General features: G+C 41.0%; 56 protein-coding genes, 3 tRNA genes, 1 other RNA gene, 1 pseudogene and 1 riboswitch (1 of these 62 running past the window's edge). Of the genes and pseudogenes, 28 read left to right on the forward strand and 33 right to left on the reverse strand.

Features of this window, described 5'->3' with window-relative positions:
* The first annotated feature begins 214 nt into the window (after positions 1 to 214).
* Together M5U24_RS11325 and M5U24_RS11330 are read left to right on the forward strand one after the other, a co-directional pair.
* Positions 215 to 415, forward strand: a complete 201-nt coding sequence (locus tag M5U24_RS11325) for a hypothetical protein (RefSeq protein WP_099323659.1) — start codon at positions 215 to 217, stop codon at positions 413 to 415.
* Positions 416 to 451: 36 nt separating this feature from the next.
* Positions 452 to 919 carry an MOSC domain-containing protein gene (locus M5U24_RS11330; protein WP_099323658.1) on the forward strand — a complete coding sequence of 156 codons (468 nt, stop codon included), beginning with the start codon at positions 452 to 454 and terminating at the stop codon, positions 917 to 919.
* A 178-nt stretch (positions 920 to 1097) separates the two neighbouring features.
* Here M5U24_RS11330 and M5U24_RS11335 read toward each other — a convergent pair whose 3' ends face one another.
* From M5U24_RS11335 to M5U24_RS11360, 6 genes are all read right to left on the reverse strand, one after another.
* Complete coding sequence (locus M5U24_RS11335; RefSeq protein ID WP_099323657.1) at positions 1098 to 2633, reverse strand: cobyric acid synthase; 1536 nt, start codon at positions 2631 to 2633, stop codon at positions 1098 to 1100.
* 563 nt (positions 2634 to 3196) lie between these two features.
* Complete coding sequence (cobD, locus tag M5U24_RS11340; protein WP_099323656.1) at positions 3197 to 4291, reverse strand: threonine-phosphate decarboxylase CobD; 1095 nt, start codon at positions 4289 to 4291, stop codon at positions 3197 to 3199.
* A gap of 250 nt (positions 4292 to 4541) precedes the next feature.
* A complete protein-coding gene (locus M5U24_RS11345) occupies positions 4542 to 5417 on the reverse strand; it encodes an ATP-binding cassette domain-containing protein (protein WP_099323655.1) in 876 nt (291 codons plus the stop codon).
* The gene (gene cbiQ / locus M5U24_RS11350) at positions 5411 to 6199 is read right to left on the reverse strand and encodes a cobalt ECF transporter T component CbiQ (protein WP_099323654.1); all 789 of its coding nucleotides are present in this window, start codon (positions 6197 to 6199) and stop codon (positions 5411 to 5413) included. Before cbiQ ends, M5U24_RS11345 begins: the two co-directional genes overlap by 7 nt.
* 88 nt (positions 6200 to 6287) lie before the next feature.
* Positions 6288 to 6650 carry a hypothetical protein gene (locus M5U24_RS11355; protein WP_099323653.1) on the reverse strand — a complete coding sequence of 121 codons (363 nt, stop codon included), beginning with the start codon at positions 6648 to 6650 and terminating at the stop codon, positions 6288 to 6290.
* Positions 6634 to 7404, reverse strand: a complete 771-nt coding sequence (locus M5U24_RS11360) for an energy-coupling factor ABC transporter permease (RefSeq protein WP_157775621.1) — start codon at positions 7402 to 7404, stop codon at positions 6634 to 6636. The genes M5U24_RS11355 and M5U24_RS11360 overlap by 17 nt, the downstream gene beginning before the upstream one ends.
* A gap of 141 nt (positions 7405 to 7545) precedes the next feature.
* Positions 7546 to 7763, reverse strand: a riboswitch (cobalamin riboswitch).
* A 634-nt stretch (positions 7764 to 8397) separates the two neighbouring features.
* Here M5U24_RS11360 and M5U24_RS11365 point away from each other — a divergent pair.
* The 3 genes from M5U24_RS11365 to M5U24_RS11375 all read left to right on the forward strand — a co-directional run bounded on the left by M5U24_RS11365 (position 8398) and on the right by M5U24_RS11375 (position 10009).
* Complete coding sequence (locus M5U24_RS11365) at positions 8398 to 8598, forward strand: hypothetical protein (RefSeq protein WP_099323651.1); 201 nt, start codon at positions 8398 to 8400, stop codon at positions 8596 to 8598.
* Between the two features lie 285 nt (positions 8599 to 8883).
* The gene (locus M5U24_RS11370; RefSeq protein ID WP_157775618.1) at positions 8884 to 9330 is read left to right on the forward strand and encodes a hypothetical protein; all 447 of its coding nucleotides are present in this window, start codon (positions 8884 to 8886) and stop codon (positions 9328 to 9330) included.
* Positions 9331 to 9334: 4 nt separating this feature from the next.
* Complete coding sequence (locus tag M5U24_RS11375; protein WP_099323649.1) at positions 9335 to 10009, forward strand: polyphosphate polymerase domain-containing protein; 675 nt, start codon at positions 9335 to 9337, stop codon at positions 10007 to 10009.
* A 141-nt stretch (positions 10010 to 10150) separates the two neighbouring features.
* Here the strand turns inward: M5U24_RS11375 and M5U24_RS11380 are convergent, their stop codons facing one another.
* On the reverse strand, positions 10151 to 10900 hold the full coding sequence (locus M5U24_RS11380) for a hypothetical protein (protein WP_099323648.1): 750 nt from the start codon (positions 10898 to 10900) through the stop codon (positions 10151 to 10153).
* 364 nt (positions 10901 to 11264) lie between these two features.
* A complete protein-coding gene (locus M5U24_RS11385) occupies positions 11265 to 11618 on the reverse strand; it encodes a hypothetical protein (RefSeq protein ID WP_164994894.1) in 354 nt (117 codons plus the stop codon).
* Between the two features lie 414 nt (positions 11619 to 12032).
* Here M5U24_RS11385 and M5U24_RS11390 point away from each other — a divergent pair.
* The 11 genes from M5U24_RS11390 to M5U24_RS11440 all read left to right on the forward strand — a co-directional run bounded on the left by M5U24_RS11390 (position 12033) and on the right by M5U24_RS11440 (position 20417).
* A tRNA-Arg gene (locus M5U24_RS11390) sits at positions 12033 to 12106 on the forward strand.
* Positions 12107 to 12411: 305 nt separating this feature from the next.
* Entirely contained in the window at positions 12412 to 12909 is a 498-nt protein-coding gene (tadA, locus tag M5U24_RS11395; RefSeq protein ID WP_230405770.1) for a tRNA adenosine(34) deaminase TadA, read from the forward strand.
* Positions 12910 to 13299: 390 nt separating this feature from the next.
* Positions 13300 to 13389: transfer RNA gene (locus M5U24_RS11400), tRNA-Ser, on the forward strand.
* A 102-nt stretch (positions 13390 to 13491) separates the two neighbouring features.
* Positions 13492 to 13584, forward strand: a tRNA-Ser gene (locus M5U24_RS11405).
* A gap of 15 nt (positions 13585 to 13599) precedes the next feature.
* Positions 13600 to 13865, forward strand: an RNA gene (gene ffs / locus M5U24_RS11410) — signal recognition particle sRNA large type.
* 309 nt (positions 13866 to 14174) lie between these two features.
* The gene (gene dnaX, locus M5U24_RS11415; RefSeq protein WP_099323644.1) at positions 14175 to 15848 is read left to right on the forward strand and encodes a DNA polymerase III subunit gamma/tau; all 1674 of its coding nucleotides are present in this window, start codon (positions 14175 to 14177) and stop codon (positions 15846 to 15848) included.
* 10 nt (positions 15849 to 15858) lie between these two features.
* A complete protein-coding gene (locus M5U24_RS11420; protein ID WP_099323643.1) occupies positions 15859 to 16206 on the forward strand; it encodes a YbaB/EbfC family nucleoid-associated protein in 348 nt (115 codons plus the stop codon).
* A gap of 31 nt (positions 16207 to 16237) precedes the next feature.
* Entirely contained in the window at positions 16238 to 16843 is a 606-nt protein-coding gene (gene recR / locus M5U24_RS11425) for a recombination mediator RecR (RefSeq protein ID WP_099326932.1), read from the forward strand.
* A gap of 70 nt (positions 16844 to 16913) precedes the next feature.
* On the forward strand, positions 16914 to 18371 hold the full coding sequence (gene rpoN, locus M5U24_RS11430; RefSeq protein ID WP_099323642.1) for an RNA polymerase factor sigma-54: 1458 nt from the start codon (positions 16914 to 16916) through the stop codon (positions 18369 to 18371).
* A 216-nt stretch (positions 18372 to 18587) separates the two neighbouring features.
* Positions 18588 to 18782 (forward strand): hypothetical protein, encoded by a 195-nt coding sequence (locus tag M5U24_RS11435; protein ID WP_157775615.1) that lies wholly within the window; start codon positions 18588 to 18590, stop codon positions 18780 to 18782.
* Positions 18783 to 18833: 51 nt separating this feature from the next.
* Positions 18834 to 20417 carry a D-aminoacylase gene (locus M5U24_RS11440; protein ID WP_099323641.1) on the forward strand — a complete coding sequence of 528 codons (1584 nt, stop codon included), beginning with the start codon at positions 18834 to 18836 and terminating at the stop codon, positions 20415 to 20417.
* Positions 20418 to 20426: 9 nt separating this feature from the next.
* On the opposite strand, the gene M5U24_RS11445 is transcribed toward M5U24_RS11440, so the two are convergent.
* Both M5U24_RS11445 and M5U24_RS11450 read right to left on the reverse strand, forming a co-directional pair.
* The gene (locus M5U24_RS11445) at positions 20427 to 22583 is read right to left on the reverse strand and encodes a Tex family protein (protein WP_099323640.1); all 2157 of its coding nucleotides are present in this window, start codon (positions 22581 to 22583) and stop codon (positions 20427 to 20429) included.
* A 1079-nt stretch (positions 22584 to 23662) separates the two neighbouring features.
* Complete coding sequence (locus M5U24_RS11450) at positions 23663 to 24505, reverse strand: ISL3 family transposase (RefSeq protein ID WP_099323639.1); 843 nt, start codon at positions 24503 to 24505, stop codon at positions 23663 to 23665.
* A gap of 635 nt (positions 24506 to 25140) precedes the next feature.
* On the opposite strand from M5U24_RS11450, the gene M5U24_RS11455 reads away from it, so the two are divergent.
* The gene (locus tag M5U24_RS11455) at positions 25141 to 25581 is read left to right on the forward strand and encodes a hypothetical protein (RefSeq protein ID WP_230405771.1); all 441 of its coding nucleotides are present in this window, start codon (positions 25141 to 25143) and stop codon (positions 25579 to 25581) included.
* A gap of 298 nt (positions 25582 to 25879) precedes the next feature.
* Here M5U24_RS11455 and lysS read toward each other — a convergent pair whose 3' ends face one another.
* The 12 genes from lysS to M5U24_RS11515 form a co-directional block, all read right to left on the reverse strand.
* On the reverse strand, positions 25880 to 27313 hold the full coding sequence (lysS, locus tag M5U24_RS11460) for a lysine--tRNA ligase (protein ID WP_099323635.1): 1434 nt from the start codon (positions 27311 to 27313) through the stop codon (positions 25880 to 25882).
* A 103-nt stretch (positions 27314 to 27416) separates the two neighbouring features.
* On the reverse strand, positions 27417 to 28103 hold the full coding sequence (locus M5U24_RS11465; RefSeq protein WP_157775610.1) for a family 16 glycoside hydrolase: 687 nt from the start codon (positions 28101 to 28103) through the stop codon (positions 27417 to 27419).
* Positions 28104 to 28302: 199 nt separating this feature from the next.
* Positions 28303 to 28977 carry a hemerythrin domain-containing protein gene (locus M5U24_RS11470; protein WP_099323633.1) on the reverse strand — a complete coding sequence of 225 codons (675 nt, stop codon included), beginning with the start codon at positions 28975 to 28977 and terminating at the stop codon, positions 28303 to 28305.
* 51 nt (positions 28978 to 29028) lie between these two features.
* A complete protein-coding gene (ispD, locus tag M5U24_RS11475) occupies positions 29029 to 29709 on the reverse strand; it encodes a 2-C-methyl-D-erythritol 4-phosphate cytidylyltransferase (RefSeq protein WP_099323632.1) in 681 nt (226 codons plus the stop codon).
* A gap of 1 nt (position 29710) precedes the next feature.
* Entirely contained in the window at positions 29711 to 30091 is a 381-nt protein-coding gene (locus M5U24_RS11480) for an HIT domain-containing protein (RefSeq protein ID WP_320414771.1), read from the reverse strand.
* On the reverse strand, positions 30045 to 30200 hold the full coding sequence (locus tag M5U24_RS11485) for a hypothetical protein (protein ID WP_298202483.1): 156 nt from the start codon (positions 30198 to 30200) through the stop codon (positions 30045 to 30047). The genes M5U24_RS11480 and M5U24_RS11485 overlap by 47 nt, the downstream gene beginning before the upstream one ends.
* Positions 30201 to 30581: 381 nt before the next feature.
* Positions 30582 to 30800 (reverse strand): zinc ribbon domain-containing protein, encoded by a 219-nt coding sequence (locus tag M5U24_RS11490; protein WP_099323630.1) that lies wholly within the window; start codon positions 30798 to 30800, stop codon positions 30582 to 30584.
* A gap of 16 nt (positions 30801 to 30816) precedes the next feature.
* Positions 30817 to 31563: a LysM peptidoglycan-binding domain-containing protein gene (locus M5U24_RS11495; protein WP_099323629.1), complete on the reverse strand. Its 747-nt coding sequence runs from the start codon at positions 31561 to 31563 to the stop codon at positions 30817 to 30819.
* Positions 31564 to 31652: 89 nt separating this feature from the next.
* Entirely contained in the window at positions 31653 to 32471 is an 819-nt protein-coding gene (lptB, locus tag M5U24_RS11500) for an LPS export ABC transporter ATP-binding protein (protein WP_099323628.1), read from the reverse strand.
* A 2-nt stretch (positions 32472 to 32473) separates the two neighbouring features.
* Positions 32474 to 33979: a S26 family signal peptidase gene (locus tag M5U24_RS11505; protein WP_157775608.1), complete on the reverse strand. Its 1506-nt coding sequence runs from the start codon at positions 33977 to 33979 to the stop codon at positions 32474 to 32476.
* Positions 33980 to 33992: 13 nt separating this feature from the next.
* Positions 33993 to 35795 carry a translation elongation factor 4 gene (lepA, locus tag M5U24_RS11510; RefSeq protein WP_099323626.1) on the reverse strand — a complete coding sequence of 601 codons (1803 nt, stop codon included), beginning with the start codon at positions 35793 to 35795 and terminating at the stop codon, positions 33993 to 33995.
* The gene (locus M5U24_RS11515) at positions 35762 to 36721 is read right to left on the reverse strand and encodes an ROK family protein (protein ID WP_157775605.1); all 960 of its coding nucleotides are present in this window, start codon (positions 36719 to 36721) and stop codon (positions 35762 to 35764) included. The genes lepA and M5U24_RS11515 overlap by 34 nt, the downstream gene beginning before the upstream one ends.
* A gap of 508 nt (positions 36722 to 37229) precedes the next feature.
* Between M5U24_RS11515 and M5U24_RS11520 the strand changes: the two genes are divergently transcribed.
* From M5U24_RS11520 to M5U24_RS11530, 3 genes are read left to right on the forward strand one after another with little or no spacing between them, the layout of a single operon-like run.
* Positions 37230 to 37616, forward strand: coding sequence for an EamA family transporter (locus tag M5U24_RS11520; RefSeq protein WP_298202490.1), 387 nt, complete (start codon positions 37230 to 37232; stop codon positions 37614 to 37616).
* A gap of 52 nt (positions 37617 to 37668) precedes the next feature.
* Positions 37669 to 38355 (forward strand): HAD-IB family hydrolase, encoded by a 687-nt coding sequence (locus tag M5U24_RS11525; protein WP_099323622.1) that lies wholly within the window; start codon positions 37669 to 37671, stop codon positions 38353 to 38355.
* Positions 38356 to 38366: 11 nt separating this feature from the next.
* Complete coding sequence (locus tag M5U24_RS11530) at positions 38367 to 38870, forward strand: nitroreductase family protein (RefSeq protein WP_099323621.1); 504 nt, start codon at positions 38367 to 38369, stop codon at positions 38868 to 38870.
* Between the two features lie 325 nt (positions 38871 to 39195).
* On the opposite strand, the gene M5U24_RS11535 is transcribed toward M5U24_RS11530, so the two are convergent.
* The 4 genes and pseudogenes from M5U24_RS11535 to M5U24_RS11550 form a co-directional block, all read right to left on the reverse strand.
* Positions 39196 to 39378, reverse strand: coding sequence for a hypothetical protein (locus tag M5U24_RS11535; RefSeq protein WP_157775599.1), 183 nt, complete (start codon positions 39376 to 39378; stop codon positions 39196 to 39198).
* Between the two features lie 409 nt (positions 39379 to 39787).
* Positions 39788 to 39904: pseudogene (locus M5U24_RS11540) on the reverse strand (hypothetical protein); the annotation flags it as partial.
* The gene (locus tag M5U24_RS11545) at positions 39889 to 40017 is read right to left on the reverse strand and encodes a hypothetical protein (RefSeq protein ID WP_261341075.1); all 129 of its coding nucleotides are present in this window, start codon (positions 40015 to 40017) and stop codon (positions 39889 to 39891) included. The pseudogene M5U24_RS11540 and the gene M5U24_RS11545, both read right to left, overlap by 16 nt.
* A gap of 86 nt (positions 40018 to 40103) precedes the next feature.
* Positions 40104 to 40436, reverse strand: a complete 333-nt coding sequence (locus M5U24_RS11550; protein ID WP_164994902.1) for a hypothetical protein — start codon at positions 40434 to 40436, stop codon at positions 40104 to 40106.
* Positions 40437 to 41254: 818 nt separating this feature from the next.
* Here M5U24_RS11550 and M5U24_RS11555 point away from each other — a divergent pair.
* The 3 genes from M5U24_RS11555 to M5U24_RS11565 are packed head-to-tail and all read left to right on the forward strand — an operon-like array spanning position 41255 to position 44323.
* Complete coding sequence (locus tag M5U24_RS11555) at positions 41255 to 41854, forward strand: RimK/LysX family protein (RefSeq protein WP_157775596.1); 600 nt, start codon at positions 41255 to 41257, stop codon at positions 41852 to 41854.
* Positions 41847 to 43373, forward strand: a complete 1527-nt coding sequence (locus tag M5U24_RS11560) for a UUP1 family membrane protein (RefSeq protein ID WP_164994903.1) — start codon at positions 41847 to 41849, stop codon at positions 43371 to 43373. The genes M5U24_RS11555 and M5U24_RS11560 overlap by 8 nt, the downstream gene beginning before the upstream one ends.
* Positions 43373 to 44323, forward strand: coding sequence for an alpha-L-glutamate ligase-like protein (locus M5U24_RS11565; RefSeq protein WP_295101820.1), 951 nt, complete (start codon positions 43373 to 43375; stop codon positions 44321 to 44323). Before M5U24_RS11560 ends, M5U24_RS11565 begins: the two co-directional genes overlap by 1 nt.
* Positions 44324 to 44534: 211 nt before the next feature.
* Here the strand turns inward: M5U24_RS11565 and mqnC are convergent, their stop codons facing one another.
* Positions 44535 to 45617 carry a cyclic dehypoxanthinyl futalosine synthase gene (gene mqnC / locus M5U24_RS11570; protein ID WP_295101822.1) on the reverse strand — a complete coding sequence of 361 codons (1083 nt, stop codon included), beginning with the start codon at positions 45615 to 45617 and terminating at the stop codon, positions 44535 to 44537.
* On the reverse strand, positions 45607 to 46461 hold the full coding sequence (locus M5U24_RS11575) for a menaquinone biosynthesis protein (protein ID WP_164994904.1): 855 nt from the start codon (positions 46459 to 46461) through the stop codon (positions 45607 to 45609). Before M5U24_RS11575 ends, mqnC begins: the two co-directional genes overlap by 11 nt.
* A 207-nt stretch (positions 46462 to 46668) precedes the next feature.
* Here M5U24_RS11575 and M5U24_RS11580 point away from each other — a divergent pair, with 207 nt between their 5' ends.
* Positions 46669 to 47418 (forward strand): FmdE family protein, encoded by a 750-nt coding sequence (locus M5U24_RS11580; protein ID WP_099323612.1) that lies wholly within the window; start codon positions 46669 to 46671, stop codon positions 47416 to 47418.
* Positions 47418 to 48578, forward strand: a complete 1161-nt coding sequence (locus M5U24_RS11585) for an amidohydrolase family protein (protein WP_099323611.1) — start codon at positions 47418 to 47420, stop codon at positions 48576 to 48578. Before M5U24_RS11580 ends, M5U24_RS11585 begins: the two co-directional genes overlap by 1 nt.
* Positions 48579 to 48635: 57 nt before the next feature.
* On the opposite strand, the gene M5U24_RS11590 is transcribed toward M5U24_RS11585, so the two are convergent.
* From M5U24_RS11590 to M5U24_RS11600, 3 genes are all read right to left on the reverse strand, one after another.
* Positions 48636 to 49565, reverse strand: a complete 930-nt coding sequence (locus M5U24_RS11590) for a hypothetical protein (protein WP_099323610.1) — start codon at positions 49563 to 49565, stop codon at positions 48636 to 48638.
* Between the two features lie 193 nt (positions 49566 to 49758).
* Positions 49759 to 49956 (reverse strand): hypothetical protein, encoded by a 198-nt coding sequence (locus tag M5U24_RS11595; protein WP_099323609.1) that lies wholly within the window; start codon positions 49954 to 49956, stop codon positions 49759 to 49761.
* Between the two features lie 1147 nt (positions 49957 to 51103).
* The gene (locus tag M5U24_RS11600) at positions 51104 to 51565 is read right to left on the reverse strand and encodes a PTS sugar transporter subunit IIA (protein WP_164994905.1); all 462 of its coding nucleotides are present in this window, start codon (positions 51563 to 51565) and stop codon (positions 51104 to 51106) included.
* Positions 51566 to 52026: 461 nt separating this feature from the next.
* On the opposite strand from M5U24_RS11600, the gene M5U24_RS11605 reads away from it, so the two are divergent.
* The 3 genes from M5U24_RS11605 (at position 52027) to M5U24_RS11615 (ending at position 54427) form a co-directional block, all read left to right on the forward strand.
* Positions 52027 to 52290, forward strand: coding sequence for a carboxypeptidase-like regulatory domain-containing protein (locus M5U24_RS11605; RefSeq protein ID WP_298202496.1), 264 nt, complete (start codon positions 52027 to 52029; stop codon positions 52288 to 52290).
* A gap of 11 nt (positions 52291 to 52301) precedes the next feature.
* Entirely contained in the window at positions 52302 to 52763 is a 462-nt protein-coding gene (locus M5U24_RS11610) for a hypothetical protein (protein ID WP_298202498.1), read from the forward strand.
* A gap of 428 nt (positions 52764 to 53191) precedes the next feature.
* Positions 53192 to 54427 carry an NAD(P)/FAD-dependent oxidoreductase gene (locus tag M5U24_RS11615; protein ID WP_298202500.1) on the forward strand — a complete coding sequence of 412 codons (1236 nt, stop codon included), beginning with the start codon at positions 53192 to 53194 and terminating at the stop codon, positions 54425 to 54427.
* Positions 54428 to 54932: 505 nt separating this feature from the next.
* Here the strand turns inward: M5U24_RS11615 and M5U24_RS11620 are convergent.
* Both M5U24_RS11620 and M5U24_RS11625 read right to left on the reverse strand, forming a co-directional pair.
* Complete coding sequence (locus M5U24_RS11620; protein ID WP_197705298.1) at positions 54933 to 55925, reverse strand: hypothetical protein; 993 nt, start codon at positions 55923 to 55925, stop codon at positions 54933 to 54935.
* 18 nt (positions 55926 to 55943) lie between these two features.
* Positions 55944 to 57671 carry the 3' portion of a DEAD/DEAH box helicase gene (locus M5U24_RS11625; protein ID WP_295101490.1) on the reverse strand. It continues 933 nt past the right edge of the window, so only the last 1728 of its 2661 coding nucleotides appear in the window; its start codon lies beyond the right edge, outside the window; the stop codon is at positions 55944 to 55946.

Below are 57671 nucleotides of genomic sequence, written 5' to 3' on the forward strand. Positions count from 1 at the left end.
GGCACAAACTTCTCTACGAGGATTAGGCTCGCAGAGGTGGTATTTTCAACCACTCAGGTATTCCATACTTCAAGGCACACATTATACTCAAGGGATTCACAAAGTGTGATTTCAAAAATGCTATAACTATTTGTGTCAACAAAAGTTAAATCTAGTTTTAGAAATCCCTATTTGTGAACTCATAAAGTATAGTATAACCCTTGAGTATTATGTTATGAGTTATCAAACGCGTTTTCTTAAAAACGAGTTTGAGGAACGAATGCCGATGTTAATCACCACCATTTCTCATTTAAGCGAATACCCATTAATAATGAAAGATAAAGCTGCAATCGAAAAGAGGGCAGAGGGGCGCGAGTGCAAGCAAGTCTCACATCCATTAAATCCGCACTTTAGTGCGGTGATATTCGTAAGATAGTCTGAAAGAATAAACAACGTATTGTAGAAAAATGTCATGGGAAAACTACTTGGTATTGCTTTAAAAAAGGCTTCACGCGAGCCAATGATTATCGTTAACGAGGCGCATGTTACTATTAACGATGGTATTGAAAACGATTATAAAGGAAGTATTAAAAAAAGACAAATCACGGTATTGACACATGAAGCATGGGACGAAGCATGTGCCGACATAAAGAAGATATTGCCCTGGACAAACAGAAGGGCGAATTTGTTTATAGAAGGGGTGTCTCTTGTTGATACGAAAGATACTTTCCTGCGCGTAGGAGATGTTGTTTTGAAAATAAATGGAAAGACAACGCCGTGCTGGCGCATGGATGAGATTGCGCATGGGTTAATGGGTTCTCTGGAATCGTTTTGGCGTTGTGGGGTAAAATGCAGTGTGATAAAAGGGGGAAAAATTTCCATTGGCGACGATGTAACGATCTGCCAAACAGCAGAAATCACAGGAATTGCAGAAGAATAGCAGGTCGAAACATTTGCCGTAATTGTCAGAATATTCTTACTAAGGTACTCACTCATTGCGGGTTCAGGAACCAAAAAGAGTTTAACCACAAAGGGTACGAAGAATACAGAACACAAAGGACACAAAGAAGATGATAAAAAGGAGCGGGGAGGGTATCTTTGGTTGCGACTTTACTGTGCTATGGAATCTGCAATATATCATATAACATATTCATATTTATATTTTCCCTGACCGCCTCTGCCAATGCATTGTAATTGTCGTCTTTTGTCTTTTGGGTCTTTATGGAAGAGGTTTTTGTGGCATGAACGCCTTTTTTTTGTTTCAGATAAAATAAGAGTCCCGAACGAAACCCGTCGTTATCGAAAATCCCGTGTATGTATGTTCCCATAATATTTCCATCGTGGGATATGCACCCATCCGGGATATCAACCTGTTTGCCCGCCCGTTCAATAATCCTTGCAAATGGCGTACAGGTGTTCGCGTCTTCAAATCGTGTTCTTCCCATATGAATTTCATACCCCTGAATGTCCTCCTGCATGCCGGCGAATGGTTTATACGCCCCAACCTTTGCTCTTACCTGAAACGTTTGTTTTGATGTTTCAAAAGTAGTAATGCTGTTAACTAAACACAAACCTTGCGCACCGTCCGCTTGCGATTCAACATGATAGGGATCATTAATCTGTTTCCCCATCATTTGATAGCCGCCACAGATACCAACAATCATTGTTCCGCTATTTGAAAGGGTTATGATTTTGTTGAAAATACCTCTTTCCTTCAAAAAATGCAAATCGCCTATGGTATTTTTCGTGCCGGGGATAATGAGCATATCCGGCTTGCCAATCTCATCCGCATTATCCACAAGCCTCATGTTTACATCGTCTTCCTGCGCCAGTGCGTTAAAATCTGTGAAATTCGATATGCGGGGCAGTTTAATCGCTACAATATCCAAACATCTCTTTTCTGCCCCATTGTTATTGTTCTTATAGCTTTCGAGTGAAACGGAATCTTCATCGTCAATGTTAAGATTATGGAGATATGGCACTACGCCGATGACGGGCCGTTTGATGCGTCCCTCAAGCATTTCCAGACCCGGTTTCAATATATTTTTATCCCCCCGGAATTTATTAAAGACAATGCCTTTCACCCTTTCTCTTTCATCTGTATTCAGCAGTTCCATTGTTCCCACTATCCAGGCAAATGCCCCTCCTCTGTCTATATCCGTAACGAGCAATACCGGGGCAGAGGCCATTTTCGCCATTCCCATGTTAACAATATCGCCGTCTTTCAGGTTTATTTCCGCCGGGCTTCCCGCCCCTTCTATAACGATAATATCAAATTGCCGTTGTAAGGCAGTGTAGGCATCCTGTATGACCGAAACCAACTCTCCCTTTTTTTGATAATATTCTTTTGCCGTCATATTCCCAACGGGTTTTCCCATAACAATAACCTGGGAACCACAATCTCCCGTAGGTTTTAAAAGAATAGGATTCATTTCAACCACAGGCTCTGTTTTTGCCGCCTCTGCCTGCGCTACCTGTGCACGCCCCATTTCTTTACCCTCTTTTGTCACAAAAGAATTCAGCGCCATGTTTTGCGCCTTAAAGGGGGCCACGCTAAAACCATCCTGTTTTAATATCCGGCACAAGGCACATACAAGAATACTTTTTCCTACGTGAGAACCGGTGCCCTGTATCATTATTGATTTGTTTTTCATAAATAATCACGTCCCTAAACTGGCATAGCTAGAACCAAACAAATACGAAAACAATCCTCAATCCTTAATCTGCAATTTATCGATTGCCAAACTGCATAAAAGGCCAATAAATATTTTGCCAAAAAGCACGCACTGACAAATGAAAGTGTGTAAAGAAATCACTGTTAAGGGAACTACTGCGGGTTCAGGCTTGTAACCCAATGTCATTAAGTTAAGCAAACGGCCAGAAAAGTCTCCCTTAATAAAGGGGGAAAAAGGGGGGTTGTTTTTAATAAAATAATTCTTAACACCTTAGTTATTTGAAAAATCCAAGGGGATATAAAAAATAATGTAGCCCCTTTGGGGGCGGTCTGTTTGTAGCGCAATAAAATTCAACAGGTAAATAGCTCCGTAGGAGCGGCCTGTATATGATTGACAGGAAGACAGGCCGCTCCTGATTATAGAGACAGGTTTCAAACCTGTCTCTACGATCTGTTATGGTATCCTATCTACTACAAACAGGTTGCTCCTGCGGAGCTTATCGGTAATACGTTTTTTTTAAAACCAAAGTGTTACAATAATTCTTAACTTAATGACATTGGGTTGCAAACCCGACTGGATAGGACTTTTTTAAATACATTGATTAACTTTGTATTTTCTTCCCTAGTCCTAACCGCTATACGAAAATACTCATCATTGAGTCCGGCAAAGTTGGAACAATCACGAATAGCGATGCCCTGCTCCAGCATCCATTTACTCAGAAAAACAGAATTTATCCCTTCTGCGTTGATTTTAACAAATACAAAATTCGCCGCAGGTTTATAAGGAATCAATCCTCGAATATTTGACAACTCTTCGTATAAAAACACCCGTTCGTTTCTTATGAATTCTTTACTTGCGGCAATAAACGCATCGTCTTCCATTGAAACCATTGCGGCATATTGGGCAAAGGTATTGACCGTCCATGGTTCCTTATATTCCAGGAGCTTTTCCGCTACGTTTGCGTGGGCGACGAGATATCCTATTCTCAAACCAGGAAATCCGTAAAATTTTGTAAGAGACCGTACTACAATGAGGTTTTCAAGTGTACCTGCTTCATTTATCACCGTGTATCTCTCCGGCTCATCCACAAAATCCATGAATGCCTCATCTACTACAAACATTACATTTGAATGTTGTTGTATCATTGCCAATAGCGTACGCTTCTCAATTAATAATCCGGTGGGATTATTCGGATTACAGAGGAAAAGCATGCCCGCCTTTTCATCCTGGAAATAATTTTTATTGTAGTGGAAAGAAAAATCGTCTTCGTCATTGAGGGCATACGGGACTACTTCCGTGCCGCTGCATTTTAAAGCCTCTGGAAATTCACTGAAAGACGGTTGCAGGATAATTCCTTTTACAGGTTTTAAAGCGCGGGGCGCCAGATAAAATAATTCCGTAGAGCCATTTCCTACAACAATCTCGTTGGCGGAATGCGCTATTTTCCGCGCTATATATTTTTTCAGACTGTAGCAATCAATATCGGGATAATGCAATATATCGTCGAAATTTTCGAAAACTGTTTTGTGCACGCCTTCCGGATATCCGAGTGGATTAATGTTCGCGCTGAAATCAAGAACAGCGTTTTTGGTATGTACATTTGTATGCTCTCTATATCCGCCATGACCCTTAAACATATTACACTCCGGATTCTATGCCTGAAACTCTGCTTTTAAAAAATACGAAATTCGAAGTACGAAATACGAAACAAATCCGAATAACAAGACATAAAATTCAAAACACACAACAAATATGAAGCACGAAATGCGAGAGACGAAAGAGGCATTTGTTTAGAATTTCGAATCATTTTGTCATTAGAATTTGTTTCGTATTTCACCATATCTGCGGATAAAAAGTATTTTCACCTGAAAATGTCTGCCATTTAAACTACTCTTCTGAAATATTCAATGCGGCTGATTTTGCCGTATGACTCCCATTTAGTTTTTGTACCAAAAATTTTCTTGCCTCACCAATGGTAAGGGGTAAATTTGCCATTGAAATGTAATCTTTATCCCTTAACAGCCTCATAAGTTGCGCTATTTGAGGCAATTCGAGATACATCTTCTCCAATTTCTCTGTTTTCGAGAAAACGTTTTCCGGCGTGCCTTCACACACAATATTTCCCTCATACATAACGGCCATCCTGCTCATGTAAACAGGCACAACATCTACCACATTTGTTGCCATAATAATGGTAATCCCACATTCATGGTTAAGTCTCTGAAGCAGCCTCATAAGTTGTGTTACTCCGGCTGGGTCTAAACCGCTCGTGGGTTCGTCTAGTAAAAGAATTTCCGGCCTCATTGCGAGCACCCCGGCAATGCAAATCCTTTTTTTCTGTCCATAGCTTAAATACCCAACAAACTTATCTGCACAGTGTCGCATATTCACTAACATCAATGCCTCTTCCACCCTCCGCTCAATTTCTTCTTTTGAAAGCCCTAAATTCATAGGCCCGAATGCCACGTCTTCCCGTACTGTTTGAGCAAACAACTGATCATTCGGATCCTGAAACACAATACCTACGCGTTGAACTATCTCACGGGAAGGATACTTCCGTAACGGTCTTCCGTCTAAAAGAACCTCCCCCTCTTGTATTTTCAATAAACCGTTGAAATGTTTTAATAAGGTGGTTTTCCCAGACCCGTTTGGCCCAAGAATTGCCCAAAATGCACCTTTTTCAATATCCAAACATACCCCGCCAAGGGCAAGTGTCCCGTCCGAATATTTATACCGGATATTTTTAGCCTGAAGTATTACCATATCCGTATATTCCCCGCATAGAGAAGAAAGGGGAGAAAGAGGGTCATCCCTGAGAAATAAATATATTCATTTTTACCCAAGGGCTTTAAATGGCAGGTTAATATACATCCTCCCTTATAGCCCCGTGCATACATCGCCTCAGAAGTGCGCTCCGCCCTTTCAACGGCACGGATAATAAGCATTCCACCCAAAATCCCGAGGGATTTTATTGCTTTTAACCATGAGGCATGCCCTAAACGCGCCTTTTGCGCAAACCAGATTGCAGACACTTCATCCAATAATTGGAAAATGTACCGATACATAAAAGACATAAGTTCCAGAACGGTATCCGGCATACGAAACCATTTAAGTCCTGCATTTAGCCGACTCATTGTTGTAGTGAAGGCAAATAAAATCACCAGAGAAATCCCCCCGAGTATTTTGCCTCCAGTTTGCAGTCCGCCAAGAAGACCTTCTTTCTTTAAGGACATGATATATCCCCCAATGGAAAAAGAAACCCATTCCTCTTGTCCTTCATGCAATCCCTTGACCACTAGCATCATAACCGCAAATAATAATGGCAATACCATCTTTTTTATTATTGCCAGAGGAGAAATTTTCAGTGTAAGCAGAAAAACGAACGATATGAAAAGAAAAGAGAGAGACACAAAAACATTTTTTGCCCATATATTTATTGCCAGCATTGATAAGATGTAGATCAACTTGACCCTTACATCGATCCTCGTCAACCAGTTATCTCTCCGGGCATACCTGTCTGTAAATGTGAGATGAAAAAATCCCATAATGAGACGCCTTCTCTAAAAAACTTTCTCTGCTCTGTGGTTAAAATCCTTTTTGCCGGTCTGAGGCATTACCTCTTAAGATACTACATTATTTCTCATAAAATATCTTTCTGGCGTTAAACCCTATAACAAAGCCTCCTATTACACCGGCAAGTGTGAATACAAACAGGAGCAAATCCCCCTGATCAGTATTAATGTAAGGATCACGGGGTGGACGTCCATACTGGCTGGCATATTTTCCTACTATGCTCACATCAATTCCGGTCCACGCACCTTCACCTTCAACTGAATGGATTGTTCCTGTTATTTCAGTGGCTTTTGCCTGATTTTCATGTTCGGTTACACGAATCATCTCAAAATTATCTGCATGCGCCGCAGATAAAAATGAAACCATACCGGCCAAATAAAGTAAAAAAACGATATACACGGTAAATTTAAACAGGTTTTGCATTTTTCTTTATCATCCCAAGTTGAACCAAAATATCCGGCCTTCTTTTTTCTATAAAAACCAGAATAAATCCAACAACCACGCCTTCCACAATACATAAGACCCCCTGTGAGGTCATCATAAAGACGCCAAATATTTCTGCAGTCGCCCTGAAGAAAGACCCACCATTATTTATTACGAGCAATCCCAGTTCAATAGAGGTACCCAAATAAGTAAATAAATCAGAAATTACACCTGCAAAGAAGCCGCACCAAAATAATGGCATGCCGCAGCGCCGGGTTATTTTGAACGCAAAAAATCCGGAGAAAGAGCCTAAAATACCCATGGAAAATATATTCCCGCCCAGCGTTGTTAACCCGCCATGCGCCAAAAACAAGGCTTGAATAAGCAAGGCAATGCCCGCTATCAGTACACTGACAAAAGGTCCCAGCAAAATAGCACTCATGCCTGTGCCGCATGGATGGGAAGTTGCCATTCCGTTTAATGCTACGACGGGAACGGGGAAGCACGAAAAAACGAATACTGCCGCTCCCAGCATGCCAACTAACGGCAGGTAACTATGCATCTCTCTTTTCTTCCGTTTCACCTGGTAAATCCCAATACCTAAAAAAGGAATCGAGACGGCAAACAATGTTACTGCCCATTCTGTGGGCAGAATTCCTTCTGTAATGTGCATTGCATATGCAGCCTTATCGGAAACAAGGAACACGAGCAAAAAAACCGTTATATTTAACAGAAACATTTTTGTACTTTTCAAAACTTTCTCCCGTAAAACAAAAAAACCCATACCTTCAATGTTGAAGATATGGGTTTTCTATTTTATCGAAAAAATAGGCTTGCCGCCTATTCTCATGAAAATAATTACACTCAAAAACTTCACCTTCTTTACCATCGAAGATTTCGTGAAGCAATTACAGGCAGGTCTTCTGGCTCCCGGATCGTTCTACTGGTCACTCCTTCCCGGAAAGCCGTTTAAGCGACTTTTCCAGTGGCGTTGTGACGTTCGTCCCCGGTTACAGCGGCGGGTCCGCTCCTCGCCGCAAATTCTGTTTTGCGGCATGGATTCCCTTTTTATTTCTGCAATAATGAGAAATCACCTGTAATCGAACATAGTAATAATAAATAAAAGAGCGGTCTGATGCACGAAAGACTTTCGGGATTCTACTTTGAGCAAGTCAAATTTGTCAAATGGAAAATAAAACGCTTCACTGTAAACCATGCATTTTATCAATTGCAGCGTTAATGGTAACCATGCAAAACCCTTATATTTGCTCATATATTCTATTGATATGCATACGGTAACGGGTGCATTCCTGATTTTTTGTAACTTCCGCTATGTTTTAATGAAACGTTGCAGTAGTGTTAACCCTGACAGGGTTTGAAACCCTGTCAGGGTTGTTTCGTCCTGACCCCATCATTAACGGTTACAAAAAAACGGGAATGCTCCCTACGGTAACTGTATATATTTCAAAAAACCAAATGGATAAACTATTTTCCGCAAATAATGAGAACCATTAAAAATGTTAGATATTTCAAAATTACAACTAAATTCAGGCAATACCACGCCAACATCAGTCATTTATGCCGTACTCCTTTAGTTTGTGCTTTCAACCTTAATTGCAATTACCTATGAGAAGACCTTTCGGGGGCTTTCCTACTCAAGAAATTTTGTTCAGGTGCTCATACTCAGTTCCGTAGTGGCGGCAACTGTTATGCAGGCGATAGGGGACAGCCTTGCAAGGGGCCCGGTATGCTTGGCGCATTGGCAATTGTTCGGTTCAGAACCAATTTCAGAGACCCAAGAGATATTATCTTCATGTTTGCAAGCCTCGCGGCAGGTATTTCTGTAGGAGTCAAAGGGTATACTATTGCGACAGGCGGCGTTATTGGTTTTTTGTGTTATTGCAGTTATCCTGTATTTTTCCCCATTCGGACAAACCAGTTATTTTGACGGCATGTTGTGGTTTAATCTTTAAAATCTTCCCTCTTCAAAAAATATGCTTGAAAAGGTTCTTCATGACTATTGTAAAATCTTTGCGCTCATTACACTCCGTGATATGGTGCAGGGCAATCGCCTTGATTACGCCTATCATATAAAACTGAAAAGGGGGAAAAGGAAATACAAGGCATAGACTATTTTGTAATATGAGTTTACAAGGTAAGGGCAAGATAATTTCTCCGCTCTGCAGCCTTCAAATACAGACGACTTTAAGGGGTGTATTATGATGGTTTACGTGTGTGTGAAAATCGGTGTTCAATTTCTTTTGGGGTAGGCATAAACCTCCCCTTCATTCATTCCAACCGCATGGATGTCAATCGCAGAAAACTTCAATTTTTATCTGCAAAGGGCGAGCACGAAGAACTAAAAAGGTCTTTGGGAGAAAATGTGCGATTACTTTCCGGGGAAATGAACAACATATTTCGGCAGTATGATGTGCTTATGGAAGAAAAAACAACGGGCGGCACGGAATCAGCACTAAAAAAATATATGGAAACAGAAGGCATCGATCCGCTAATGCTGCTCGATATGCAGGAAAGCATTGTTAAAACGGACATCCTCATTAAGCAATGGCAATATGAAATTTACACAAAGTACCTTGAATACCTGGATATCTCAGGGCAATTAACCAGACTCCCTATTCGAAATTATCTTTCCCCGGACTTAGGGCAAATAGAGTTCTAAATATATGATTGAAGAGACAGCGCTGACCATCCGGAGGCGATACGAGTTGGAATTTGTCATTCCAAAAGAAATGATAGAACCCATTTCGCGTTTTGCTTCTATTTATTGTTCTCCCGACAAATATTCTTCAAATGCTGATAATGGTTTTTATTGCATAAACAATCTGCATTTTGATACTCCAGATTATTTATTTCTTATGCAAAGGCTGGACAAATGTAACAGAAGACTTCATCTGAGGATTCGTTCGTACCCCAATTCCAAAAAGTATCGCTGTTTTCTTGAAGTGAAAGAGAAGACCGGGGATATTGTCAACAAATACAGGGCGCCTCTTTATGATGAAAACTGGCGCAGGATGTTTGAAGACCTGGATTATTCATCGTGTGAAGAAAAAGACTTTGACCCGAATTCGTCCAAAACGCATTTCCTGAAGACGGCATATTTCTATAATGCAACGCCTAAAATGTTGTCTCAATATTGGAGGAAGGCATATGTATCCAATGTGAATGAATATGCGAGGGTAACGTTCGACACCGACCTGAGATATCAGCCGGCAGGGGGATATTGTATTATTCAGGATGAGAATAAAGTGGTTTCGCTGGATGACGAAACGCTTTTTGCCCAGAATGCAACGTCATACTGGAACTCAAGTGCTACACCATGCAGGTACCCTTATGGATGATCGATCTTATCCGGCATTTCAATCTCCAGCGGCAGGGTTTTTCAAAATATGTTGAAGGCATCATAAATGTCCTGCAACTTTACAAATATGATTCCGGGGTGAGACAGGCATCATCTGTATTGTTTTAACACAGAATTAAAGTTATGATTTACGGCCAAGGCGCCATTGCTCCAATTCCTTTTTTAATGGCAGCCAATATTCCCGATCTTTTTTCCTTTCGGCACTTTCTTCTTGTATGAGGAGAGATTCAATTTCTTCCACGTTTTGGTTTAATACTGCTTTAAGCAGTGACCGGGTAGGTATAAGATTTTTACATAATGCAGCATTTTTCCTTGCTATTTCCATGAGTAAAACAGGAGTCCTGCATTCCATGAGCCAGAAAATAATCTTTTCTTTCCCGGCTTTTCTATAACCCTGCGTGACGTCGGTTTCAATGAGACGGCGAATCATGGGCCAGTCCTTTTCGCGCTGCGTCTTTTTAGCCTGAATTAAATCCGGTAGTGAAAGAATACCCATCTCACCAATCTCCGGCAACTTCACAATGGACCTTCTCTCCCATAATTGCTCAAAATCGGAACAGCCTCGCATTTTAGCCATCATATCAATGCGCAAGCCTTCTACCCCTTCTGCATTGCAACGGAAATGGCATGCATGACCTCGTCTGAGTACTTGTTTGCCCAGTGGCGGTACAAATATGGTTTCAGCTTTCAAACATTTCAGTGCCTTTTTTATAGCTGAAATGTTCTTTGTATCAATCCCGATAGAAAAATCTATATCACGACTGAACTCAGATCCGCCGTATAAAATGCACGCCTGGCCTCCCATAAGCAGGTATCGAACGCTGCAATTCTGGAAAGTCAAAAGGGCTTTGTGAATCGGGTTCTGGATCAAAACTCCCTCCAAGTTCTAAATATATCGGCCAAAGTTTAGAGCTTTCAATGTATCTCTGTTCAGGTGTTAATTTCGCCCAATCTTCTTGTTCCTCATTAAAAAATAGCTTTAAATTTATTTGCATGGGTAATTTTCTCTATTCTGACCTACCACATAAACTAAACGGTTACAAAATTTTGCAATTGCGTGGGTTGTGCTGATAAAGCCAGCAACTATCGCTGAAAACTGTATAAGTGGGTCGGCTTGATAAGCCTTTATCCGAAGCGCTAGGTAGATGTTTTCGTTGTGGACAAATCCCTTTAGTTTTAGAATATTATCATTGTTCTGCCTGATTTTCGAAGTTTATAACACAATGGGAGAGATATTAAAATATCTTTGCGACTGCAACTGCAATGCTCGTGCAGCCTGCGACGATAGCGAATATTTTCATTAGAAGATCGGAGTGTGAGGCTTTTATGCGCCATTCCAAAGTAGTCATTTCTGTGTGCATTTCTTTGCGAAACTCATCGAATTGTTTATTAACGCCGTCGAATCTTTTATTAATCTCGTCGAATTGCCTGTTTGTGTCTTCGTGCATTCTGCTGATAAAGTCTTTTAAACTCTGCTGTCCGTCAACGTGGGATTCCTCTATTATGTCCGTAAGCACCTCGGCTTGTTCGTGCGGGAATCCGACCGCTTCTAACTTTCTGATATTACTGAGTTCTTTGGTTATTGGCATTTTAGTCTCCTGTTTAGAATCCTATCATTGTTCTGCCTGATTTTCAACGTTTATTGCTGCCTGCAAAACCTCCTTTTTGAATTTACGATTCTAGATTTTAGATTTAAAAAATCGTACTTCTAAAAATGTAGGATTATAAAATCTTTTCTAATTCTACAGTATCTCTACTATTGCTTTTCCAACGGTAAATAGCTCCCTTTTGACTTTCAAGCTTGTTGAAATGCTTCTTGACTAAAACGAACGTTTCTTATAAAATTTCCAAACCATACGTTATTTACTAAATACGACAAACTTGACAAAACATTCGAATATAAAACTTACAGCCATTTGGCTCAAAACACTCACGATTTTGATGTAAATGCTGTAAATATCGCAAACGATATTGTTGCAGTTTTTTTAAGCCTTTAAGATTTTGCGCCCATAGCTCAATTGGATAGAGTCACGGACTACGAATCCGGAGGTTGGAGGTTCAAGTCCTCCTGGGCGCGTTTTTACTTAACGAGCGATAGTCTTTTCTATACCCGTTTGTGTTTTGCCCCATAAAATGCATACCAAATAAGCTGAGGTGTTTTATCATAGATGAACGGCATCGGAATTGATTCATAAATTAAAGAGCGCGGATATATATTATTTTCTTAACAATACCAAGATTGAGATTTTATACCTATCTCACAACGCAGCATAGCCGCAACCAAAAAGATTTTAATTACGAAACACACAGAGAACACGACGGACATTGTAAGGGCATGTTGTAACGTGCCTCCTCCTACAAAAGCGTTTTTACAAGGATAATATGATAGTATTAAATAAGGCAATGGGTATGGAAAGCGCAAGCAGTAATCATGAGTATTTTATGCGGCAAGCGATTAAAGAAGCGGAAAAGGCTGCGGATATTAATGAAGTTCCGGTAGGCGCCGTAATTGTATATGATAACCGGATTATTGCCCGTGCGCATAACCAAAGGGAAATGCTTAAAGACCCGACAGCCCATGCGGAAATGATAGCGATAACCCAAGGGGCGGAGTATTTGCAAAATTGGCGACTAACCGGGTCTACTATCTATGTAACTCTGGAACCCTGCGTAATGTGTGCCGGTGCCTTGGTGCAGTCAAGGATTGATAAGCTTGTGTATGGGGCTGTTGATAAAAAAGCGGGCGCTTGCGTGTCTGTCATGAATCTTGTCCAAAATACTAAGTTGAATCACCGTTTGGAAGTAATACCCGATATCCTTGCTGATGAATGCAGGGATATATTAAAGAGATTTTTTTTAGAGAATTGCCGCATTAAGTAAATGTTTAGTACCTTAGCAATAATTTCTTTGCACACTTCCATTCGTCAGTGCGTGCTTTTTGGCAAAATATTTAATGGTGAAATCCGGTAACTGTAAAATCCGAAATCCGAAACAAATTCTAATGACAAAATGATTTGAAATTCTAAACAAAAGCCTTTTTTGTCTCTCGTATTTCGCGCTTCACATTGTTGTATGTTTTGAATTTGTTTTGAATTTTATGCTTTGTTATTCGGATTTGTTTCGTACTTCGAATTTCGTATTTATTTATTTCTTTCTTGCTTGGTTCTGGATATACCAGTTTAGGAATTTCAATATTTCTGCAGAGGCGCATGCAATGCGTTTCTACATTTGATTTTTTCAATAGTTACAGTTTTTTTATAGTGAAAAGCCGGAGAGGTGCCGGAGCGGTTGAACGGGACGGTCTCGAAAACCGTTTTCCGCGATTGCGGAACGTGGGTTCGAATCCCACCCTCTCCGCCATCAAAAACGGAAAATGTGGTAACGTTTTATTGCAAGTAGTGATGAAGGGTGACTGAAATAATCGTTTATTTTTTAAATGAATAGCACTGGAAGATTAAAGATGGAGAGGTGTCAGAGTGGCCGAATGAGCGCGCTTGGAAAGCGCGTATACCGCTTAAAACGGTATCGCGGGTTCGACTCCCGCCCTCTCCGCCATCATTGAAAAATTGGCCGTGCTAGATGGGGAGCTAGCGGTACCCTGTAACCTGCAACCCGCTATAGCAGGATTGATCGCTTTTCTGAGGGCTCACGACTGTTATCTTTGTCAATGTAAGTGGTGATGAAGGTTGGATCTCATGCAATGGGAGACGATGCGAATCTGGTCAGATGCGGAAGCAAGCAGCCATAAACACTTGTCCTCATGTGCCGTGAGTTAGTCTGGCCTGAGCTAACTGCATTGGTAAACTAACAGAAGGGGGCACGAAAAAAGTGCACGGCCGTTTATAAAACCTTTTATGTGGTGGTTTTTATCGATAGATTCTGATAATATAAAAGCATAAATTGCTTACACCAATTTTGAAGTAGAAGTAACGGTTGTAACTTCTCAATTGGTAGTTGATAGTTGTAGAATTATTCTGGTAAAAAATTTAAAGATTTCCCTGTTTTTAAATTTTTTACTACCAATTGTGGCTATCAACTATCACTACCCACTACCAACGTATGGCTTCATTTCCGCAACTTATTGAGAAGTTACTTAAGTGTGTTAAAAAACTCTATGGTTGAAAAGGAATGTAGGTGATTTTTAAATGTCTTATGTAGTATTAGCCCGTAGATACCGACCTCAAACCTTTAGCGACATAGTAGGGCAAGCGCCTATAGTAAAAACCCTTGGAAATGCAATACGTACAGACAGGGTAGCCCATGCTTATCTGTTTGCTGGTCCGAGGGGCGTAGGCAAGACCTCCACGGCGCGTATACTGTCAAAGGCGTTAAATTGTGTTAATGGTCCTACTGACACCCCCTGCAACGTATGCGATATCTGCCAGAGCATTTCCGAAGGAAGCGACATAGACGTTCTGGAAATTGATGGCGCCTCAAACCGTGGAATTGATGAGATAAGAAATATACGCCAAAATGTAGGATTTGCCCCATCGAGAGCGCGGTATAGAATTTATATTATTGATGAAGTACACATGCTTACCCGTGAAGCATTTAATGCCCTTCTTAAAACCCTCGAAGAACCACCAGCTCATGTTAAGTTTATATTTGCGACAACTGCGGCAAACCGTCTTCCTGAAACAGTTCAATCACGGTGCCAACGGTTTGACTTTAAGAATATTTCCGTTAATGATATTGAAAAACACCTTTTGGAAATATGCAAAACGGAAGGGAAACAAATAGAGTCTGCTGCACTCCATACGATTGCAAAATATGCAAAGGGAGGATTAAGGGATTCACAATCTGTGCTTGATCAACTCTTTTCTTTCTGCGATGACAACGTAACTTCGGCGGATGTAAATTATGTGCTGGGGTATATTGATGATGATAAGATTTATAGTATGTTTGAGTGTTTTGTGAACAAAGATACTTCAGGTGCGCTGAGAATTGTGGATGATATTCTGAATGAGGGAAAGACTCCGGCGGAGTTTATTGATCAGTTGCTTCTGCGGTTAAGAGATCTTTTGGTGTTTTCGTCCTGCGGCCAGGAAGCAGTATGGGCGGAGTATGACGAGTCTTTTATTCAGCGCTTTGAAAAATCATTTTCCGGCGATACACTGATGTATATGATTCAAATGCTTTCCGTGATGAGGATACGTTCAACGGATTCTTTGCTGCAGCGGATTTCTGCGGAAATGGCCATTATAAAACTGTGCCGGATGGAATCTATCGACGCATTGTCTGGTCTTATTGAACGCATAACGACATTAGAGGAAAAACTGGAGCAAGTTGACAATATCCCTGGCAAGAGAGGTAGTGCTATTCTCCTTCCCGCAGAATCGTTTGCCCGGCAGACAGTGTCGGAAAAATCAATAGAAGAAGGCGACGTGATACCTCCTGCAAAAGAAGAAAAAATAACTCCAGGTATCGCAATGGAAAAAAACGAGGTATGGGGGGATATCCTTAAAAGCATTCAGAAAAAGAAAAAATCTACCTGGGCGTTTTTCAAGGAAGGCCGGCTGGTAAGCAGCGATGCTGGAGTATTGGTAGTTGCATTTCCCAGAAAATTTCTTTTTCAGAAAGAAAGGTTGGAGCAACCGGAAGAAAAAAAACTTATCGAAAATTGTGCGAAAGAAGTGGTGCCGGGGTTTATGGAACTGAAGCTTGTACTATCTGAAAAAGAAGAGCCGGAAGAGAACAGACAGAGCCAAAGTTTGGACAATGGTGGTGCACAGCAAATAAACGATACGGTGTTTTCAGAACCGGCAGTAAAAAAAACGTTAGAATTATTTGACGGTCGTGTTATTAAAGTTAACCGATAGGGGGGGTGACATGAAGGGTTTTGGCAATATGACAGAAATGATGAAACAGATGCAGAAGCAGGCGCAAAAAATGCAAAAGCAGATGGAGGATGCACAGAGGGATTTGAAAGAACGTGTAATAGAGGCTACCTCCGGCGGCGGTATGATTACGGTACACATGAATGGGAAGCAGGAAATCCTTTCTATAAAAATTGACCCGGAAGTGGTAGACCCGGAAGATGTTCAGATGCTGGAAGATCTTATCCTTTCCGCCGTTTCCCAGGCGTTGAAAAAATCTCAGGAATTATATCAATCCGAGATGGGAAAATTTACCGGTGGGCTAAATATTCCAGGCATGCAAGGAATGTTTGGAGGATGATTCGTTCATTGATCTTAAAGAGGTATGTACTTTGAATACTTATCCGCAAACAGTGAATAACCTTATTAGTGAGTTTGGGAAAATGCCAGGGATTGGGCAGAAGACCGCAGAACGGTTAGCCTGTTATGTTTTAAAACAGCCGGTTGACGATGCTATGAAGCTGGCGTATGCTATTCGCGATGTAAAGAAATATATGAAAATCTGTACTGTTTGCTTTAACGTCTCAGAAAATAGCCCATGCCATATTTGTAGTAATTTACGCAGGGATAGTTCAATTATTTGCGTTGTTGAACAGTTCGCAGATTTACTAACCATTGAAAAAACTGGCAAATATAATGGTCATTATCATATACTCCAGGGACATATTTCCCCCCTTGAGGGTATTGACCCCGACTTACTCACTATTGGCAGACTTTTGCAAAGAGTAAAAGACGGCAGCGTTAAAGAGGTGATACTTGCCACTAATTTGAATATGGAAGGGGATATAACCGCCGTATATATACATAAACAATTACAATCATTTGGCGTTAAAGTGACGAGGATTGCCCGCGGGTTGCCGACGGGCAGTTATCTTGAATATGCAAATACCGCTATTGTAGCCGATGCGGTCAGTGATAGGAATGAGATGAGGAACTAATTTAACGTATGTTTTTTACTGAAACACAACACCAGTTATTTATAGTTAATTTTTGGGAAGGTGATTTTTAATGAAAATGCAGTCTTCTTTATTGCCGCAACTCCAGCAAAAGATGAAGTTGTCTCCCCAGATAATTCAGTCTATAGAAATACTCCAGCTTCCGTTATTGGCCCTGGCAGAGCGCATACAGCAAGAGCTGCTGGATAACCCGGTTCTTGAGGAGGTGGTTGAACAACCTAAAGAAGATAGCCCTGTCTCAGAAGACAGCTCAATTGCCGGAGAAAATGCTGCTCAAACCGAATGGGATGACGCCAAAAAGGCAGAGGTTGACCGGCATAATGAGATGGCGGAAGATTGGAATGAATATTATTCGAAGACGACAATCCGGAAGAGTGCCCTTTCTGATGAACGCGATCAGAAACAAGAGGCATTGGAAAATACTGCCACCAAACCAATGTCGCTTCATGATTACCTGCTGGGGCAGTTATCGCTTATGGAAGTTCCTGAACATCTTTATGAAGCATGTGAGAACATTATTTATTCTGTTGATACCTCCGGGTATTTATCAGGTTCGTTAGAAGAAATAGTTTCATCTTTTGAAAAACCTGTTTCTTTGGCGGATGCTGAAAAGGCGTTAGAAATTGTACAGACATTGGAACCGCCTGGTATCGGTGCGAGAAATTTACAGGAATGTTTACTGTTACAGTTAGACAATCGTGACCCGAATTACCACATAACAAAGGATCTTCTGCAAAATTATTTATTAGAAATCGAATCAAGAAAATATCCTGCCATAGCAAAGAAAACAGGATATAGCCTTGAAACTATAAAAAAACAGGTAGAATTTATTCGTACACTAAACCCAAAACCCGGTTCCGTATTTAACGATGAAACAATTCCGTATGTGGTCCCTGAAGTGAAGGTAGAACAAATTGACGGGGAATATGAGGTGTTTTTGATTGATAATGCTAATATACCACATTTGCATATTAGCTCCTTTTATAGAAAATCCTTGAGTGAAAGCAATATTGATAGTTCAACGCGCCAGTATATACAGAAGAAGATTGAATCTGCTAAATGGCTGGTTGATGCCATAGAGCAACGGAGGAGTACATTATATAAAGTAGCATGCAAAATTGTAAGCATGCAAAAGGGCTTTTTAGATGAAGGAGTTCACCGCCTGCGAACATTGAAGATGCAGGACGTTGCCGATATTGTTGGCGTCCATGTTTCAACGGTGAGCCGTGCAATTGCCCATAAATATATCCAAACCCCGCAGGGCGTTTTTGAAATGAAATTTTTCTTCACAGGAGGTTTTCAGAATGCCGACGGTAATATGGAATCATGGGAATCTATCCGGCAGAAACTTATTGAAATTATTGCAAAAGAAGATAAATCAAACCCATTGAGCGATGAAGAGGTTGCAGATAAATTAGGCGCCTCAGGGGTAGACATAGCCAGGAGAACGGTCACCAAATACCGCCGTATTCTGAAAATACCCTCGTCAAGACAGCGAAAAGCATATTAGGCTGGATTGAAAGTATAAAACGTTTGGTTCAGGTTACAAACCTGAACCCGCGCCGGGTAGGCACTGCCTACAGGAAAATGTAACTTCTCGATAAGTTGAGGTTCTTATAATAATTTCTACAATCCACTGTCTGCAATTTGCCGACTGTAGATTGCCGATTTTCTTTGCCGGATGAAACATTTATAAAAAGAACACTTATTTTTTGGACATTTAACCATGAAACGAAATTCTTTTAAAGAACACTTCTTTCTGCCAGTCTTTTTAATAGCAGCTCTTCCTTATTTTACCGGTTGCTCATCCACACACTGCAAAAGGCACATCGACACCATCAAGACAGACCTCGATTCACTCCACAAAGATGTAGATACAGTACTGGGGCTGGATAAACCATCCTCATTAGTGGAAGAATAAAATCCCTTTCCCCTTGTTTACAGAATAGAACGAAAAGAGATAACACGAAAAATGGATCTTGATTTGATAATAGAAAAAGGTTTATTGATAGACGGTACCGGAATGCCTGGTAAAAAAATGGACGTTGGTATAAAGGGAAATAAGATTGAAGTAATAGATGATCATATTTCCTGTAATACCTGCACACGAATTGATGCAGAGGGGATGATCGTTGCTCCGGGATTCATTGACATTCACTCTCATAGCGATTTTCTGTGGCTTGCGTGCCGGGAAAGTGAAAGCAAAATACTGGACGGCGTCACTACGGAGGTTTGTGGCAATTGTGGGTTGTCTGCTTTTCCGTTGCGGGGAAAATTATTGGAACGGCGCAGGCAAGGATTGTCAAAATACGGCATCGTTCCCTCATGGCGTTCTGCCCAAGGGTTTTTTGATGTTGCGGAAGGGATAAATAGTTCCGTCAACAGGGCTTTTCTTGTGGGCCATGGGAATATCAGAGCGTGTGCTTTAGGATATGATGGCAGGGCTGCCACTAAGGATGAATTATCGGTAATGTGCAAGTACCTGGAAGAAGCTATGAAAGCCGGCGCTTTTGGCATGTCCAGCGGCCTGGTCTATCCGCCGGGCTGTTATGCGGAATTTGATGAACTGGTAACAATGTGCAATAGAGTGAAAGAATATGGCGGACTCTATGCCACCCATATACGAAATGAAGGCGATGACCTGGAAAATGCCATTGCTGAAGCGATAAAGGTGGCGGAAGAGACCGGCGTTAATGTGCAGATATCGCATATTAAGACAATGGGACAGGAAAATTGGCACAAATTGGAGAAGGTAAAGGCATTGATAGCGTATGCAATAAACGAAGGGGTGAATGTTACCTGTGATCGCTATCCCTATACAGCAGCAGCGACGGACCTCGATGTCATTTTGCCTGCCTGGGTATACGATGGAGGCACAGAAGATCAAATACAAAGATTAAGAGACCGTGCGGTAAGAAAGCGCATTGCTGGAGAGATGTCAAAAACTGATGAGTCTCCATTTTGGTCAGATATAGTGATTTCATCTGTTTCTACTCAGAAAAACAGGTGGATGGTGGGGAAATCTATTGCAGAAATTGCTGCGATACAGAAGAAGCCTCCGCTGGAGGAGGTGTTAGATCTTCTGATAGAAGAGGATACCAGGGTGGATATTTTTTTGTTTAATATGTCTGAAAAAAATCTGGAAAGCATATTGAGTTGGGATTTTGTATGCGTGGGTTCCGATAGTTCCACCCGCTCCGGCGAGGGTGTACTTGCTGATGGCAACCCTCATCCGCGAAGTTATGGGACGTTTTCCAGGGTATTGGGGACATTTTACAGAGAAAAAAAGCTTTTTTCGATAGAAGAGGCGATCTGGAAAATGACGGGTATCCCGGCTCAAAAGGTGGGATTAGACCGGCGGGGTTTCATAAAAGAAGGATATTTTGCCGACATAACAATCTTTAATCCGGAAACAATTACTGACAAGAGTACCTTTGCAAACCCTCATCAATATTCGGTTGGAGTTGAATATGTAATTGTAAATGGAAACGTTACCGTGCAGAAGGGTAAACACTCCGGCATTAAAAACGGTAAAATTTTGCGGAAAACATCGTGACAATCCCCATTATTTTCTTTCTTTCCCGAACGGGTCACTCTTCATTGAAAGCGAGATCCGCTTTCTTCCAATATCCACCTCGATTACTGTCACCATTACTTTTTGATGAACGCTGACAACGTCTGCAGGGTTTTTAACATATTTATCCGCCATATTGCTGATGTGCACCAGCCCGTCCTGATGAACCCCTATATCTACAAATGCCCCAAAATTGGTAATATTTGTGACAATCCCCGGTAATGTCATCCCTGTTTCCAGATCTTCTACTGCATTAATGTCATCCTGAAAAGAAAAAGCCTCGAACTTTTCCCTTGGGTCACGTCCTGGTTTATCCAACTCACTGAGAATATCATTGAGCGTTGGCAGACCTGTTTCTTCAGTCACGTATTTCTTCAGGTCGATTTTGTTGCGAAGCGCAGGGTTTTTCATGAGATCTTCTACGCCGCAATTCAAATTTTCCGCCATTTTTTCAACAATATAATAACTTTCCGGATGCACTGCGCTGGCGTCCAGAAGATTTTCGCCGTTCCTTATCCTCAGGAACCCTGCCGCCTGTTCAAACGCCTTATCACCTAGCCTCGGCACTTCAACCAGTTCCCTCCTGCTACGGAAGGGTCCATGTTCGTTTCTGTATTCAACAATCTTTTTTGCCAGTTGCTGTCCGAGTCCGGAAACATATGAAAGCAATTCACTGCTTGCCGTATTCAGTTCCACACCCACAGAATTCACGCAGCTCATCACTACATCATCGAGTGACTGCCGGAGAGCCGTTTGGTCAACATCGTGCTGATACTGTCCCACACCAATGGATTTGGGCTCTATTTTTACCAATTCTGACAAGGGGTCAGACAGCCTTCTGCCAATGGATACCGCACCGCGAACGGTTATATCATAATCAGGGAATTCCTCCCTGGCAATATCGCTGGCAGAATATATGGACGCCCCGCTTTCATTTACCATCACGGTAATAATACCGCCGGGCAAATCTATGCCTTTTACAAAACGTTCCGTTTCTCTACCCGCCGTGCCGTTTCCTATCGCGATTGCTTCAATCGCAAATTTTTTGCAAAGGTTTTGCAGCGCTGAAGCCGATTCAGCAATCTTCTTTTGCGGCTCATGCGGAAAGATTGTTTCATTATGGAGCAGCTTGCCCTGTCTATCCAGACATACCACCTTGCATCCGGTGCGGAAACCGGGGTCTATGGCGAGGATGTTTTTCTGTCCCAGCGGGGATGCCAGTAATAATTGTCTGAGATTTTTTGCAAACACCTGTATCGCCTCTTCATCTGCTTCCTTCTTGGCGTTCAGCCGTATCTCGGTTTCCATGCTGAGGCTCAGCAACCTTTTGTACGCATCCGTTAGGGCTAGTTCTACCTGTGCCGATATCTCGTTTTTCGAAACAAGGTATTTGCGTTTTAAAAGATCGATTGCCATCTCTTGCGGGGGCGCTATGCTCAGCAAGAGAAACTGCTCTTTTTCTCCCCTGCGCATGGCAAGCATCCTGTGTGAAGGAACGGAAGCGACAGGTTCCTTCCACTCAAAATAATCCTTATATTTTTGCGCATCCTCTTCTTTTCCTTTTATCACTTCTGAGGTAAGAATACCTTCCTTAAGGAACAGTTCCCTCATTGCCTTTCGGGTATCCGCATCCTCATTGACCCATTCGGCAATGATGTCTCTGGCTCCCTGCAATGCTTCTTCTTCTGTCGTTACCCCCTTCTCCGCATCAATATAACTGGCAGCTTCGGCACGCACATCAAACTCTTTCTGTTCAAAAATCAGTTTCGCGAATGGTTCCAGCCCTTTTTCCCTTGCGGCAGTTGCTCTCGTTTTCCTCTTTGGCTTGTAAGGCAGATAAATATCCTCAAGCGCCGTTAGGGTTTCTGCTTCTTTCACCGCCTTTTCTAATTCAGGTGTGCGTTTTTCCTGCTTTGTCAATGAATTTAAAATAGTTTCTCTTCGTTTATCCAGTTCACGCAATTGGGTTATCCTGTCTCTTATTGCCAATATCGCCACCTCATCCAGGCTACCGGTCATTTCTTTCCGGTACCTCGCAATAAAAGGCACCGTATTCCCCTCATCCAAAAGGGCTATTACTGCGCTTACCTGCTTTGCAGAAAGAGAAAGTTCCTGCGCCGTTTTGTTTGTGTTTGTATCCAAATCCATTGTTTCTTCCTTTTTGCTTTATGGAATAGTTAAGTGGTCAAATAGTCGAATAGTCAAATGGTGAAGTGGTTAAGTGGTTGAAACGATTTAACGAATCATCCCCCTTGCCAGGTTTAGGGGTGTTTTACACACTCCCGGCTGGTTCGGGCTTGTAACCCAATGTCATTAAGTTAAGCAACCTGCCTGAAGAGCCTAAAAAACAATGTAGCCCCTTTAGGGGCGGTCTGTTTGTAGCGCAATAAAATTCAACAGGTAAATAGCTCCGTCAGGAGCGGCCTGTATATGATTGACAGGAAGACAGGCCGCTCCTGACGGAGCTAATATCTGTTATGGTATCCTATCTACTACAAACAGGTTGCTCCTACGGAGCTTATCGGTAATACGTTTTTTTTAAACCAAAGTGTTACAATAATTCTTAACTTAATGACATTGGTTTGTAACCTGAACCCATAAGTTTATGCGGATAATGGGGCCATGTACTGCGGTAAAATTCTAATGCCCAAACCACAAAATCCCTGTTTTGAATCTGGAATTTATTTGTCAGTTGTTCTGCCAATAGAAGACAGATCTTGAAAGTATAAAACGTTTGGTTCATGTTGCAAACCAATATAATTAAGTTAAGGATATTTGATTAAAAACAACCCCCTTTATCCCCCTTTTTTAAGGGGGACTTTTCTGGCAGGTTGCTTAACTTAATGACATTGGGTTGCAAACCTTAACCCGCAAATAGTAATAGCTCCGCCTGTTTGAAATATACGCAGAAAATGACCTGCCAAAATTGTTTACCCACTTACATAACATCAGTTGGTATGGTATAAATATATTTCCCGAGGTGGCGGGAGTTTCCTCCTGTCTCCTTTGATACGATTACTGCCATGCGGAAATTCCTGTATGAAAAAATAAATGCCGTTGGATTTTCGTCTTTTAAAACTCCGCCTGATTTAAAGCAATGCGACTAACATCGTCGCACTACAAAAAATATATGATGCGAAGCTCTCTAAATTTAAATTTTTTAATGAATGATTATACTGGGTCTTCTCCCTATCGAGTGGGTAAAAATGAGCCATTTTTGTATTGAATTAGATATCAGGGAGCATGCAGGTCAAGATTTTGAGCAGGAGATATTCTTCATCTCGTAGGCTATAAGCCCGACGTTGAATTACCCTGATTTTGTTATTCAGACCTTCGACAAATCCGAGCGAAACCTTATTCTCTGGTTTGCAGAAGGCGGCAATGCCATCCCAGTGGCGTTCGACCAGTTCTGCAAACTTCTCATATGGTTTAAGCCGTTGCCACTTTATCGAGGTCTTCCAGTTATCAAAAAACTTTCTGGCCCAGGCCTCTGACGTATAGCTCCATAACTGCCCGAATGTCTCTTTGATGATATAGGCAGTGTTCAGCCGCCTGTTGGCAGTCAGAAGTATCTTTAATGCTTTTCTCCCGTCAGTCGTGAGATTCTCACGATGGGAGAGCCGCGTGTATTTCTGGCCTTTAATAAACTTACGGTCTTTGCCAGTCAGTCTGGCATATTCGCTCTTTCTCACTTTGTCTAATTCCTCGTGCAGATGCTTCATGACATGAGACTTATCGTAGAGTGTGGCAGCTTGCGGTGCATGATGGCGGATGGAGTTTTCAAAAGCCTTCCACATGTCCATAACTGCAAGCCGTATTTCCCTGATTTTTTGAAGCCCCAGTTCTTCACAGAATAGATTCATGCTATCTTCTGAACGGTCTTTGCCGCCAAACCAAATCACCCGCTTCCTCTCAAGGTCGCTTACTATGATACGGTAACGGTGACCTTTACGAATAGAAATTTCATCAATACCGATTACCTTTGGACCAGGATTGTTCAGGGTGCATTCCCGATTTTTTGTAAATATTCGCACATGCCTGTTGGTTGACAGGTATTGTATCGCAAACATCTTGTTTGATTAACCCTGACAGGGTTTGGAACCCTGTCAGGGTTGTTTCTGTCATTTTCAAGCGGTAAAAGGGGAGCATTCCCGATTTTTTGTAAAAATGCCATTAGCGGGGAGAGGGAAAGGAATAGTAACACAAGTTTCCTGTTTGAGGGTAAAATGCCACAAGCAGGATGCTTGTGTTACAATGTACAATTAGTTAACCAAAAATCGGGAATGCGCCTGTTGTTCAAACTATGTCCCCGCTGGCGGGGGTGCAGGGGGTGGACTGGATTTCTCCATCGATTCAACTACCCCTTTATTATTAAAACAAATTTGACCCTCTTTCCACGCTCCGCAGACTGGTCAAATGGACAATTTTATCCTGTTTCGTGACATGCATTCCCGCAGAACGTAGGAATGAGAAGAAAAATTTATGGCTATTCATGTTATAAACCGCCCAGATTTCCTCCGCAGACAATTCCACCCCCTTAATCCCCCGCCAGCGGGGGACAGGCTTTCCACATCCCTTGCAGCGTTGTTTTGCCCCAATCACACAAACGGTTACAAAAATCGGAAATGCTCCTGGTAAAAGACAGGTTTGAAACCTGTCTCTACGTTACTGTTAACCCCTACTGATTGTTTTTTTGCAAAAAATCGTGAATGCACCCACCTGGATTCCCGGCACGGCGGAGTTTCTCCCGCATGTACTGCTTTTCGAGTTCCTTGACAGTTTTCCAGTCCAGGTGCAATTCTGCGGCAGCGTATTTAATCGCCTGGGTACTGCATCTCTTGCCGACATAGAAGGCAAAGCGCTTGGTGTAGAAAGGATTATCCGCAAGGAACTTCAGCTTCTCTTGCTTCGCCTTGTTGCAGCAAATACAGAAAACCCGACGAATCTCAAGTTCAAGGTATACACGCCTGTTGCCGCTGGAAAGATCACGCACTCGCCTATTCTTGCGGTCATAGATGGTTCGGTATACTTTACCGCAGTTACCGCAGACGGTTTTTTTCCCTGTCGGGTAAGCTTTATTACCATGGCATTGGAGTCGCCAAAAACGCCTGATACCTTGTGTTGTGGTTTAAAACTACAAAACTGATATGCATCATAAAGTGATCGTTTTTTTCTCATGCGATTTTATATCACATTTTTAGACGCTAAAACAAGCTGAAAACTCCCTCTAATTGCGGGTCGCAAGACTTTTTTCGCTCATTTTTACTCACTCAGTAGGGAGAAGACCTTTTATTATTTTTATTCGTCATTATGTAAACGGAGTATAATTTATCCATTACAATTACCTTGATTGAATCTGGCATTATAAAAAAGATTGCTTCGGAAAAGGCCCTCGCAATGACAAGCGGAGATGCTCGCAAGGACAAGCTGTACCTCGTACTTCTCTATTGCTTCGGTTTTAGCAGCGGAAACAAGATAACTTCTCTGATGGAAACGTTATTGGTGAGCAGCATAATAAGCCTGTCGATGCCTATCCCAAGACCGCCTGCCGGTGGCATTCCGTATTTAAGGGCGGTTAAAAAATCTTCATCAATCTTTCCGGTAATATCTGTTTCTGTGCCAATTTGTTCATGAAGTCTTCTGTCCTGTTCTATCGAATCATTAAGTTCCGAATAGGAATTTGCCACTTCCATAGATGCGATGTACAATTCAAACCTTTGGGCAAAACGAGGGTCGTGCGCACACGTTTTTGTCAAAGGGCAGATTGAAGTGGGATAATCCAGCACAAAGGTGGGGTTTACCAGCGTTTTTTCAACCAGTTCCTCAAAAAGGGTATTGGCGATGTTGTCCCTGCTGATACCGTTTGTCTCTAAGCCTGATTCCTTTGATTTTCTTATTAACCCTTCTTCATCGTCGTATGATATGCCGCTGTGTTCTTTCAGAAGTTCACAGAAAGTAGCGCGTCGCCATGGGGGCGTCATATTGACCGTTATTTCGCCGAAGGAGAGTTCATATTTCCCCTGTATTTTCATTGCCAGCGAGGTGATCAGCTCTTCCGTCAATTCCATCATGCCGTTATAGTCACTGTATGCCTGGTATAATTCCATCATTGTGAATTCAGGGTTGTGGCGTGTGGAAATGCCTTCATTTCTGAAATTGCGGTTAATTTCATATACCCTTTCCATGCCGCCCACCAGCAGTCTTTTCAAATACAGTTCAGGTGCGATTCTTAAATACAAATCAATATCCAGGGCATTATGGTGGGTAATAAAGGGCCTTGCCACCGCTCCGCCGGGTATTGGTTGCATCATGGGTGTTTCCACTTCCACAAAATCCCTCTCATTCAAAAATGCGCGTATGTGATTGATAATCTGTATGCGTTTTAAAAATGTTTGCATAACATCCTGATTTGTAAACAAATCAACATACCGCTGTCTGTGTCTGAGTTCAATATCTTTCAGCCCGTGCCATTTTTCAGGGGGGTTAAGCAGTGATTTTGATAAGAGGGTGATATTGTCCGCAAAGATCGTAATTTCTCCCGTTCTCGTTTTGAAAAGAGTGCCTTCTACGCCTAAAATATCACCAAGGTCGAGTAAATGGGAGATTTCGAATGTATCTTCTCCTACTTTATCGCGCTTTATATACACCTGTATTTTGCCCGTACGGTCACGTATATCCAAAAATACCGTTTTCCCGTGTGGCCGCATCGTCATGATGCGGCCGGCAGCCTTAGCCTTAATATCATCACGGTCAGGCGCGAAACCCTCAAGGATCGTTTGTATTGATTGTACGTTGTCGTATCGTCCGCCAAACGGATCGACGCCTTTATCCCTCAATTTCTGCAGCTTTGTAAAACGTTCCTGTTCATATTTTTCCATTACTATTTACATCCTTTGGCAACAAATATTCATATTGAAATATCTTCATCAATCGACTCAATTTCAGAGTGCGGAACTGCGTTAATCTTTCTGTGTAGTTGGGTCAGGAATTTTCTTGTATTACGAGGTCGTCAAACAATACATACGAATCGGATTTTGTCCAAAGCCCTATGCCGCCGGAAGAAAACGTATCGTCTAAAACTTCAATTACCATTGCATTTTCAAAAAAACAGCGTATCTTTTTCCCGTCATAAACAACTTTTAACAAATGCCACTCGTTTGAGGATACGGGCATATTTTTTTCTCCGAGCAATTTTTGCTGTCCATTTGACACTTTATATAAATGCACATTGTTTTTCAATGCATTGGCGCTTAACACATAATAGTTTTGATTATCCTTATACCTGAAGACCAGTCCTGCCGCCTGGTCTATCTCTCCACCTTCAGCGCGAAATTTTACATATGCCATGGCGTCTTTATAATCGATATACTCTACCATCAGCAAAGGGAAACGCTTAGCAGTCTTATCCGTTTTTGTCTGTACAACTACATTGTCTGAAGAAGGTGAGTGCTGCACTTTCAGCACCCTCCATTGTCCCTTTTTGCCGTTGCCGGTAAGGGCTTCAAAAAATCCCTTAGGCGTGTTGGATAACTCGTCGTTGTCAAAATAATACTCTTTCCTTTCTCCCAATATTTCGGCTACAGTCACCTTTTGTCCCTGCTGTGCAAAAGCGCCGCTGGTTATTAAAAAATTCATACAAACAAAAATAATTAGTGCGTATTTTTCCATAACAAACTCCATATGTTAAAAAAGTAAAAAAAAAATAAACAAGAGAAAAGTAAAACCTACATAAACGAACATGGGAAATTGTCATTTGTAGTGCGACGAACCTCGTCGTACTACATACTACTGTCCATCAACTCCCGGCGGGCTCAGGTTTGCAACCTTAACCCGCGGAGATTTACGATTTAAAATCCTAAAATCGTATTCATGGTAATATCCCTAATTGTTTTTCAAGGGTCTCCACCATTATGAAATATTTTTCATGCAGTCCGTTACTGATATATTTCTCTTCAACCGCATTTAACCGTTCTATCAGTGCTAACTGGTCATCGTGAGATAGTAGTGTATCTATCCATGGGAAAAGAGCCTTTTCCTCTGTTTGGAGGTGCTTTTTTACATATTTGATATACCTGTAACCAGCTTTTTTGATAGTCTTTCTCGCCTTTTTGCCTAAAGATATTCCTTTCACTGCATCTGATAAAGCCCTTTTCCGGTCTCTCGCCGATATATGTTCCATTAATAGCCGCCCCAGAAAATCTTTCTTTTCCATACCGCCTTGTATATTTTTGACAAATGGAAAAAGTATTTCGTTTTCTTTTTCAATATGGCAAATATCAAAAAAATAACTTATAACCTCTATACTCTTTTCAAATGTTTCTTTGCTGACGGAATCAACATTGTCTTCCATGAGCATTATTGCCTTCTCAAGGGTTATTAAAACCCTTTTCTGCAGCGCAAAATCAGTTCTCAGCAATTCCGTGGTAAACGCATGAGACCCTTCATAGTTTTTAAAACTATCAGAGGTTATGCGTTCCTTGTTGGCGCAGGAAAAAACTGGCAGGCAAAGAATAATGATACAGAGGAGACAATATTTTTTCATGTATTTAGATTTTTGAAAAAGTAAAAATGAATGCCGTTGGATAAACACAGCCTATTTTAACAATGCCTTTGCAATACGTATATCATCAGGGGTAGTGATTTTTATATTTTCATCAGAACCGGGAACAATATATACGGGGTGGCCGGCCTCCTCCACCATTTGTGCGTCATCGGTAAATTCTCTACCGGTGTGCTGAAATTGACGAAATACGTTAATAATCAACGTTTTCTCAAACCCCTGGGGGGTCTGGGCCATCCATAGCTTGTTTCTGGGAATAGTCTTCTTTATTGATAAATCATCATTTACTTCTTTTACTGTTGCTTTCATTGGCGCGGCGAGGATTGCAGCTTTATATTCCCTTGTCTTGTAAACCACCGCTTCTATATGTTCTTTTTTTACAAGCGGCCGTACCAGATCATGGATAAGCACTATTTCCGTATCCGCATCGACATTGCACAAACCGTTAAACACGCTGTCCTGTCTTCTTTTTCCTCCCGGAACGATTTTTTTTATATTGTATGCATTCAGCGAATCCCGCCACGTATCCAGAACAACATTTATCTCCGGTTCTCCGACAATCAGAACAATTTCGCTAATCAGGCTGCATTGTGAAAACCGGTCTATTGTATGAAGGAATACCGGTTTATCGTTGATCTGAATGAAAGGTTTTTTTACATCCCCTCCCATACGTAACCCAAGTCCGGCGCCAACCAGGATGCCCGATACTTTCACTTTACCCACCCGAAATGCTTTTTTTAAGTTCCGCAGCAATATATTCCAATGACTGAGATATGATCTTTACGTCTGAAAAGACCGGCATAAAATTCGTATCGCCGTTCCATCTTGGTACTATATGCAAATGTATATGGCCTGGCAACCCCGCGCCGGCTGATTTTCCCAGGTTAATGCCTATATTAAAACCATCGGGTTTCATAAGCGATGAAAGGTGTTTTTGCATCTTGCCCGCCATCTTCATTATCTCCAATAATTCACTATCGGCAAGTTCGGTGATATCTGCCACATGCCTGTTTGGGACAACCATAAGGTGTCCGCTGTTATAGGGATATTTATTCAGAATGCAAAAACATTGCTCGCCGCGGCATACGAATGATATGTTTTTCTTCTTCCGAACTGCCGTTGTACGCTTCGCATAAAAAACATGCCTCTTTTTCAGACGCGTTCTTAATATACGTCACACGCCATGGCGCCCATATATTTTTCATAATTCAAAAATCCTTTATTTTAACATTTACCTTATCAGTAATTTCTTTGCACACTTCCATTCGTCAGTGCGTGTTTTTTTGCAAAATATTTAATTGTGAAATCTGAAATATGTTCTGAATTAGTCATTGTTAAGTTTGTGATTAATTTTTTAATCTGTGCAATCTGTGGTTCCTTTTTCGTATTTCGTATTTCTTATCTCGTGCTTGTTTGGTTCCGGTGCTGCCAGTTTAGGAATTTTCGATATTTTGCAGAGACGCATTGTATGCGTCTGGAAACTGCTATGCGTAATGAAAATGTTTACAAAACAAAGAGACGCATGCAATGCGTCTCTACATTAACATTATCAACAGATGCAGTGGCGAAGCGCCGGAAAAGGCTCATTAGCCCATTGCACAACAACCACAACCGCCGCCCGCCTTGTTTCCTGCGGGGGCAGGATTGCCGTTGCCTGTTCCTGAGGCTCCAAAAACGGAAAATATTTTTTCAACGTGTTCGCTTCGGCAGGAAGGGCAGAATAGCATTTTTTGTTCAGAGGTGCTTTTAAAATATTCCTCAAATGTTATGTTGCATTTATTGCATTTAAATTCATATACGGGCATACTGCTTTCTCCATTATTAAGGTAAATAAGAGACAGGGTTAACAGGTTTATCTTTTACATATATTTTAAAGTGAATTTCTTTTGTGCTGCTTTCCTTTGTGAGGGGATCAAAAGTGGCAATTGTCTGCCCTTGTTCAATATAGTTTCCCTCGCTGACAATTGGTATGCAATGGACGCCGTATAAAGTTCTTACTTCCCCATCATGTTTGATTACGACCACATAAAAATTATTGTCCGAACCGGAAACTGCTTCTACCGTTCCTTTTTTTGCCGCAACGATTTCTTGTCTTGAATGGGGTTGTATACTTATACCCATAAACTTTTTGCCGTTTCTTGTTTGATTAAAATGCGATACGATATCCCCTTTTACGGGCCAGATAAAACCTTTTGAAGAAACTACCCGGTTTTGAGACGGCATTGCGCTTACTGTTGGGTTGCTATATGTATAGGAAACATTGTTCGAAGGAATAGTAATTTTCTGTCCTATCTTTAAATCCCGTATATCTTTTATTTGATTTGCCGCCACAATTGACTCGACCGACACACCGTAATTTTTTGAAATACGCCACAATGTATCCCCTTTCATAATCGTATAGGTAGTCATCGCCTTTTGTGGTTCTTCAGAAGCTACCGGCTTTTCTTTAAGCAATGGAATTTCCGTTTTTTCTTTTTGAGTGGCGCACCCACCCAGAAAAAACAATGCAGACACGGCTGAGAGAAAGATGATATAAACGTTACGTAAATAACTTTTTATGCTATTCATATTAAGTGGTCTTTCATCCTTAGTCCTTCATTAACTACCGATTGCCGACTGTAGATTGTAGACTGTAGAATTGCCTACTGCTTAAGACACTATTTTATAATGGCGTCTTTTCGAACAATGGGTTTTTTCTTTTTATTTGTTGATGTTTTCCTGTGCTGATAATCGAAATCGGCTAACCGATGTTCACTGTTCGGGAAATTATCACCGAGATAAGACTGGCGTGCGACCGGATTATTTAATATTTCCTGTGTTGTGCCTTTTGCGACAACCTCGCCTTCGCTGATAATATATGAATGAGAGGTAATGCTCAGCGCCTCCCGGACATTGTGGTCGGTAATAAGAATGCCGATGCCCTTATCTCGGAGTTTTAAAACGATTTCCTGCACCTCATTTACCGCAATAGGATCCACGCCGGTGAAGGGTTCGTCCAGCAAAATCATGGAAGGAGAGCTTGCAAGCGCCCGCGCAATTTCAAGACGCCTTCTTTCTCCGCCGGAAAGGGTAAATGCCTTATGTTTTGAAAGCGATTTCAAATTGAATTCGGTAAGCAAATCGACAAGTAATTTGTATTTTTCATGAGAATTGTATCTGTGGGTTTCCAGGATCGCCAGAATATTTTCTTCCACCGTTAAACGCTGGAAAACAGACGGTTCCTGGCATAAATATCCCATGCCTTTACGCGCCCGTAAATATATAGGCATATGGGTAACGTCTTCGCCTTGAAATATTACCCTTCCGCTATCTGGGCGAATAATTCCAATAACCATATTGAAAGAGGTGCTTTTCCCTGCCCCGTTTTGGCCAAGCAATCCGACTATCTCGCCTCTGTTTATTTCGAAACTGACATTGTTTACAACAGTGCGTTTACCGAAAGATTTTGTTAGCCCTTCTGTTCGGAGTAAGTTCATATCTATTTAATAAAGTTGATGTTTTCTAATGGCCAGAATACAAAAAATGCCTTCCCTATAACATTCTTTTCTGGAACAAACTTCCACACGCGGCTATCGTTACTGTTTCTGCTGTTATCCCCTAATACAAAATAATCTTTTTCCTTCAATTGAATTGGCTGGGAAGTGCCATAGGTATCGTCCGAAAGGCGTGTATAATAAATGTCGTGATATATTTGAATATTGTCATACTTCACCTTTGCGTTCGTCCCGCCAAAACGCACCTTGCTTGAGTCAAATGGGCGGAACGCGGGGATACTCCCGTTATAATAGTCGAATGAAAATACATTAACGTCATTTACTTTAAGCGATACGATATGATCTACATTGGAAAATTCTATCTTATGTGTCTGGTTGACGGTTAAATGAAAATCTTTTTCCACTACAACATTATTTGATCTCGAAAGAGTACACTTGTTTGCGATATCTTCGATGGGAATACTGGCGGAAAAGACCTCTTCATTTTTTTCAAGAACAAATTCCAATCGATGCGACCCTTTTGCCGGAGTAACGTTAAGGCTTATTTTGATGTCTCCCACTTCATTTTCTCCGGAACGGTTATTGTAACCGTTCTGATCGGATATTTGTTGCCCAAAAGTAACCAGCGACGTCCCGGAATTATCTTTATTCAGATTATTCAATGACAGTGATTTCTCAGTGACATTCCAAAATTCATTGTCTATTATCCAGGTAGGAACCACTTCTTCATGTATGGTGTAATTACCGTTATAAACAGGCATCCATAACGCATTCTGTGCTTTTTCAGGTTTTCTTTGTATTTTGTCGTTTATATAAATATCACCATTTACGATCTGCAGCTTTTCACCCGGCAATCCAATCAGCCGTTTAATATAATTCTTCTTCTTTTTTGAAAATTTTGTAGAACCACACCGCGGACAGGATAAACTGTCACGCCATTTTACATCAGGTATCAGAACCGAACAGTTTTTACATTTTATATCATAGAACGGATAGACAAAGACCATGACGTCCCAGCGTTTCGGTTTGGTAAATGTATACCAGAATTTATTTACCAGTATTCTGTTACCGCCATGCGTGACCCGGTTTGACAAATCCTTCCATGCTATTTTTGTTTGGCAAGCGGGGCATGTGCCTTTTCTCCATAGCCAGGGGGGCCAGTTGTATCGGATCTTGCCATTGCATGCAGTGCAGTAAAGAGAGGTATTTATTTCAAATTGGCAATTGGGGCAGGTAGCGGTCTCGCTTTGGCGGTCGGCATAGAAACTCCAGTTACAGTTAGGGCAACTGACGTCCTTATGCACACCCAACAGAGTAGGCGCCATCGATCCTGTTGGAATTTTAAATGCTTCTACGACAAAATAACGGATAGCGAATGCCAATGCCACCGCTATGGCTATTGATTCTATATTTTCGCGTAACTTATGTTTACGCTTTTTCTTTTTATCCGGCAAATCTGTCTTTTTAGTGTTTTCCTTATTTTTGAACACAAACCACCCTTTTTTATTCATCATCATCAATCGACAGTACGGACAAGAATGCTTTCTGGGGTATTTCCACGTTTCCCACCGATTTCATACGTTTTTTCCCTTCTTTCTGTTTTTCAAGAAGTTTCCTTTTTCTCGTAATATCTCCGCCGTAACATTTGGCCGTAACATTTTTAGCAATAGGTTTAATGGTCTCCCTGGCAATTACCCTGCTCCCGATAGCTGCCTGCAGTACCACTTCAAACAGGTGTCTGGAAATCTCTTTTTTTAACTTCTTCACCTGTTTTCTTCCTCTGACCTCTGCATCCTTTTTGTGTACTATGGTTGAAAGGGCGTCTACTCTTTTCCCGCCAACCAGGATATCTAATTTTACAAGATCGGCAGATTCGTATCCTATTAAGTCGTAATCCAATGTTCCATAGCCTCTTGTGGCTGATTTCATTTTATCAAAAAAATCAAAAATGATTTCCGCTAAGGGCAGTTCGTATACAAGAATCGCACGTTTTTCACTTAAATATTCAGTGCTTTTGTATCTGCCCCTTCTTGCTTCAGCAAGTTGCATGATAGCGCCTAAATATTCTGTAGGCAAGACAAAACTTGACCGCACCATTGGTTCGCGAAATTCATCTATTTCATTTACCGGAGGAACACTTTCAGGATTATCGACTCTGATTACTTCTTTATTTGTTTTTAAAATTTCATAGGTTACGTTAGGCGCCGTCTGCACTATATTGATATGACTTTCCCGTTCCAGACGTTCCTGAACGATATCCATATGTAAAAGCCCGAGAAATCCGCACCGGAAACCGAATCCCAACGCCTGAGAAGTTTCAGGGATAAAGCTGAAGGAAGAATCGTTCAGGCTTAAACGTTCCAGTGCCTCACGAAGCACTTTAAAATCAGCATTGTCCACAGGATAGATACCGCAATAGACCATTGGTATTGGCTGCCGGTAGCCTGTTAACGGTTTTTCCGCTTTTTCCTTGTTTAAGGTGACAGTATCGCCTACTTTAACATCGTGAATGGACTTAATATTGGCAATGCAATATCCTACTTCACCGGTAAACAGTCCGTTTTTGGGTGCCATTTTTGGTTTAAAGACGCCGACCTCTTCCACCTTAAACGAACGCCGTGTTTTTATCATGAATATTTCATCGCCCACTTTTAACGATCCGTCAAAGACACGCAGATAAATAATGACGCCCCTGTACGCATCATACTCCGAATCGAAAATTAACGCCCGCAGCGGCCCACTGGGATCGCCTTTTGGCGGTGGGATATATTTAATAATAGCGTCAAAAATCTGATCAACGCCTTCTCCGCTCTTTGCGCTCACCATTAATGCCTCTTCAGAGCTAATGCCCAGGGTCTTTTCCATTTCAGCTAATACCTCATAAGGGCGTGACTGCGGCAAATCAATTTTACTTACCACAGGGATAATTACCAGATCATGTTCCATTGCAAGGTAGGTATTGGCGACTGTCTGCGCCTCCACACCCTGCGAGGCGTCCACCAGCAGCAAAGCCCCTTCGCATGAACCCAGACTTCTCGATACTTCATAGCTAAAATCAACATGGCCCGGGGTATCGATGAGGTTTAAATTATACTCTGTTTCCCCGCGCCTGAGCGTCAATGCCACCGCACTTGCCTTTATGGTAATGCCGCGTTCACGTTCCAAATCCATATCATCAAGCATCTGATTCCGGAATTCTCTCGTAGATATCGCCTGCGTCCTTTCCAGAAGGCGGTCTGCCAGTGTTGACTTTCCGTGATCGATATGTGCAATTATGCAGAAATTTCTAATTCTTTCAGTAGACATCCGGCAGCTCCTATTATTCCCGCATCAGTACCAAGTTGTGAAAATAGTATTTTCGTATCCTTATATGATGCCTTTAAAACCCTTTCTTCTATTGTCCGTTTAACCGGACGCATTAACAATTCTCCAGAACCAATCAGGCCACCTGACAATACAACAGCCCCGGGATTCAATATGTGTATGATATTAACGATAGCAATGCCGAGATAGCGTCCTGTTTCTTCAATGATACTCAACGATGCACCATCTCCCTGTACGGCAGCTTCATTGATCCTCTTAGCGGTAATTTCCTCATCCTTTTTTAATAATGAAGCCTTGCCGCTTTCCAATAACTCCCTGAATCGTCTTACCATGCCAGGCGCGGATGCATACACCTCAATACATCCATAATTGCCGCAATTACACAGAGGGCCGTCTGTTTGTATCGACATATGGCCTATTTCTCCGGCAGTATTATTTATTCCCCGCCACAACTTATTATCCAGGATAATGCCGCCACCGATTCCCGTACCCAGCGTTAACATTACCAATGAACTGACGTCTTTCCCGGCCCCTACCCATTTTTCTCCCCAGGCGGCTGCATTTGCATCATTTTCCAGGATGCAGGGCAAACCAAATGTATCGGATATAATTTTTTTAATGGGGATATCACGCCATTTGGATAAATTTGGTGAAAACAAAATAGTCTCGCCTTTTTTATCAATAAGTCCGGGAGAACCAAGCCCTATACCAAGAATATCGGACTTCTCAATGCGGACATTTTTTATTATTCCGGCGATAAGTTCACATATTTGATGGGAAATTACCTGTGATTCCGCATGGGCGTTCGTTTTTATTGAAAATTGATACAAAATGTTGCCATCCCGCCCAACAATGCCGGCTTTTAAATTAGTGCCGCCTAAATCCACGCCGATGATATATTTGCACAAATCCAGCACCTTTATTGGTAAACCTCTGCTTACGGTTTAAAAAAAATCATTTTACAAATAATTTTATAAATGGTAAATGGTAACAAAAGTATTGCGGCAAATCAAGGCATATAAAGCTATCAGGCTGAAACGTAATAGGACGTAACACCATGCATCATACGGGGTTAAAAGTGCATGGCGGTGCGGATAAAAGCTTCATTTTGCCGGGAAATAACGACTGCCCTCAGGCACCAGTCTCCAATATCCAATCTCCGGTCTCCAATCCCCAGTCATCAATCTGCAATTTGCCGACTGCCGACTGTAGATTGCCGATTGCCTATTGCCGACTGTATCTGGAGAATTTCATTGTCCGTTTCACAAGAATCATATAAAGTTTTAATCTGCAAACAATGCACGTAGGGGCGAAGCATTTGCCCGTTTGGGTATGAACGCATTTATGACAATCTATAGCAAATGCTTCGCCTCTACACTATTCAGCATTCAGAACAACTATTCGAGGTAAGGCAATATGGCGCCATATTATCTTGCAATTATTACCGCTATTCTCTGGGGTACCGTTGCTTTTTTAGAAAAGGTAGGGCTTTCTTCTGTTGAACCTATGACGGCTTATATAGTGCGAAGTTCGGGCGTAGTCATTGGTGTTATTATTATCGTGTTGTTTACTTCAAATCTGTCAGCCGTCGGGAGGATGGGAATCAAGTCCATTTGCTGCCTTGTGCTTGCAGGTCTTTTGGCGGGTTTTATAGCACAGGTGATATTTTTTAAGGCAATTAAAACGGGGGAAATTTCAAAAGTTGTTCCTATTACCAGCAGCGCCCCGTTGTTTACCTTTTTTTTGGTTGTATTTTTTTGGGAGAGGAGGTTACCTTTTCCAAAGTTATGGGTATGCTGTTAATTTTAGGGGGCTGATGTTGCTTCGTTAGAAAGCACCCTTATAGTTTTTTTTATTGAAAGAAACATATTCAATAAGTAAAATCCTGCGCGTGAGAAAAGCAGCTATTTTTGATATCGACGGAACAATAATTAAGGGTATTTCCTCCGAAAGGGTTTTATTTTATTATCTTCTGGAAAAGAGGGTAATAAATTTCAGTAGTCTGTTGCGTTTTGCCGCAGCTTTTCTCCGGAAATGTTTCAGTTTAAAGGGGCTGTCTTTCAGAAAGAATAAATACTATCTAAAGAATAATGATTATGAAAACATTATTGGCAATATAGACGAATGTTTTCATAAGCGAATATTGCCGCATATATCGGAATATGCGTTACAGGAAATAAAGAGACTGAAAAATGAAGGATATCTGATCATTTTACTATCAGGTACGCTGAGTCCAATGGTAGAATGCTTTACAAAAGTTTGCAATGCCGATATTGGGATAGGGACTAAACTTGCCGTTGACAATGAAGGCAGGATTACCGGTGAGATTGACGGCATCCATTCTTACTGCGGTGGGAAGGTGAAGATTATTGAACGCCTTGTTTCAGAATATAGTTTGGATCTTTCATCTTCCTATGGTTTTGGCAACGCATATGTGGATGTAAAATTTTTGCGTATAGTGGGATACCCGGTAGCGGTAAACGCAAGTCCTATGCTTTGGTTGTATGCCAGGGCGAATCAGTGGAAAATGGTTACTTTTTAAGGGGATAGCAAATGAATATATACAATATTATGAAAGAAAGACGGAGTGTGCGTTCTTACAAGAAAGAGTCTGTTCCTGAAGAAAAACTGGAACGAATACTGGAGGCGGCAAGAAATGCGCCAAGCGCCGCCAACCGCCAACCGGTATGCTTCTTTGTGATTAAGAATGAGAATGTGAAAAAACAACTGAAAGAAGCGTATAGCGAAGAATGGTTTTACACCGCCCCTGTGATAATTGGCGTATGCAGTATTCCGGAAGTAGCGTGGAAACGAGGTGACGGAAAAAATTATGCGGATATAGACGCCGCAATAGCGATGGACCATCTCATCCTTGCCGCCACAGAAGAGGGACTGGCTACTTGCTGGGTTGCCGCTTTTAAGATATCTGTCGTAAAATCAGTCCTTCATCTTCCGCCCGGCATTGAACCTGTTGCGTTTACGCCGCTTGGTTATCCTGAAATTATGCCTGACCCTACTCATCGTAAATCGCTGAAAGAATTGACAAAATATATATGATGTATGGGAATTTGGCAAGTTCCCTCTTAGGAAAGGATTAGGGGGTAGTCCCTTTTCAAATACCGGTACAATCCTGAAGGGGTGAACTGTTACGACAATTATTTATTTATGAACTATGCATTTCAGGATGCGCAGGACGCTTATGGAAAGAATCTGCCATTTGCCGTAAAATACAAGGGCTATTTTGGGATTAATGTAGCGCCTTGCAGGTGTATGTAAATACCAACCTCATGGATCGTTTCAGCGACCAAATTCTTTGCCGGTACCGCTTTCTCCGGTGATTAACGCGGTAGTGTTTGCACATCTGCCAGATTTTTAATAGTCGCTAAAAACCGATTGCATTTTTTCTGATCTGCTGATAACTACGATGAAATTTATTTGATTCAATGTGGCTATTATTTGCTGTTTCTTCTGATACGGATTTGTCTTTTACCACCAGTACTATCCCGATAATAGCGCCTTTTTCGTTAAGAAGCGGAGAAGTCGTAACATTAACTATTTGATTCATATTGCTGCTTTTCTGACATTGCACATAGAACATTTCTTTTGTTTGCTTATTTCTCAAAGTTTTTGCAATCGATAGAAGGCATTTTCCGCTACAATGTTCAGTATATGTGATAAATTTCCTGCCTTTTGCACTATCGGCCAGATCACATATTCTAATGGCCAAATCGTTTGCTTATAATATGGTCAGGTCTTTGTTCATGATAATTATCGCATCATTTACGCTTCTGAGTACGGCCTTCATATTGAAATAATTGTTTTTTTCTATCAAGCGCTATCTTTTTCTCTAACGCTTTCTTCGTAATATTTAACAGTTGCTCCTGCGTTACAGGCTTAGGAATATAATTGAAGGCGCCAAGCCTCACCGCTGATGTGGTGCTTTCAATTTCCGGAGCGGCGGTAATAATAATAACCTAACAGTTCATATTTTTACGTCTGATAGCTTCAGGAATCTCTATACCCGTTTTCCCCTTTAAGACAATATCGGTAAATACCACATCGTAGTTTGTTTTTTTCAAAGCTGACAACGCATCCTTATAATTCTCAACAGTATCAACGTCATACCCTTCATCTGAGAGAAATTCCCTGAAGGTATACTCTGTATGCTTTCTTCGTCATCAATGACTGATATTTTCGCTTTCATTCTGACCCTCTTACATTATAAAAAACCGTCGTCATAATGTCTGGTTCAACACGAACAAACAAAGTTTGTCAATGCCACCCTTATTTTTAATTGAAAATTTGTAACAATTTGTTTTTTTTGAAAAATTCCAATTTTTTAAGCTTTTCTTCCACCCCTTTCCGGTATGAGCCTTTCCTCGTTATATATTTGCTCTTTCTGCCGCTAAAAAGGGTTGCGGCGCTTAGTGGCAACCATGTTTTTGATCCTCCCGCCCAACTTCCTTCCATGGAATACCGCCCGCCCACCTCAAAGTTTCTCTTGACCGAAGTTTTTACAAGTTCGCCAATAACCTGCATGGTCGGATTTAGATTTGAGGTTCTCTGCTTTAATTCGCCCAGGAGTTTTACCACCCCTGAATCGTCAACTTTTATTTGAAACATGGTTTTCCTTTTGTTATAATATTCGCGCAGGCATCGGTTGGGCCGTACCCCGATAACCGGTTGCCGGGCGCTGCGGCCGGTACGGAGGCTGAGAGCTATTAATCCCTCCCATAGAGAAGTCTTCCTTTTCTTAAATTTCCTGCGCCGGTTAAACCCCCTCTGAATAAATCCATGCTCACCCAATGCCCGTTCATAATCTCGGCATAGAGACCGAAATATCGATGCTTCGCCCCTACACTAAGCATACTATCAAACGGATGTTCACACCAATTTAAAAAAATGCCGTAAAAGCCTTATATTTATTGGCTTTTACGTCACAAAGCAAGTTTTTTTCGTGACTGCCCTATAATCCCGGCAACTTTATCTGCAACGCCTCTAAATTAAAGGGTCAGGCCGGATTTGTGATACTTATACTCAAGGAGTTCACAAAATGTGATTTCAGGAATGCTATAACTATTTATGTCAACAGAAGTTAAATCTAATTTCAAAAATCAATATTTGTGAACTCTTACAGTATATATTGCCTGATACTTTTCTGTCATCACCGTAATAAATAAGCATTTGACATTAACGGCACGTTCTTTTTAAAATAGCCTATGTTATTTTTATGTTTTATAAATACTGTGATACTTTGTATTTACCATTTTCACCTAACGGTAATGATTATTTAATGCCTGTCAGTGAAGAAAAACAGAAAAAAGGTCAAACAATGAAGCACAGTATTCGTATTGCAAATGATTTTTAGTGTAATTTAAGGAACTATTATGGACAATTCACATTTCTTTTTTAGATTCAATTGCTCTGGAGGCATTATTTCAATGATAAAATCTATGTTTCCCCCTTTTCGGGCTTGTGAAATAGCTACTGCCGGATTTCTACAAAGATTTGTTTCCCATTTATTATTGTATAAAACTAAAAGCATATTTATTATAGCCAGTTTATTTTTGGTTTTTGCATTCCATTCGTTGGCAGATGCAAAAAGTAAAGAAATTTTGGGCCGGGTAGAGAAGATTCTTGTTTTCCCCGGGAACATTGTTTTAAAAGCAAAAGTAGATACCGGCGCCAAAACCTGTTCCATAAATGCCCCTGTTTATACCTTATTTGAGCGGGATGGTGAAAAATGGGTGAAATTTGAATTGATAAATGAAAAAGGAGAAAAGTTGAATATTGAGGAAAGGGTCATACGCACAGCAACAGTAAAGCGTATAGGAATGCCGTCAGAAAAACGCCCCGTTATTAAACTTGGCATTTGCATAGGAGGTATTTATAAGGAGGTTGAAGTAACTCTTTCAAACAGGACACGGTTTATGTATCAGATGCTTATAGGGAGAAATTTTTTGCTGGACGATTTTTTCATAGATGTATCCTCCACCTATTCCAAAGAACCAAAATGCGAGAGTGTTTTCGGCGATGAATAGAACACATTTTTACTTTTTTATCTTCAGCCTCTTACTCATAAGCTGTGGTTTGATCGCCTATAAATATTTTGTATTTGGTTTTCCTATAGTCCCGGAGGAAAAGGCTAATTTTTGGAATATTGAAGTTCATGTTTCCTTTGATGCACAGAACGAACCGGCAAAGGTGGTGTTATTCTTGCCCGGATATTCAAGAAACTTTATTATTTCATCTGAAAATTTTGTCTCGAGGTCTTATGGTATAACCACTTCTACCGACAACATTAACCGGAGCGCAACATGGGCTATTCACGAGGCAAGTAAGCGTCAGGTGCTTCTCTACCGCATCCAGGTGAATAAAGTAAAAGTAAGAAATCCTCCGGATAGCGCACCCCCTCTTGAATGGGAAGTTCCTGAATTTTTGGAACCTAATCGGTCAGCAGCCAACGCCCTTCTTGTTGAAATCCTGAGAAAATCAGCAGATACTGATTCTTTTGTGATGAAATTATTCAAGCTTCTGAATGCCCAACCGCCAGATGAAAACGTTGCGATTCTTTTGGACAAAGAAGTTTCTGTGGATAAAAAGGTAGAATTAGCGGTTCAATTGCTTGCTCTTGCAGGCATTCCTGCCAGGGTAGTAAATGGTATTAAAGTAACCACCAGAACAAACGATGCGAAAATAGAAAGGTGCATAGAAGTGTATAGTGGCGGGAAGTGGACGGGTTACGATCCGGTTTCAGGAACATCATTAATTTCCGGGAACTATCTGGACTGGTGGAGGGGAACAAAACCATTAGTACAGTTATCCGGCGGGAAAAATCTGAAAACAAATATTTCTGTAGGTCTTCAGGAAGAGGATGCTATCAATGCCGCTATAAAAAGGGCGGAAACAATGAACCCGTATTTATTAAATTTTTCTTTATTCAGCTTGCCGCTCCATTTTCAGGCAGTTTATCATCTGTTGCTGCTCATTCCTATTGGCGTTTTATTTTTGGTTATCCTGCGAAATGTTATTGGTATTGAGACATTTGGCACTTTTATGCCTGTGCTTATCGCTCTGTCTTTCAGGGAAACACATTTAATTTCAGGTATTATATTATTTAGCATACTGGTTGCGATTGGAATGGCTGTGCGTTTGTATCTTGAGAATTTCAGGCTCCTGATGGTATCCCGTCTCGCATCCTTACTTATTATCATTATTATATTCATCGGGATATTCGATATTTTATTCTACAAACTTCATATTGAGATAGGACTCTCCATCTCAATATTCCCAATAGTCATTCTCACTATGACGATAGAACGAATGACCATTACGTGGGAGGAACGGGGGTCTAAAGCCGCATTGCAACAATGTGTGGGAAGTTTAATCGCCGCTTCCATTGTATACTTTTTTATGTTTAACAAATATAGCAGACACTTAATATTCGTATATCCGGAGATGCTTTTGCAGATACTGGCAATCGCCATGCTTTTGGGCAGGTATAAAGGGTACAGGTTAGTAGAGTTATTCCGTTTTAAGGAGTTTAATAAGATAAAATAATGATTCCAAAACTCATAAAACAATTGCATAAATTAGGAATTGTTGGAATTAATCGCCGTAATATCGATTATATCTCAAAGTATAATAAGCGGTGCCTATACCCGCTTGTGGATGACAAATTACTTACCAAGAAACTTGCAATACAGGCGGGCATTAACGTCCCCGAATTGTATGCCGTTGTAGCAGTAAACCATCAGGCACGGGATATACATGCCATTCTCAAAAAACATTCCACATTCGTTATTAAACCTGCCCATGGGAGCAGTGGAAATGGCATAATCGTTATCACCGGCCATTCTAAGAAAGGATATCGAACCCTGGGAAGGATGATCGTTAGTGAAGAGTTCCTTGAAAATCACATTTTAGAGATTCTTAGCGGCGTATATAGTATAGGAGGACATACCGATAGGGCGTTCGTAGAATATACGGTGCAGCTTGCCCCATTTTTCAGAGACCTTACCTATCAGGGAATGCCTGATATTCGCATTATTGTTTTTCTCGGAGTGCCGGTTATGTCAATGATGCGCCTGCCAACACATTTATCGAATGGCAAAGCAAATTTGCATCAGGGTGCAATAGGCGTTGGTATTGATATAGCAACAGGTATCACCACTACAGGGGTATGGTTTAATGATATTATTACGGAACACCCGGATACAGGTATTGAAATAACCGGCATAAAGATCCCAAACTGGGAGAATTTATTGAACCTGGCCGCACGGTGTTACCAACTCACAGGATTAGGTTATCAGGGAATAGATATTGTTATTGACAGAGACAAGGGGCCTATGCTCTTAGAATTGAATGCGCGTCCGGGTCTCAACATCCAAATCGCCAATTGCGCAGGATTATTGCCGCGTCTGAAAATCGTTGAGCAACGCTACAAAGAACTAAACACTTTGGAAGAAAGGGTTTCCTTCATACAAAATATTTGTAATATTTCAGCATAGATATACTCAAAGGGTTCACAAAATGTGATTTCAGAAATGCTATAACTATCTATGTCAACAAAAGTTAAATCTAATTTTAGAAATCCCTGTTTGTGAACTCTTACAGTATAGAAATGTTACTGATGGGTCTGCTTCGTCCATTCGGCATGCTCGGGACACAGGCTTTGACCCATCCCACATAATTCTCTCTCTTATTCGGAAGACAATGGATTTACACGAGGGTATAATATAAATCGCGCTGTTTCGCCTGGTAGCCGGCGTCGTTTATCAAAAATTCAATTTCCTCTTTTTCCATGGTATAACTTACTCCCGCTGCCTTCACAACATTTTCCTCAATCATTGTGCTCCCCATGTCATTCGCACCGAATTTTAAAGAGAGTTGCGCTATTTTAGCGCCTTGTGTGACCCATGATGCCTGGATATTCTCAATGTTATCAAGATACAGCCGGGAAATGGCTAAGGTTTTTAAATAATCATGACTGCCGGAAAGAGCGTTTTCCAATTGTGTGTTTTTCGGTTGAAATGTCCATGCGATAAAGGCGGTAAACCCGCCTGTTTTATCCTGGAGCTGCCGGATTTTTTCAAAATGTTCGATGCGTTCTTCCGTAGTTTCGATATGGCCAAACATCATTGTAGCAGTCGTTTTCATGCCCTGTTCATGGGCAGATTGCATCACGTCCAGCCATTCCCGCGCAGAACATTTATTTGGGCTTATGATTTTTCTGCAACGATCCGTCAATATTTCAGCGCCGCCGCCTGGAATGGAATCAAGCCCCGCTTCTTTTAATATACGTATCACTTCCGGCATTGGTAGGGTATTTAGATGGGAAAAATGCATTATCTCCGGAGGAGAAAAGGCGTGTATGTGTATATCGAAGTTTTTCTTAATGGAGAGTAATAAATCAGTATAAAAATCTATCTTTAGCGTTGGGTGCAGTCCCCCTTGCATGAGTATCTGCTTACCGCCTAATGCTAAAGTTTCTTCTATTTTTTTATAAAGCTCCTTTTTTGAAATGATGTATCCATCACTATGTTCAATATTTTTATAAAAGGCGCAGAATTTGCACCCTGATGTGCAAATATTCGTATAATTGATGTTTCTGTCAATAATGTAGGTACGGAAGTTTTCCGGGTGTTTCATCTTGCAGACCTCGTCAGCAGCAATTCCCAACATGAGAAGCTCTTTATATTCAAAGAGACATGCACCTTCATCAGCAGTTATTCTTTTATTTTGTACCGGTTTTAAAAGTACTTCCTGCAGATGCTTGTCTGCCGGGCAGTAATCAGGTGTCATTAAATATAACCCTTTCTCCTTTGGGCGCTAATTCTATTGCTACCGCACACTGGTAAAATTTCTTAAGCCCTTGTATCTCCTCCTTCTCTAAATCGTATTGAATAGCATTTGTAAGATAATGCAGGCATGTATCGAATGATATATTAAGCCGTTTTGCTTCAGACACGGCAATTTCTTTTATGTGCTGAATGCCCATTTTTTTTGAGTTCAACAGTAATTCGTTTAGTCCGGGTATTTTTCTCCCTCGTTTCACCACCCAGACCGCATAAACAAAAGGCAGTCTTGTATATTCATACCATGCCTGTCCGAGGTCTAAGGTAACGTACCCATTGTCTGCCGCCTTGATAGCGTTATCGCCAATAATTAAAACAGCATCTGCCCTTGTTTCAGCAATGTTATACTGTTCATTAAATTGCGTGTACCCGGGCGTAAGGTGATATTGACCATGTAAAATAATCCTTGTAAGTGCGCGGGAAGTTAATGAACTTGTGTCTAATGCCGCAGTTTGTATGTTTGCAATCGGTACTTTAGAAAATATCTTAACGCTTTCAACCGCCCCGTGGGAAGCGATTGCTATATGCGGTATAATTGCAAAACACCCATTCCTGAAATATTCAATGGAAGGAATGAGGGCTACATCAATACGATCATTGTTCAGCATGCCAGGCAAAAGCGAAGGCACTTCAAATAACAATTCTATGGAATCTTTATGGCATTCAAGTCCATATATCAAAGGCTTTGCGTTCATATAAGGGACAATGCCTATCCTGATCCTTTCTGTCATATTGCACTTGCCTAAATCTTTATTCTTAGATAAACTAGCCGCTATTACTTTACTTTTCATACAGGCCCTGAAGCTATATTACTTAACATATTCCTAAACTGGCATAGCCAGCACCAATCAAGCATGAAATACGAAAGGCGGAACTACAGATTACATAGATTACATAGATTAAAAAATTTACCACAAGTGAAACATTTTATATGACTATTGTATTTTCTTCAATAGAGAATTACATTGACGTTATTATTAAAAAGGAATTTTACACCAATGAATAAATCACATACTGTTGCCCTGCTGGCAAAACGAGTCTTCTTTTGTTTTATGCTATTACTCCCTTTGTGTAAGTTGCTTAATGGTAATTTGGTATTCGCAGAAGGACAAACGAAATTTGCGCAGGATTTTTTTGACGTTGCTGAACCGATCACACTTAAAGATCCGTTGGCGGTCATCCTGGGCGCAATTGACAACGATGGAGCGTTTGTTTTTACGTATGCCGATGCGGTAAAGTTTGCCGGACATTCCTGTCCTGCAGTTGCCGGTGCGTACAAATCAACCCAATTGGCGCTGAAGGCATTATACGGCAAGGAGACGCCGGTAAGGGGAAATATAAGTGTGACCATCATGGGTGGCGTCGATGAAAATGTAAACGGGCCAATATCACAGATTGTGTCCATGATAACCGGCGCAGCCGCCGAGAACGGTTTTAAGGGCTTTGGCCCTGCCGGAAAATATGGACGGTACAATTTGATGTCATTTGCTCCTGAACAAAAGACAGATACAAAAGCAACGTGTACATTGTTATTTCAGCGAAGGGACACGGGGAAAACGGTTGAAATCACTTACGACCCGGCACTGGCACATGCGGATGAACGCATGGAAAAACTTATGCCTCTGACGCTCTCCGGCAAAGCAACTGATGAACAAGCAAGGTTGTTTGGCAATCTGATGCAGGAGCGGGTAAAAACTATCCTTTTTCAACCACCGGAAGGCACGTTTATTATCAGGGAGAAACAATAATGCTTTCGATGAAAGGCGCTATTATTTATACCGGCAAAGAGGTCATAAAAGACGCTTTCATTAATTTTGACCACAATACGGTAGCTAACGTTTCAAATACACGTCAGGGAGAAATGCTTGGTGAGTATCCGGTAATCACCCCTGCATTTATTGATCCCCATTGCCATATAGGGATGTGCAGGGCAGGAGAACCTGCGAGTGAAGAAGAAGCAAATGAGAAAATGGATACATTTTTAACACTTGCAAACGCCATTGATTCCGTACAAATGGATGATGTATCTTTCGCCGACTCAATAGAAGCAGGCATACTTTATTCCTGTGTTTTGCCAGGCAGCGGGAATATTCTTGGCGGTAGCTCGGCGGTTATCCGCAACTACGGAAGCACAACCACAAACGCCCTCATCAGGGAAGCGCCAATTAGCATAAAAGCGGCGCTGGGATACAATCCCATGTCAACACGTGAATGGAAGGGAAAACGCCCATATACACGCATGGGCGCTTTGGCCCTCTTTAGGGAAAAACTATATGCCGTAATAAAAAAAATGGAAAAAATAGCGAAGGGCACAGAAATGAAAGATATAGATTTTTCCCGTGAAGATGAAATCCTGCGTGACATTCTCTGCGGAAAAATAGTATTGAGGGTACACGTACATAAGACGGACGATATCGAATCATTTCTGCGGTTTGCAGACGAATTCAAGGCAATACACCCTGAGTATGCCATAAAGTTTACCATTGACCACGCATGCGATGTTCATAAAATTGATATATTCCATAAATTAAGGGAAAGAAATATACCTGTTATTTACGGGCCTATGGATTCACTGGCGTATAAGGTAGAATTAAAACACGAAAACTGGAAAAACCTGCGATACCTCTTGGAATCAAACGTATCGTTCGGCCTCATGTCAGACCATCCAGTAATATTACAGAGAATGATTCTTTTGCAACTGCGCTGGTTTATTCGTTTCGGATTAAGCAAACAACAGGCAATTGAAATCATCACGGCAAAAAATGCATGGATACTGGGAATAGATACAATATTAGGCTCTTTAGAACCTGATAAATGGGCGTCATTTGTATGCTGGAACGGAGACCCGTTTGATCTAACCAGCTATCCCGTTACTGTGTATGGTGAGGGACGTTTGCTTCATCTTTAGATTTACGATTTACGAATTACGATTTAAAATCGTAATTCGTAAATCGTTTTTTTTATCTCAGTTTTTATCAGGGTTCATGAGTAAATTCAATACTTCCTGATAAGCCTTTGGTTTTTGTTCCGCTTGTTTCAAATACGTAATTAACATCTTTTTTGCTTCTTCGATTCTATTTTTTTCTTCCGGTTTAAGGGAGATTTCTTCTTTTTCGTAATCCCTCACTACATCCCCTGAAATATCTTCACCCCTGTCGGACAACAATTCGAGTTCCTCGCGATAAACCTCTGCCCGGCGTTCTAACAATTTCCGATAAGCGTTAAGGGTATTTTTTGCATCTTCAATCCGGACCTCCATTTCTCTTTTCAGGATATCTCCCTCTTTTCCCCGGTTTTCCACCTCTTTCTCCCGTGCGTCAGCGGACAATGAAGTAACTTCCTCATAATAAGACGAACTGCCTATTTGTCCCAAATAGTCGTTAAGCGTCTGCACAGCGTCTTCATATTTCTCACTTTCAACCTGAATGGCGCTGCGTAAATAATATACGTTGGGCGATAGTCTTGTCCCCAATGACATGAGTTTTTCAAAACAGATCTCAGCGTTAATATAATCGCCCTTATCCATGTATTTTTTTGCGTTTAGAAAATACTTATTTGCCAGTATCTCTTTCTGCCATTGAGCATCTGCCACAATGCGCATTTCTGAAGGCTTATTTGATTCTTCGTGCAAATCCGCTAATGCAAGGGTTTCAATATACTTCCAGTATTCGATTCTTTCTTTTATTTTCTTGCGGATTGAATCGTCTTCATCTGAATGCGGGTTATCAAGCTGTACCGCATCTGTATTTAAAAAAATCTCCCATCCTCTGATTTTATCTCTCAGCGGTATATTGCTTGTATCCATATCTGCCATGGCGTCATATACATCCTTTATTTGAAACAATAATGAATCCCATTGTCCCCTTTCCTGATTATTTTTTACCTCCTTACTCATGCAGATTTTCCATGGTGTATGTATGAAAACAACCGTGCAAAAGAAAACTATAAATAGTTTACCGATGGTTTTTATTGATTTGTGTATCATGTTTTTTAGTAATAGATAAAGAGTGATTGATAGAGTGGCATGGCCACGGAAAAAAATGTAAAAAGAACCATGCTGGGCATTGTGAACGGAATACGTTGTAAAATTATGGCGTCTCAACTTCCAGTTCAGGCTTTTTGTATTCTTCGTTTACGGTTGGTGTCTCCTTTGTTTCAGCATCTTTTTTTCCATAAATGGCATATTTATGATTACCGAAAAGTACATACCACATAATAAACATAATCAGGCCCGCAAATAATTTATTCCAACCCTTTCTGTTTCTTAAATTATCGATGGTTCCCATATCTTATTTCCCTCCTTTATAGTCAAACAAATAAAGTTTTCGAAAAATTTACACCCATCAGGCCTCTCTATCAAGAGGGGCTTCAGGGAGAGTTTGATAGTATGCTTAGTCAAATAAATCTATTTTTCAGAAAGCCATTTTATATTCAAACTTCTAAAATCAGATTTGATTGTACTATTGTTCTGTATTATCTGGCAATACGTAATAATATATATTATAAATCCGACAAACAGTTCGTCGTGAATTTCCCGAAAGGAAGAATGCAAGGCGGAGGAAATAAGGTCATCGTTGTATCAGCAAATAGGGCAATTGAAAGTGGAGTTAGACTGAGTTGAAAAAAAGCTGGACTTACCAGTTGAGGCAAAGAGGCGTTTGGTAGAGTTGGAGAACAAAGAGATCGGCATAGCCCGTCAATGTAAATTGTTAGGGCTACAAAGGTCGGGTTTTTATTACACGCTGATAGGAGAGAGCGCACATAACCTTGAGTTGATGAATAATATTGAAGGGTAGTACACGAGGAGTCCGTTTTATGGTGTAAGGCGGATGACGGTATGGTTAAGAAAGGAGGGGTATGAAGTAAATCGTAATAGGGTAAAACGACTCATGAGGCAGATGGATTTATATGCGATTTATCCATTTAATATCATTTGGATAAAATAAATTTTAACTTATTTCTATCAAAATATTGTCTTGACAATAGGGCACACCTCAAACAGCGCAAGTTATTTGTTTGCAACGATTTAACAAGTATTTTTTTAAAATACTAAAGTGTTACGGATATTTTCATTCCCCTTTGTGAGCCACCATATCATGAATGTTTCATTGGGATTTTATATTTTGGAAATAGATACACAATATATAGTGTTAAATTTGGCAAATGGCGTTGTGGGGATAAGTTGTTGGTAAAATCCGTTAGACAGTTCTATTTAAACGAGAATAAATGCAAATGGACGCTAACAAAAAAACTCATACTAACGTTTATTAGCGGTTCTATTTATTATTGGTGGATTCCTTGCAAAAAATGCCGCTGTAATGATAAAGTATTTTGTAATGGTTTCCCCTCACCTAATTTTATAATAATAAAATTTTTGGCAAATATATATTTAACAGAAGATACGGGTATTCTATATTTTAAGTCTTCATCTCATTAATTTTCTTCTTCTTTTTCACTTATAAGCTGCATTATTTCATCCGGAGATTTTGATTTAATTATTTTTTGTTTAAATGTTTCATCGACAAATAACCTTGCTATACTGCTGAGAAGCTCCAGATATATATTATTTGTTCTTTCCTTTGTTGCGATCAGGAAAACCAAATGTACGGGTTTTTCATCCAGGGCATTAAAATCGATGCCATCCTGTGATATTCCCAAACACGCAATAAAATCAGTAACTCCTAGTGTTTGTGCATGAGGGATTCCAATCCCACCGCCAATTCCAGTACTTTTAATCTTTTCCCGTGTGATTACTTTTTCCAGCAAATCTACTTCATCTACAACTTTTGCGGAAGATTTTGTTACTTTCACCATTTTTTCTAACACTTCAAATTTGTTCATTCCATATAGATTAATAATTATATGTTCTTTAGCTAATACATCAGAAAGTTTCACATTTGCCTCCCCTTTACCCAAATAATTTCTAACGCATTATACCAGTGACAATACATAAAGTAAAAAATATCTTCTTCCAAGGTATCTCCGCAATAAAACACTATAGTGTTATCATTTTTTTACATTGTAATTTTTAATTTAAAAAAATCAATTATTTTGTAACAATTTAGCTTTTTGTAAAATACATGGGACATAAAAAACAGGGTAAATAGGTAACTTCTCAATAAGTTGAGGTTTTTTATAATAATTTCCACCTTCAACAGTCTACAATCCGAAATTTGCTGATTGCCGACTGTAAACTGCCGGCTGTACCGTATTCCACATTAATAAATTAGGAACGAATAGCGAATGACCTTGGACCATTTTTTAAATATTTGACAATTCTTGTTATGATGTGTTACAAATTAGTTACATTGTATCTGTGTACTATTTTGCTGTTAATTCATAAAGGATTTCAGATTATGTCAAGAAGGCTTCCTGTTTTTATTGTATGCGTATTCATTGTTTTAAAGGCGGTAACAAGCTATGGCTATACGTTCGATTCAGGAACGTTGCGTGGCAGGATTATTGATGGTTTTGGGAAACCGGTTTCGTTTGCTGATATTGAAGTGACTTCAAATGGCTCAAAACATATGGCGACAACGGATACTTCCGGTAATTTTTCTGTAACTTATTCTCCCGGCAATATTCAATTAATGGCAAAAAAACTGAATTTGTCCCGCTGAGTTATTCATTTATGGTTGAAGTAATTGATGAAATTGCCCTGGATGATATTACCCTGTGGAAGGTGCCTCCTGGCGGAGGATTATTTTTTGTAGGGAAAGATGATTATGTAAAAATAAATGAAGCAAAGTATGATTCAGAAAGTACCAGTAAAGAAAAAAGGTTTTACGTGAAAGGCACACCGACAAAAATTAACGGGAATACCCTGAGGATTATTGATTTTCAAACGGATAATCCGCTGGTTATGGGTAAGTCACTTTACCGTGTTGATAAAAACGGTTCTGTGGGAAGTATTGTTTTTTATCCTTCGATGAAGTATGTTTTGCATAAACTGGATGACACTTATTCAAGGGTTGGGGATAATGTAGGGCTGCGTGTAGCCGAATTACCACCAGGTAAATATTTTTATTGCGTAGGAGAGATGACGATACGTTCACGTAACGGAGGTGGCTTTTTCTTTGAGGTTTCATCGTAAGTAAACAATTTCCAAAATCAGGATAAATACACATTTCCCCCTCACCTGTAATAATTTGTTTTTTTTCAGAAAGAATACACTTCATACCTCTTTATTGAACACACCTCCCGCATTGTTAATGCATTTCTTTCAGAGAGCACAATGTGCTCTATAAATGTTAATCGTGCGTTTCAAATAAAAAGTAGTAACGCATAGAGCGGCTAAGCTTAATCTGCAATCGAATAATGAAACAGCCATGATCCTATTGTTCATAAATGGGAATGAAAATATTCACACAAAGACGCAAAGAGAGAAGTAGTGGGGGGCAAATTGATAATTGATAATTATCAATTTGAAATGGCCTGGCTGGCACACGAAAGGGAATGAGGTTTCTGGCACAGGAGGTTTTTCGCGATAAATTTCTGTAAAAATATGTGTGAAATTGTGATATGGCAGATGTGTACGATTTTATCGTAATTGGAGGAGGCCCTGCAGGGATGACGGCCGCCGGGCGGGCGGGAGAAAGAGGGAAAAGCGTAATCCTTCTCGAAAAGAATGCCCATCCGGGCAAAAAACTTCTTCTCTGCGCTTCCGGACGGTGTAATGTGACGAATACGGCGTCATTTGCCGCTTTTTTTGATGCGTATGAAAAGGCGGGGCCATTTATGCGCCCGTCATTGGGCATCTTCTCTCCTGAAAAACTACGGTCATTTCTTTACTCTTATGGTGTCGAAACTATTGAAGAAAGCAAAGGGCGTGTATATCCAAAAAGCCAAAAGGCAGAATCAGTTCTGGACGCACTGCTATCGTATCTTCGCATACATCGGATCACCATTAAGAAAAATTCACGCATAGTCTGCGTGAAAGAAAAAAATAAACAAGTGATTGGTGTGGAAACAGAGGATGGATTTATAGCGGGGCGCAATGTATTGATTGCAACAGGCGGCCTGAGCTATCCTTCTACCGGGAGCACGGGGGATGGCTATACACTTGCCTCTTCACTGGGCCATACTATTTGCAAGACATATCCCGCAATAATTGCCTTTGAGACGGAGGAGGCATGGGTGAAACAAGCGCAGGGAACTCCGATTAAAAACGCACAGATTACCGCTTGCCGGCAGGGCAGAAAAATCGCGCAACATTTTGGTGAAGCGCTTTTTACTCATTATGGGATATCCGGCCCGGCGATTCTCTCCATAAGCAAACGTATTATGGAAAATCATGGAAACGGTGCGGTACGAATAAGCATCGATTTCAAACCAGATATGTCGCCTGGCGAGCTAACCACACAACTGGTAAAAAAAATCAATACTAACGGCGGTAAGGCAATAAAAACATGCCTTACGTATTTTGTTCCTGAAAAACTTTCTCCTTTACTACTGAATATATGCGGAATTGACGAAAAGAAGAAGGCCTCCCAAATAACGACAAAAGAAAGAAAAAAGATACTGGACCAGTTGAAAGGTCTGTCCCTTACCCTATCGTCCCACAGGCCGGTTGAAGAAGCTATTATAACCGGCGGTGGAATTGACCTGGATGAGGTTGAATCGCGAACAATGGAATCTAAGTTAATAAAGGGATTATACCTCGCCGGGGAGGTGCTTGATGTAGATGGCCCAACAGGAGGATTTAACCTTCAGGCAGCATTTTCCACAGGATATCTGGCCGGAAATTCTGTTCTTTAAAACAGAAGCAACTATTCAGCGTAATCTATTAAACTACCGAAGCACAACTCGTTCCCAAACCTTGTACTGAACATAGTGAAGTATCTGATTGGGTACGTAATGGCAATGGAAACTACATTCGTGGGTTCAGGTTTTTGACCTGAACCAAACGTTTTATACTTTCAATCCCGCCTTCTATTAACAGAACAAATGACAAATAAATTCCAAACAGTCATCATGTTTCATTTCCAACACCCAGAAACGATGAAAATGGTTTTATAGCAATATCATATTGCGGTACCTGTGCCTGAGTTATTTTTTGTAGTCTTATTTTCGAGCCAGGGATTTAGTGATTTGGGCTTTGGAATTTTACCGCAGTACAGGCCTCATTATCTGCATAAACTCATGGGTTCAGGTTGTAAACCTGAACCCGCCGGGAACCCTGTCAGGGTTGTTTCTTTCATCTTCATAGGAAGTGTACAAAAAAATTGCTGCAACATCTGAAATGAAAAATGTCGCTGTAGTGTTATTTCTTTTTGATGGTCTTTTTAGTGGTTTTTTTGCTCTTGGCAGGTGTCTTTTTGACGGCCTTTTGTACCGGTTTTTTCACTGTATTTGCCTTTGAGGTTTTCTTTGCAGATTTTAAGGCGGCCTTCTTTTTCCCTGTGCTTATAGATTTTTTAGCGGGTTTTTTTGTGCTGACCTTGCTTGTTTTTGTAGCGGTGCTTGCCTTCTTTTGCGCAACATCTTTACCTTTAATTTTCGCCTTTGTTTTTGCTTTTGTATCAGGTGTGGTGTCCATCTCTATACCAAAAACGGATGACAAATCCTGGTCTTCAATGATTCGGGAACTTTTTCTCTTTGCCCGTGTAAGTAATTCTTCCGTTTTATCTTTGACCGTTTCCGATATCAAATCGTCAATTTCGATCTTTCGGAGCAGGAAGAATAAATTCGGGTCGTCATCAAGCCTTGCCCCTACCCCATAAAGGGTAGCCGCAATGTGTTTGCACATGCTTGCCCAGTCGGGACAGCTACAGTCAAATTTTATTTCTTTCGGAGATGGGAACAGCCCTTTCCCATGAGCGGTAAAAAGCTCGTCTAATGTTTTTGGGAACTTTCCCATCAAAAGCTCCTGCATCGAATCAAGCTTGCCTTTGCAAAAATCCTTTACCTCTTCCCAGATGTTTCTTTCAAGCATATTTATTGTTATTTTTATGGAATAGGGGCTTGAATCTGACCCCTGTACAAGTGAGGTTATCATGCCTTCGCGTATCTGAAGGTCAAGTACTGAGCCGCAGCGCACGTAGCTTCTTCCTCTTCCGATACGGTTGCTGTAGTCGGCGTATCCTTCTAAATTTTTGTTCCATGCCTTTCCCCACCACGTTTTTGCAAGGGTATTACCCGCCAGTATCACGGGCTTTATATCTTTGTTTTTCTTCATCAACTGCTCTAACTTCCTTTTTGCTCTCTGCTGTTTTTCCCCAACGGAAACATATCTTGGGAATCCCCAGTAACTCATAATTGCCTCTTTCCTCCATTATAATGTTAATTTGAAAAGGTCAACCAGCGCTTTATTTTCCATTTCTGTTATCATGGACTCGCCGGTGACTTGTATAACGTCTGTCGTTAATTTTGTTTTTTCACGCAACATATCATTGATTTTTTCCTCAATAGTTCCCTTTGTTATGAATTTATGCACGATAACGTTCTTTTTCTGTCCGATGCGAAACGCCCGGTCTGTCGCCTGGTTCTCAACCGCGGGATTCCACCATCTGTCGAAGTGGATGACGTGATTTGCCTCTGTCAGATTTAACCCGACGCCTCCCGCCTTTAGCGACAATACCATATAAGGAATATACTCCCGGTTCTGAAATTGTTCCACAATATTTTTCCTCATGCCAACGGAGACGCTCCCGTGCATTACCAGTCCTTCGCGTCCAAATATTGTTTTCAAAAATGCGTGCAGGTGGCCGGTTATTTCTTTAAATTGGGTGAAGATTAATACCTTCTCCCGCTTTTCATAGATCGTTTCGCAAATTTCACGCAGCCGCATAAATTTTCCGCTGTCGGCTTCCTCATATCCGCCTGTTCCAAGAAACTGGTCAGGGTGATTGCAAAGCTGCTTAAATTTCATTAATGACGCCAAAATAAGACCCCTTCGCTGAACGCCTTCTGTCGCTTCAAGTTTTTTCGACAGTTCTTTAACGGTGTTTTGGTACAGGACGATCTGTTTTCTGCTTAACCCGGCATAGGTGTACATTTCAACCTTTTCCGGCAGGTCGGAAATGACCGTTTTGTCGGTCTTTAATCTCCTTAAAATATACGGGCTGATGATCTTCTTTAACCGGGTGTATCCGGTGTGATTCTTTTTAACGCTGCCCGCAAATTCGCTGAACTCTTTTGCGTTTCCGAGCAGGCCGGGGTTCAGAAAATCAAACAATGACCACAGATCAGACAGCCGGTTTTCAACTGGAGTTCCTGTCATGATAATTCTATTTTGTGATTGTAATGTTTTTATATTACGTGTCTGTTTTGTGCCTGGATTTTTAATTGCCTGTGCTTCGTCCAGGATTACATAATGCCATACATATGTTTTCAGCCATTCATATTTTTGTACAAGGGTGTATGTAGTGATTACAAGATCAAGTTTGTTGAGCGATTCTTCATCTTTTACCTCAAATTTTTTATCTTTGTGTGCTTCCGGATGGGCGACAAAATAGTTCAGATCGGGCGCAAAACGGTTTATTTCATTGCTCCAGTTTGATATGAGGGATGCTGGGATTATCAGCAGACTGGCGTTTTTCTTTTTTTTATTCTTCAGAAGATGCAGAAATGCCAGTATTTGTATCGTCTTGCCAAGCCCCATATCATCAGCCAGGCATGCCCCGAAGTGCAGGGAATCCAGAAAACAAAGCCAATTAACACCTTTTTCCTGATAGGGTCTGAGCTGTGCCTTAAAGGTGTGATCCAAACATGCCGGGGGAATCAAGTCATGGTTTGCCAGTTTTTCCATTACTTGCTCCAGCCACTTTCCGTTTGATACTTCAATATTGTCATCATTTTCAGTCAAACCAAGCAAATTGTTCGGGTTCAGTTGCAGCCTTAGTGCGTCCCGCAGGCTGAAATGCTTATCTTCCGTTAATTTGCGGGCGTTCTCATAGGCGTGAAGAACCTGTTCAAGCTTTTCGGCGTCAACGGCAACCCATTTGCCCTTGATGTATGCCAGACCGTCAGTCTCCGCCAGCAGCCTTCTTGCCTCCTCTTC

Source organism: Candidatus Kuenenia sp. (genome assembly GCF_027493735.1).
Lineage (GTDB): Bacteria > Planctomycetota > Brocadiia > Brocadiales > Brocadiaceae > Kuenenia > Kuenenia stuttgartiensis_A.

Bases quoted from the DNA above. Each gene is read 5' to 3' on its own strand.
- M5U24_RS11595 (WP_099323609.1), bottom strand. From the start codon at position 49,956: ATGGGAACCATCGATAATTTAAGAAACAGAAAGGGTTGGAATAAATTA.
- M5U24_RS11345 (WP_099323655.1), bottom strand. From the start codon at position 5,417: ATGGTAATACTTCAGGCTAAAAATATCCGGTATAAATATTCGGACGGG.
- M5U24_RS11335 (WP_099323657.1), bottom strand. From the start codon at position 2,633: ATGAAAAACAAATCAATAATGATACAGGGCACCGGTTCTCACGTAGGA.
- M5U24_RS11435 (WP_157775615.1), top strand. From the start codon at position 18,588: ATGAAACGAAATTCTTTTAAAGAACACTTCTTTCTGCCAGTCTTTTTA.
- M5U24_RS11535 (WP_157775599.1), bottom strand. From the start codon at position 39,378: ATGAATCAAATAGTTAATGTTACGACTTCTCCGCTTCTTAACGAAAAA.
- M5U24_RS11545 (WP_261341075.1), bottom strand. From the start codon at position 40,017: ATGAAAGCGAAAATATCAGTCATTGATGACGAAGAAAGCATACAGAGT.
- M5U24_RS11385 (WP_164994894.1), bottom strand. From the start codon at position 11,618: ATGCCAATAACCAAAGAACTCAGTAATATCAGAAAGTTAGAAGCGGTC.
- M5U24_RS11485 (WP_298202483.1), bottom strand. From the start codon at position 30,200: ATGAAAAATATATGGGCGCCATGGCGTGTGACGTATATTAAGAACGCG.
- M5U24_RS11530 (WP_099323621.1), top strand. From the start codon at position 38,367: ATGAATATATACAATATTATGAAAGAAAGACGGAGTGTGCGTTCTTAC.
- rpoN (WP_099323642.1), top strand. From the start codon at position 16,914: ATGAAAATGCAGTCTTCTTTATTGCCGCAACTCCAGCAAAAGATGAAG.
- M5U24_RS11565 (WP_295101820.1), top strand. From the start codon at position 43,373: ATGATTCCAAAACTCATAAAACAATTGCATAAATTAGGAATTGTTGGA.
- M5U24_RS11330 (WP_099323658.1), top strand. From the start codon at position 452: ATGGGAAAACTACTTGGTATTGCTTTAAAAAAGGCTTCACGCGAGCCA.
- M5U24_RS11470 (WP_099323633.1), bottom strand. From the start codon at position 28,977: ATGAAAAAATATTGTCTCCTCTGTATCATTATTCTTTGCCTGCCAGTT.
- M5U24_RS11605 (WP_298202496.1), top strand. From the start codon at position 52,027: ATGTCAAGAAGGCTTCCTGTTTTTATTGTATGCGTATTCATTGTTTTA.
- tadA (WP_230405770.1), top strand. From the start codon at position 12,412: ATGATAGTATTAAATAAGGCAATGGGTATGGAAAGCGCAAGCAGTAAT.
- M5U24_RS11420 (WP_099323643.1), top strand. From the start codon at position 15,859: ATGAAGGGTTTTGGCAATATGACAGAAATGATGAAACAGATGCAGAAG.
- lysS (WP_099323635.1), bottom strand. From the start codon at position 27,313: ATGGAAAAATATGAACAGGAACGTTTTACAAAGCTGCAGAAATTGAGG.
- M5U24_RS11615 (WP_298202500.1), top strand. From the start codon at position 53,192: ATGGCAGATGTGTACGATTTTATCGTAATTGGAGGAGGCCCTGCAGGG.
- cobD (WP_099323656.1), bottom strand. From the start codon at position 4,291: ATGTTTAAGGGTCATGGCGGATATAGAGAGCATACAAATGTACATACC.
- M5U24_RS11585 (WP_099323611.1), top strand. From the start codon at position 47,418: ATGCTTTCGATGAAAGGCGCTATTATTTATACCGGCAAAGAGGTCATA.
- M5U24_RS11445 (WP_099323640.1), bottom strand. From the start codon at position 22,583: ATGGATTTGGATACAAACACAAACAAAACGGCGCAGGAACTTTCTCTT.
- M5U24_RS11610 (WP_298202498.1), top strand. From the start codon at position 52,302: ATGGTTGAAGTAATTGATGAAATTGCCCTGGATGATATTACCCTGTGG.
- M5U24_RS11560 (WP_164994903.1), top strand. From the start codon at position 41,847: ATGAATAGAACACATTTTTACTTTTTTATCTTCAGCCTCTTACTCATA.
- M5U24_RS11365 (WP_099323651.1), top strand. From the start codon at position 8,398: ATGCTTGGCGCATTGGCAATTGTTCGGTTCAGAACCAATTTCAGAGAC.
- M5U24_RS11355 (WP_099323653.1), bottom strand. From the start codon at position 6,650: ATGCAAAACCTGTTTAAATTTACCGTGTATATCGTTTTTTTACTTTAT.
- M5U24_RS11620 (WP_197705298.1), bottom strand. From the start codon at position 55,925: ATGAGTTACTGGGGATTCCCAAGATATGTTTCCGTTGGGGAAAAACAG.
- M5U24_RS11440 (WP_099323641.1), top strand. From the start codon at position 18,834: ATGGATCTTGATTTGATAATAGAAAAAGGTTTATTGATAGACGGTACC.
- M5U24_RS11520 (WP_298202490.1), top strand. From the start codon at position 37,230: ATGGCGCCATATTATCTTGCAATTATTACCGCTATTCTCTGGGGTACC.
- lepA (WP_099323626.1), bottom strand. From the start codon at position 35,795: ATGTCTACTGAAAGAATTAGAAATTTCTGCATAATTGCACATATCGAT.
- mqnC (WP_295101822.1), bottom strand. From the start codon at position 45,617: ATGACACCTGATTACTGCCCGGCAGACAAGCATCTGCAGGAAGTACTT.
- dnaX (WP_099323644.1), top strand. From the start codon at position 14,175: ATGTCTTATGTAGTATTAGCCCGTAGATACCGACCTCAAACCTTTAGC.
- M5U24_RS11580 (WP_099323612.1), top strand. From the start codon at position 46,669: ATGAATAAATCACATACTGTTGCCCTGCTGGCAAAACGAGTCTTCTTT.
- M5U24_RS11450 (WP_099323639.1), bottom strand. From the start codon at position 24,505: ATGTTTGCGATACAATACCTGTCAACCAACAGGCATGTGCGAATATTT.
- cbiQ (WP_099323654.1), bottom strand. From the start codon at position 6,199: ATGGGATTTTTTCATCTCACATTTACAGACAGGTATGCCCGGAGAGAT.
- M5U24_RS11465 (WP_157775610.1), bottom strand. From the start codon at position 28,103: ATGGAAAAATACGCACTAATTATTTTTGTTTGTATGAATTTTTTAATA.
- M5U24_RS11550 (WP_164994902.1), bottom strand. From the start codon at position 40,436: ATGTTTCAAATAAAAGTTGACGATTCAGGGGTGGTAAAACTCCTGGGC.
- M5U24_RS11575 (WP_164994904.1), bottom strand. From the start codon at position 46,461: ATGAAAAGTAAAGTAATAGCGGCTAGTTTATCTAAGAATAAAGATTTA.
- lptB (WP_099323628.1), bottom strand. From the start codon at position 32,471: ATGAACTTACTCCGAACAGAAGGGCTAACAAAATCTTTCGGTAAACGC.
- M5U24_RS11325 (WP_099323659.1), top strand. From the start codon at position 215: ATGAGTTATCAAACGCGTTTTCTTAAAAACGAGTTTGAGGAACGAATG.
- M5U24_RS11495 (WP_099323629.1), bottom strand. From the start codon at position 31,563: ATGAATAGCATAAAAAGTTATTTACGTAACGTTTATATCATCTTTCTC.
- M5U24_RS11555 (WP_157775596.1), top strand. From the start codon at position 41,255: ATGATAAAATCTATGTTTCCCCCTTTTCGGGCTTGTGAAATAGCTACT.
- M5U24_RS11490 (WP_099323630.1), bottom strand. From the start codon at position 30,800: ATGCCCGTATATGAATTTAAATGCAATAAATGCAACATAACATTTGAG.
- M5U24_RS11375 (WP_099323649.1), top strand. From the start codon at position 9,335: ATGATTGAAGAGACAGCGCTGACCATCCGGAGGCGATACGAGTTGGAA.
- M5U24_RS11590 (WP_099323610.1), bottom strand. From the start codon at position 49,565: ATGAGTAAGGAGGTAAAAAATAATCAGGAAAGGGGACAATGGGATTCA.